The organism is Mesorhizobium sp. IMUNJ 23033 (assembly GCF_044778005.1).
GTDB lineage: Bacteria > Pseudomonadota > Alphaproteobacteria > Rhizobiales > Rhizobiaceae > Mesorhizobium > Mesorhizobium amorphae_A.
Map to the genome: position 1 here is coordinate 1 of NZ_JBJACT010000041.1, position 44,432 is coordinate 44,432.

At 63.4% G+C, this 44,432-nt stretch carries 39 protein-coding genes and 1 pseudogene; 21 read left to right on the plus strand and 19 right to left on the minus strand.

What is annotated here, in order from left to right; all coding sequences use genetic code 11:
* Positions 1-119: 119 nt before the first annotated feature.
* The 7 genes and pseudogenes from ACFX5Q_RS30935 to ACFX5Q_RS30965 form a co-directional block, all read right to left on the minus strand.
* Positions 120-1,313: pseudogene (locus tag ACFX5Q_RS30935) on the minus strand (cache domain-containing protein); the annotation flags it as partial.
* A gap of 244 nt (positions 1,314-1,557) precedes the next feature.
* Positions 1,558-2,313, minus strand: coding sequence for an ABC transporter permease (locus ACFX5Q_RS30940; protein ID WP_404283980.1), 756 nt, complete (start codon positions 2,311-2,313; stop codon positions 1,558-1,560).
* Positions 2,310-3,083 (minus strand): ABC transporter ATP-binding protein, encoded by a 774-nt coding sequence (locus ACFX5Q_RS30945; protein WP_192178996.1) that lies wholly within the window; start codon positions 3,081-3,083, stop codon positions 2,310-2,312. Before ACFX5Q_RS30945 ends, ACFX5Q_RS30940 begins: the two co-directional genes overlap by 4 nt.
* The gene (locus ACFX5Q_RS30950) at positions 3,083-4,111 is read right to left on the minus strand and encodes an ABC transporter substrate-binding protein (RefSeq protein WP_404284034.1); all 1,029 of its coding nucleotides are present in this window, start codon (positions 4,109-4,111) and stop codon (positions 3,083-3,085) included. The genes ACFX5Q_RS30945 and ACFX5Q_RS30950 overlap by 1 nt, the downstream gene beginning before the upstream one ends.
* Before the next feature lie 89 nt (positions 4,112-4,200).
* Positions 4,201-4,638, minus strand: a complete 438-nt coding sequence (locus ACFX5Q_RS30955) for a VOC family protein (protein ID WP_404283982.1) — start codon at positions 4,636-4,638, stop codon at positions 4,201-4,203.
* 2 nt (positions 4,639-4,640) lie between these two features.
* A complete protein-coding gene (locus ACFX5Q_RS30960) occupies positions 4,641-5,384 on the minus strand; it encodes a FadR/GntR family transcriptional regulator (protein ID WP_006204455.1) in 744 nt (247 codons plus the stop codon).
* Positions 5,381-6,817 carry an FAD-binding oxidoreductase gene (locus ACFX5Q_RS30965; RefSeq protein WP_404283984.1) on the minus strand — a complete coding sequence of 479 codons (1,437 nt, stop codon included), beginning with the start codon at positions 6,815-6,817 and terminating at the stop codon, positions 5,381-5,383. The genes ACFX5Q_RS30960 and ACFX5Q_RS30965 overlap by 4 nt, the downstream gene beginning before the upstream one ends.
* A gap of 282 nt (positions 6,818-7,099) precedes the next feature.
* On the opposite strand from ACFX5Q_RS30965, the gene ACFX5Q_RS30970 reads away from it, so the two are divergent.
* Positions 7,100-8,278 carry a M24 family metallopeptidase gene (locus ACFX5Q_RS30970; RefSeq protein WP_404283986.1) on the plus strand — a complete coding sequence of 393 codons (1,179 nt, stop codon included), beginning with the start codon at positions 7,100-7,102 and terminating at the stop codon, positions 8,276-8,278.
* A gap of 70 nt (positions 8,279-8,348) precedes the next feature.
* A complete protein-coding gene (locus tag ACFX5Q_RS30975; protein WP_404283988.1) occupies positions 8,349-9,509 on the plus strand; it encodes a M20 family metallopeptidase in 1,161 nt (386 codons plus the stop codon).
* 18 nt (positions 9,510-9,527) lie between these two features.
* On the opposite strand, the gene ACFX5Q_RS30980 is transcribed toward ACFX5Q_RS30975, so the two are convergent.
* Together ACFX5Q_RS30980 and ACFX5Q_RS30985 are read right to left on the minus strand one after the other, a co-directional pair.
* On the minus strand, positions 9,528-10,820 hold the full coding sequence (locus ACFX5Q_RS30980) for a M23 family metallopeptidase (protein WP_404283990.1): 1,293 nt from the start codon (positions 10,818-10,820) through the stop codon (positions 9,528-9,530).
* A gap of 296 nt (positions 10,821-11,116) precedes the next feature.
* Complete coding sequence (locus ACFX5Q_RS30985; RefSeq protein ID WP_404283992.1) at positions 11,117-12,259, minus strand: putative sugar O-methyltransferase; 1,143 nt, start codon at positions 12,257-12,259, stop codon at positions 11,117-11,119.
* A 136-nt stretch (positions 12,260-12,395) separates the two neighbouring features.
* On the opposite strand from ACFX5Q_RS30985, the gene ACFX5Q_RS30990 reads away from it, so the two are divergent.
* Positions 12,396-12,761 (plus strand): glycosyl hydrolase 108 family protein, encoded by a 366-nt coding sequence (locus ACFX5Q_RS30990; RefSeq protein WP_404283994.1) that lies wholly within the window; start codon positions 12,396-12,398, stop codon positions 12,759-12,761.
* A gap of 131 nt (positions 12,762-12,892) precedes the next feature.
* Here ACFX5Q_RS30990 and ACFX5Q_RS30995 read toward each other — a convergent pair whose 3' ends face one another.
* A complete protein-coding gene (locus tag ACFX5Q_RS30995) occupies positions 12,893-13,360 on the minus strand; it encodes a peroxiredoxin (RefSeq protein WP_006204461.1) in 468 nt (155 codons plus the stop codon).
* A 96-nt stretch (positions 13,361-13,456) separates the two neighbouring features.
* Here ACFX5Q_RS30995 and ACFX5Q_RS31000 point away from each other — a divergent pair, with 96 nt between their 5' ends.
* Positions 13,457-16,843: a DUF3971 domain-containing protein gene (locus ACFX5Q_RS31000; protein WP_404283996.1), complete on the plus strand. Its 3,387-nt coding sequence runs from the start codon at positions 13,457-13,459 to the stop codon at positions 16,841-16,843.
* Between the two features lie 12 nt (positions 16,844-16,855).
* On the opposite strand, the gene tyrS is transcribed toward ACFX5Q_RS31000, so the two are convergent.
* Positions 16,856-18,115 carry a tyrosine--tRNA ligase gene (gene tyrS / locus ACFX5Q_RS31005; protein WP_404283998.1) on the minus strand — a complete coding sequence of 420 codons (1,260 nt, stop codon included), beginning with the start codon at positions 18,113-18,115 and terminating at the stop codon, positions 16,856-16,858.
* A 360-nt stretch (positions 18,116-18,475) separates the two neighbouring features.
* On the opposite strand from tyrS, the gene ACFX5Q_RS31010 reads away from it, so the two are divergent.
* The 3 genes from ACFX5Q_RS31010 (at position 18,476) to ACFX5Q_RS31020 (ending at position 23,595) form a co-directional block, all read left to right on the plus strand.
* On the plus strand, positions 18,476-20,110 hold the full coding sequence (locus ACFX5Q_RS31010) for an ArnT family glycosyltransferase (protein ID WP_404284000.1): 1,635 nt from the start codon (positions 18,476-18,478) through the stop codon (positions 20,108-20,110).
* Between the two features lie 8 nt (positions 20,111-20,118).
* Entirely contained in the window at positions 20,119-20,970 is an 852-nt protein-coding gene (locus tag ACFX5Q_RS31015; protein ID WP_404284002.1) for a phosphatase PAP2 family protein, read from the plus strand.
* A 576-nt stretch (positions 20,971-21,546) separates the two neighbouring features.
* Positions 21,547-23,595, plus strand: coding sequence for a family 16 glycosylhydrolase (locus ACFX5Q_RS31020; protein WP_404284004.1), 2,049 nt, complete (start codon positions 21,547-21,549; stop codon positions 23,593-23,595).
* A 301-nt stretch (positions 23,596-23,896) separates the two neighbouring features.
* Here the strand turns inward: ACFX5Q_RS31020 and ACFX5Q_RS31025 are convergent, their stop codons facing one another.
* The 3 genes from ACFX5Q_RS31025 to ACFX5Q_RS31035 all read right to left on the minus strand — a co-directional run bounded on the left by ACFX5Q_RS31025 (position 23,897) and on the right by ACFX5Q_RS31035 (position 25,829).
* Positions 23,897-24,034, minus strand: coding sequence for a hypothetical protein (locus ACFX5Q_RS31025; protein WP_404284006.1), 138 nt, complete (start codon positions 24,032-24,034; stop codon positions 23,897-23,899).
* 451 nt (positions 24,035-24,485) lie between these two features.
* The gene (locus tag ACFX5Q_RS31030; protein WP_404284008.1) at positions 24,486-25,142 is read right to left on the minus strand and encodes an FMN-binding negative transcriptional regulator; all 657 of its coding nucleotides are present in this window, start codon (positions 25,140-25,142) and stop codon (positions 24,486-24,488) included.
* Between the two features lie 12 nt (positions 25,143-25,154).
* Positions 25,155-25,829 (minus strand): alpha/beta hydrolase, encoded by a 675-nt coding sequence (locus ACFX5Q_RS31035; RefSeq protein WP_006205994.1) that lies wholly within the window; start codon positions 25,827-25,829, stop codon positions 25,155-25,157.
* 240 nt (positions 25,830-26,069) lie between these two features.
* Here ACFX5Q_RS31035 and ACFX5Q_RS31040 point away from each other — a divergent pair, with 240 nt between their 5' ends.
* The 8 genes from ACFX5Q_RS31040 (at position 26,070) to sufA (ending at position 33,441) form a co-directional block, all read left to right on the plus strand.
* The gene (locus ACFX5Q_RS31040) at positions 26,070-27,233 is read left to right on the plus strand and encodes a cysteine desulfurase family protein (protein WP_404284009.1); all 1,164 of its coding nucleotides are present in this window, start codon (positions 26,070-26,072) and stop codon (positions 27,231-27,233) included.
* A gap of 183 nt (positions 27,234-27,416) precedes the next feature.
* Positions 27,417-28,934, plus strand: a complete 1,518-nt coding sequence (gene sufB, locus ACFX5Q_RS31045) for a Fe-S cluster assembly protein SufB (protein ID WP_404284011.1) — start codon at positions 27,417-27,419, stop codon at positions 28,932-28,934.
* Positions 28,931-29,128, plus strand: coding sequence for a hypothetical protein (locus tag ACFX5Q_RS31050; RefSeq protein WP_404284012.1), 198 nt, complete (start codon positions 28,931-28,933; stop codon positions 29,126-29,128). The genes sufB and ACFX5Q_RS31050 overlap by 4 nt, the downstream gene beginning before the upstream one ends.
* Positions 29,129-29,161: 33 nt before the next feature.
* Positions 29,162-29,917 carry a Fe-S cluster assembly ATPase SufC gene (gene sufC / locus ACFX5Q_RS31055; RefSeq protein ID WP_404284013.1) on the plus strand — a complete coding sequence of 252 codons (756 nt, stop codon included), beginning with the start codon at positions 29,162-29,164 and terminating at the stop codon, positions 29,915-29,917.
* A gap of 19 nt (positions 29,918-29,936) precedes the next feature.
* The gene (gene sufD / locus ACFX5Q_RS31060) at positions 29,937-31,205 is read left to right on the plus strand and encodes a Fe-S cluster assembly protein SufD (RefSeq protein WP_404284014.1); all 1,269 of its coding nucleotides are present in this window, start codon (positions 29,937-29,939) and stop codon (positions 31,203-31,205) included.
* Positions 31,206-31,310: 105 nt separating this feature from the next.
* Positions 31,311-32,552, plus strand: a complete 1,242-nt coding sequence (locus ACFX5Q_RS31065; RefSeq protein WP_404284015.1) for a cysteine desulfurase — start codon at positions 31,311-31,313, stop codon at positions 32,550-32,552.
* 5 nt (positions 32,553-32,557) lie between these two features.
* Positions 32,558-32,950, plus strand: coding sequence for an SUF system Fe-S cluster assembly protein (locus ACFX5Q_RS31070; protein WP_404284016.1), 393 nt, complete (start codon positions 32,558-32,560; stop codon positions 32,948-32,950).
* A gap of 110 nt (positions 32,951-33,060) precedes the next feature.
* Complete coding sequence (gene sufA / locus ACFX5Q_RS31075) at positions 33,061-33,441, plus strand: Fe-S cluster assembly scaffold SufA (RefSeq protein ID WP_006206001.1); 381 nt, start codon at positions 33,061-33,063, stop codon at positions 33,439-33,441.
* A 137-nt stretch (positions 33,442-33,578) separates the two neighbouring features.
* Here the strand turns inward: sufA and ACFX5Q_RS31080 are convergent, their stop codons facing one another.
* Entirely contained in the window at positions 33,579-34,076 is a 498-nt protein-coding gene (locus ACFX5Q_RS31080) for a GFA family protein (RefSeq protein WP_404284018.1), read from the minus strand.
* An 85-nt stretch (positions 34,077-34,161) separates the two neighbouring features.
* Between ACFX5Q_RS31080 and ACFX5Q_RS31085 the strand changes: the two genes are divergently transcribed.
* Positions 34,162-34,485 carry a TfoX/Sxy family protein gene (locus tag ACFX5Q_RS31085; protein WP_404284020.1) on the plus strand — a complete coding sequence of 108 codons (324 nt, stop codon included), beginning with the start codon at positions 34,162-34,164 and terminating at the stop codon, positions 34,483-34,485.
* 3 nt (positions 34,486-34,488) lie between these two features.
* Here ACFX5Q_RS31085 and ACFX5Q_RS31090 read toward each other — a convergent pair whose 3' ends face one another.
* Complete coding sequence (locus ACFX5Q_RS31090) at positions 34,489-35,406, minus strand: pseudouridine-5'-phosphate glycosidase (protein WP_404284021.1); 918 nt, start codon at positions 35,404-35,406, stop codon at positions 34,489-34,491.
* Between the two features lie 36 nt (positions 35,407-35,442).
* Positions 35,443-36,387, minus strand: coding sequence for a carbohydrate kinase family protein (locus ACFX5Q_RS31095; RefSeq protein WP_404284022.1), 945 nt, complete (start codon positions 36,385-36,387; stop codon positions 35,443-35,445).
* Positions 36,388-36,669: 282 nt separating this feature from the next.
* On the opposite strand from ACFX5Q_RS31095, the gene recA reads away from it, so the two are divergent.
* From recA to ACFX5Q_RS31110, 3 genes are all read left to right on the plus strand, one after another.
* On the plus strand, positions 36,670-37,770 hold the full coding sequence (recA, locus tag ACFX5Q_RS31100) for a recombinase RecA (RefSeq protein WP_040584057.1): 1,101 nt from the start codon (positions 36,670-36,672) through the stop codon (positions 37,768-37,770).
* Positions 37,771-38,019: 249 nt separating this feature from the next.
* Positions 38,020-40,686: an alanine--tRNA ligase gene (gene alaS / locus ACFX5Q_RS31105; RefSeq protein ID WP_404284024.1), complete on the plus strand. Its 2,667-nt coding sequence runs from the start codon at positions 38,020-38,022 to the stop codon at positions 40,684-40,686.
* 10 nt (positions 40,687-40,696) lie between these two features.
* A complete protein-coding gene (locus tag ACFX5Q_RS31110; protein ID WP_404284026.1) occupies positions 40,697-40,819 on the plus strand; it encodes a hypothetical protein in 123 nt (40 codons plus the stop codon).
* A 35-nt stretch (positions 40,820-40,854) separates the two neighbouring features.
* Here ACFX5Q_RS31110 and ACFX5Q_RS31115 read toward each other — a convergent pair whose 3' ends face one another.
* On the minus strand, positions 40,855-41,481 hold the full coding sequence (locus ACFX5Q_RS31115; RefSeq protein WP_404284028.1) for a glutathione S-transferase family protein: 627 nt from the start codon (positions 41,479-41,481) through the stop codon (positions 40,855-40,857).
* 12 nt (positions 41,482-41,493) lie between these two features.
* Positions 41,494-42,705 carry an NADP-dependent isocitrate dehydrogenase gene (locus ACFX5Q_RS31120; protein WP_404284029.1) on the minus strand — a complete coding sequence of 404 codons (1,212 nt, stop codon included), beginning with the start codon at positions 42,703-42,705 and terminating at the stop codon, positions 41,494-41,496.
* 220 nt (positions 42,706-42,925) lie between these two features.
* Between ACFX5Q_RS31120 and ACFX5Q_RS31125 the strand changes: the two genes are divergently transcribed.
* The gene (locus tag ACFX5Q_RS31125; protein WP_404284030.1) at positions 42,926-43,774 is read left to right on the plus strand and encodes an RNA methyltransferase; all 849 of its coding nucleotides are present in this window, start codon (positions 42,926-42,928) and stop codon (positions 43,772-43,774) included.
* A gap of 12 nt (positions 43,775-43,786) precedes the next feature.
* Positions 43,787-44,432, plus strand: a 646-nt coding sequence (locus tag ACFX5Q_RS31130; protein WP_404284032.1) for a hypothetical protein, incomplete at its 3' end; no start/stop codon positions are given.

Sequence of the window (44,432 nt, forward strand, 5' to 3'; positions counted from 1 at the left end):
CTTTGCCGGTGGAAGCCGCCTGGTTCGACTATGGAACTTGACGAGCGTCATGCGGCGAGAGCATGCTGACGAACAGAGAGACTTTGACTGTCTCCTCCATTTCCTTCCGCTCTTAGGACGTTGTCGGAGATCGTCATGCGCGCACGGCCGCCCTCGCTCCAGAGCTTGACCGCAAGCTGGGTGGCGCCGGAATGCCGCTCGACATTGTTGAACGCCTCCTGTGCGACGCGGTAGAGAGCCGTGCTGGCTGCCGGCTGCAAGCAGTCCGTAAAGCCTGATGCCTCGATTTCGGTCTCTATGCCCGTCCGCTCCGCGAAATTGTAGCAGAGCGCCTCGAGGGCCGCGGTCAAGCCGAGATCGTCGAGGACACGGGGGCGGAGATCGTGGGACAACCGCCTGATTTCCTTGATCGCGCCGTTGAGTGCTTCCACGCCGCGCTCGATGGTGAGCGCCGCGTCATCGACATGGTTCCTGACCTGCCTCCCGGCGAGATCCATGGCGTAGCGCACGCCGACGAGGTTCTGCGAAATGCCGTCATGCAGTTCGCGAGCCAGCCGCGAGCGCTCCTCTTCCTGGGTGTCGATCACTCGCTGGGTCAACTGCTTGAGCCTGCCATCGGCAATGCGGCGTTCGTGGAATGTCAGAAGCATGCATGTCGTGAAGACCACGAGCACCGCCGGAACGGCGACCAGCGCCACGATCACGAAGGTCTTCTTTATGTTCGCCCGCATGCTGGCGTTCGCGGCGGCGGTTTGGGCAAAGACATCGTCGAGATAGACGCCGGTTCCCACCACCCATTTCCATTTGTCGAGGCCGACCACGAACGACAATTTATCCGCGATCAGGCCTGTCGACGGCTTCTGCCATTTGTAGTGATGCAGGCCGCCGCCGGCCTTCGCCGTCGCGATCAGTTCGGCAATGACCTTGTCGCCGTCCGGATCGGTCAGGCCAAGCCAGTTTCGCCCGTGCCGGAAGCTTTGGCGCGGGTGAACGATGTTGTTGCCGTCATAGTCGTAGACGAAGAAATAGCCGTCCTTGCCATAGTCGAGCGAGGTCAGGATCGCAGCCACTTTCTCCTTGGCGGCAGCATCGTCGGGACCGGCATCGCGATAGCTTGTTTCGATGGCCGATAGAGCGAGATTGGTCAGATTGAGGATTTCCGCTTCCTTGGCTTTCAGCATGTTCTGCTCGAACGTGTCGATATTGTTCTTGGCAAGGTTTGCCGACTGCCAGGTTATGAACGTGGTGATCGCCAGGATCGCGATCATGAGTGGGACGATCGCAAGCGCGATGATCTGGTTCCGCAGCGTCAATTGGAGATCCTTCCCATGCACCGCGTCGTCGCTTAGGCGTGAACAACGATCCGCTGATAAAGGCCCGGCCAATAAGGGGCAATGCCGGCATGGGTCAAGTCTGGACGAACATTGGCCGGTTGCAAAGACAGAGGGTCGAGCCGAGAGCGGTTGTCTGGCCTGCTGCCTGTTCAGCGGATAGGCGCGTATGCCGACATCCTGATTTCTCGAACTCGGCAAGTCTGGGATAACCCGCGTCGCCCGTTCAATATTTTATAACCCGACGCTCAACGAGCACGACGATTGCAAACAGCGCGATCGACAGCGATGACGACAGCACGATCGCCGCATAGAGCCGGTCCGACTGGTAGTTGAAGCTCGCCTGGATGATGAGCGCGCCGAGCCCCTTGTCCGAGCCGATCCATTCGCCGACGATGGCGCCGATGACGGCGGTGGCCGATGCGATCCGCAGCGAGGAGAACAGCATCGGCAGGGCTCGCGGCAGGCGCAGGCTCCAGAACACCTCCCGGCGCGTCGCCGACAGCACCCGGAACAGTTCGTGCTCGTTGTCGCTGGCCGAATCCAGCCCGCGGATCATGTTGACCAGGGTCGGGAAGAAGCAGATCACGGCGGCGATGACGATCTTCGGCGTCATGCCAAGCCCGAAGATCAGGATGATGATCGGCGACAGCGCCAGGATCGGGATCGTGTTGAAGAAAAGCACGATCGGAAAATAGGCGGCCTGCAGCACGCGGCTGTGCACGAAGACCACCGCCAGCAGCACGCCGGCGAGGTTGCCGATGACGAAGCCGGCCAGCGCCTCGACCAGCGTCGGCCAGAGATTGCTCATAAACAGCGCAAGGCTCTTCCGGAAAACTCCGAATATCGCCGTCGGCGTGGGCACGATATAGGCCGGCACGCCGAGCCAGGGCAGCAGGAACTGCCAGGAGAGCAGGATCGAGGCTGCACCCAGGACGGGGAGCGCAATCGCCAGAGCCGGCGGCAGGGGTGCCTGTCTCATGAGGCCCGCTCCAGCGCGCCGCGCAATTCGGCCATGGCGGCGATAACAGCGGGATCCTCGCGTGAGCAGCGGTTGCCGTCCTGCTTGAACGGCCGCATGTCCAGGTCCTTGACTAGGCGTCCGGGATTGGCGGCAAGCACGATGACGCGCTCACCGAGATAGGCGGCTTCAGCGATCGAGTGGGTGACGAAGAGGATGGTCGTGCCGGTGCGCCGCCACAGCGCCAGCAATTCGTCGTTGAGGCGGTCGCGGGTGATTTCGTCCAGCGCGCCGAACGGCTCGTCCATCAAAAGCAACTTCGGTTGTCCAAGCAGCGCGCGGGCGATCGCCACGCGCTGCCGCTGGCCGCCCGACAATTGGTGTGGCAGGCGCTCGCCGAACCCGGCAAGCCCCATCAGCTCCAGCAATTCGTCGCTGCGATCCTCGATCGTACGCGTCAGGCTGCCTTGCCCGACACCAAGCGGCAGGCGGACATTGTCGCGAACCGTGCGCCAGGGCAGCAGGGTCGAATCCTGGAAGACAAAACCGACATCGCGGCGCGAGCGCACCGCGTGCGGCGTGTCGCCAAGCACGCTGATCGTGCCGCCGAGCGGATCAAGCAGGTCGGCGACCACCCGGAGCAAGGTCGACTTGCCGCAGCCCGACGGCCCGAGGATCGACAGGAAGGAGCCGGCCGCGACCGTGAGGTCGAGGCCGGAGAGCACTTTCACCGCCGTCTGCCGGCCGCCATAGCCGACATCCAGCCTGCTTGCCTCGATCGCGTTCGCCATCAGGCGGCGGGCGCGTCGAGCTTGGGCCGGTCGGCGGCCGAGAGTTCCAGGATCTTGGTGGTGTAAACGTCCGCTGCCGCAGGCCGGCCGTTCGGGTATTGGCCGACCTTGTCCAGCAGCGCCAATTGCTCCTCGATCGAAGCCGGGTCGAACGTTCCCCAGCCGTCCTTGGCGGTCTGCCCGTCGAAGGAAAGCTTCAGCACCAGATTGACGGTCTTTTCTTCCCAGCCGAGGTCCATTTCCGGATAGGCGGCGACCATTTTCTTCACCGCTTCCTGCGGATTGGCATGCACCCAGCCCCAGCCCTTGGCGACGGCGCCGATGAACTTGGCCAGCGTGTCCGGATCCTGTTCGATCGCGGCGTCGGTGGCGAAGTAGACATCGGCATAGGAGCTCAGCCCGAGATCGCGCACCAGAAGGTCGATGCGGTCGTCGCCGACGACGCTCAACGCCTGGGTGTTGGTGATCCAGCCGCCGATGGCGTCGACATCGCCGCGCACCAGCGGCGCCTTGTCGAAGCCGACATTGACGATGGTGACTTCGGACGGGTCGATGCCGTTCTTGGCCAGGATCTCGTCGATGACGAAGCGCGCCGTCGGCTGGATGCCGATCTTCTTGCCCTTGAGGTCGGCGACGCCGCGGATCGGCTTGGCCGGCTTCGAGGTGAAGGCATAGGGGCCGGTGCGGAAGCCGCAGGCGATGATCTTCACCGGCACGCCGCTGGCCCGCGCCGCATAGAGCTGCGGCGTTTCCGAGAACTGGCCGAGTTGGGCGGCACCCGAGATGACCGGCGGCACGGTGGCGGCATTCGGCCCGCCGGGGCTGAATTCCACCTCCAGACCGGCGTCCTTGAAATAGCCGTTGGCAACGGCTGCGATGTCGCCGATCTGTCCATTCGACATCAGCCAGTCATATTGGATGACGACCTTGCCGGCCGCCCTGGCGCCCGGCGTCAGCACCAACTGCATGCCGGCCGAGGCGGCGGCAAGGCCGGCGAAACCGGCTTTCACGAAGCTGCGGCGGTTCATGTCGTATTGTCTGTTCCCACTCATTTGTCGCTCCTGTTGCAAGACTTCTTGTTTCTTCTTCAGGCGCCGCTCCCACGGCGCGGCGTCGTCTACGGCTGTTCGTCGTGGTAGTCGCCGGGGCCGCCGTCGAGCCAGGCGTATAATTCCCAAAGCGTGTCGTCGGGATCGGTGAAGTAGGCGCAGCGCGCGTTCCAGACATAGTCTTCGGGCGGTCCGTAGAAGGGCACGCCCTTGGCGCTCAGCTCGCCATGCAGGCGGTCGACATCGGCGGGCGCATCGAGCTTCACCGCCACGCAGACCTTGTGCGCCTGGCGCGGCGACTTGAGCTTCGACACGCCGGTATGGCGGCTGATATGGTAGATCTCCCACGCCGCCAGCGTCACGCCCTCGCCATGGAAATCGGCAAAGCCTTCGGCGCGGCGGCGCAGCCGAAAGCCGAGTTTCTCGACATAGAAGTCGACCGTCCGCTCGATATCCTCGACGAGCAGGCAGACATCCGAAATCGCGTATGCACCTCCGAGCGGCATCGTCATTTCCCCTTGCCGGTGTGCTTGGCGCGCGCCGCGGGCAGCTTGACGCCGACACGCTCGGCGGCGCCGATGATATGGGCGCGCATTGCCGCCTCGGCGGCCTTGGGATCGCCGGCGACCAGCGCCTCGTAAATGCGCACATGCTCGCCGACATTGACGTCCACCAGGTCGTGCAGCGGATTGGTGAGGCGGGCGTAGTGGATCGAGCGGCGGATCTGCTCGCAAACGAAGGAAATGAAGGTGTGGATGTAGCTGTTGCCGGTGGCCCGTGCGATCTCGCGATGGAACAGCAGATCGGCGTCGATGCTGCCTTCCTCCCAGCGCTCCTCGCCGCTCATGCGGTCGAGCGCCGCCTTGATCGCGTCGAGGTGCTCCTGTCCCCGCCGCTCGGCGGCAAGGGCTGCCGACTCGGCCTCGAGGATGCAGCGCAGCTCGAACAGCCGCTCCATATTCTCGGTGTCTTTCAACGCCTCGCCGTCGATGCGGATCGAGGCGCGCTGCTCCGGCGCCAGTACGAAGGCGCCGACGCCTTGCCGCGCCTCGATCATGCCGTCGGCGCGAAGCTGTGCGATCGCTTCACGCACCACGTTGCGGCTGACGCCGAATTTCTCCGATAGCTGCTGCTCCGTCGGCAGCCGCGTGCCCGGATTGAGCTCACCGGAGTCTATCTCGCGGCTGAGGAAGGCGGCGACACGGTGAGGCAGCGCTTCCACCGTGCCGATGGCGGCCAGTCTTTGCTTCATGAAGAGGTCTCCGTCAAAGGCAGAAGGCAACCGGGGTTCATCAGCCCTTGCGGGTCGAGCGCATCCTTCAGCGCGGTGATGAGCCGGCGATGGGTGGGCGCCAGGCCGGCCCAGAAAGCGTGGTGGCGGGTGCGGCCGATGCCATGCTCGGCGCTGATCGAACCGCCGAGCGCGCCGGCGATCCGGTAGAGCCCGGCAGTGATGTCGGCGCCCCTGGCGCGCGCCTCGCTTTCGGCAAGGCCGGCTGGCGGTAGCACGTTGAAATGGATGTTGCCGTCGCCGGCATGGCCGTAGGCCTGCGGCAACCAGCCGGGATGGTCGAGCGCAACGAACCGGCGGGCCTGATCAACCAGGGCAGGGACGTCCGATATCCTGACCGCAAGGTCGGTGCGCACATGATAGCCGCGCTTTGCCTGGCCCTCGACCAGCCCTTCGCGGATTGCCCAGAAGGACCTGGCCTGCGCGCCGCTTTCGGCGAGCACGGCTTCGGTGATGAGACCGCTCCCCATGGCGCCGGCCAGGAAGTCGACCAGCAGCGCGCGCAGATCGACCGCGGCACTTGCGGACAGTTCGATCAGCACATGGACGGGAGCCTCGACCGGCGAGGCGATATCGGCGTCGATTAGGCGCGCGAGCTCGATGCACTCCGAGCCAATGATCTCGAAGGCCGACATCAGATCGGCCGAGGCCCGGCGCGCCTGCCGGAACAGCGCGATGGCTGCTTCGAACGAGGCAAGGCCGAGATAGGCGGTTTCGACCCGAACGGGTTTTGGAAACAGTTTCAGCTCGACGCCGGTGATGATGCCGAGCGTTCCTTCGCTGCCGATGAAAAGCTGCTTCAAATCGTAGCCGCGATTGTCCTTGCGCAGGCCGGAAAAGCTGCTCCACAATTCGCCGTCCGGCAGCACGACTTCGAGGCCGAGGATGAGATCGCGCGCCATGCCGTAACGCAGCACATTGATGCCGCCGGCATTGCTGGCCGCATTGCCGCCGATCTGGCAGCTGCCCTGGGCGCCGAGCGCCAGCGGAAACAGGCAGTCATACGCCTCGCTGGCATCCTTGATGGTCTGCAATATGCAGCCGGCATCGGCCTGCAGGACGAAATTGTCGGCATCTATGAGGCGGATGGCGTTCAGCCGTTCCAGGCTGACGATCACCGATCCGCGGGTCTCGATGTCGATCGCGCCCGCCACCAGGCCAGTGTTGCCGCCTTGCGGGATGATGCCCAGCCCAAGCGCTGCGCACAGCCGCACCACCGCCTGAACCTCGGCGACCGAAGCCGGCTTCAGCACCGCAAGCGCGCCGCCATGGTAATCGCCCGACCAGTCGCCAAGGTATTTCGCCATGTCGCCGGCATCGATGGCGATGCCGCCTTGCCCGACAGCGCCTTCCATGGCGCTGAGGATTTTTGGCGAAAGGCGATGAACGGTCATGTAAGGGCGACAACGATGTCTGGAGATAGGGTGATACATATCATCCTACAACTCAGATCGAGTCAACAGCTCTTCCGGGAAAGGTGGGCAATCGGTCCTCTGTCCGGGTTGAAGAACGTTGGGAGCTGCCCGTGCCGCCGGCAAAGGGAAGGTCGTGTTGGACGTATCGGGTTTAGGACCTGCTCATGCGCCGCCTTGGCCGATTGCCGCCAGGTCGAAAGCATTTCAATGGTGAGCGGCGGCTCGCCCGCGACCGTTGATCCAGCAAGGCATGGGGACAAGATGATCGAATTGCCGTTTACGCGTGACGAATACCAGCAGCGGCTTCGAAAGATCCGCACCGAGATGGCAAGGCGCGGCATCGAACTTCTGATCGTGAACGATGTTGCCAACCAGCATTACATCACCGGCTATGATGGCTGGTCATTCTACACGCCGCAAATGGTGCTCGTTCCAATCGAAGAGGTCGAGCCGGTCTGGATCGGGCGGGCCATGGATGCGGCAGGCGGGCTGCTGACAGCATGGATGAAGCCGGAAAACGTGGTTGGCTTCCCGGAGGACCATGTTCAACGCGCCGATCGGCATCCCATGGACTGGATCGCGAGCTGGATCGTCGCCAAGGGCTGGGGCAACCGCCACATCGGCATTGAGCTCGAAGCCTATTATTTCTCGCCGAAGGCACATGCCCGGCTTGTTGCCGGCCTGCCCAATGCCAGACTGCATGACGCTGATCTTCTGGTGAACTGGATACGCGCGGTCAAATCGGCGCCCGAGATCGATTATTTGCGCAAGGCATCAACCTTGGCCGAAGCGGCGGTCGCGCGGGCCTTCGAAATTATTGCACCGGGCGTTCGCGAATGTGATGCGATTGCCTCCATCCAGGCGGCACAGATCGCCGGCAGCCCGGACTTCGCGGGCGATATCACCGCTCTGCCTCCGACAATTCTCGGTGGCGAGAATGCCTCCGCTCCGCACATCATGTGGAGCGACAGGCGGTTCGGGGAGAATGAGACGATTGCCCTGGAACTCGCCGGCGTCTGCCGCCGCTATGCCGCCGGGCTTGCCAGGACGATGCAACTCGGCAAGACGCCGACGCGTGTCGCGGACACCGCAAAAGCGGTGATCGAAGGCATGGATGCGGTGCTCGAAGCGGCCAGGCCAGGAACGACCGCCGAGGCGGTCGAAGTTGCGTGGCGCAAGGTCATTCAACGCTACGGGCTGAAGAAGGAGTCGCGTATCGGCTATTCCATCGGCGTCGCGTACCCGCCGGATTGGGGCGAGCACACGATCAGCCTCAGGCCAGGCGACAAGACGGTGCTTGAGCCCGGCAACGTCGTGCATTCCATTCTTGGCATGTGGATGGACGGTTGGGGCATCGAGATCAGCGAGACCATCCTGGTGACCGGAACCGGCAACGAGACCCTGACCAAGTTCCCGCGAGACATCCATGTCAAACCCTGACGATCCGACGGCGGTGGGCGGTGCCGCGGCTCCCGTCCCAGTCGACATCGATGCCGGGATCCTCGATCGGATGATCGAGATCCGCCGGCATCTGCATCGCAATCCGGAGCTTTCGAACCAGGAAGTGAACACGCAGCGTTACCTGCGGCAGATGCTGGCTGCTCAGGGAATTGCCGACATTCGCGACGTCGCGGGCTTCGGTCTGGCCGTCGATATTGTCGGCACCGGCAAGCCTTCAAATCGCAAGCTGGTCATTCGCGCCGACATCGATGCCTTGCCCATCGAGGAGGAATCCGGTGTCGACTATGCGTCGATAAATCCAGGCGTGATGCACGCGTGCGGTCACGACGCCCATGCATCGATGGGCTTTGCGGTTGCCGCGCATCTTCATCAGTCGAGGCACGATTTTGGCGGCACCGTGCGCCTCATCTTCCAGCCGGCCGAGGAAGACGAACCGTCGGGCGGGAGACGAGTGGTCGAAGAGGGGCTTCTCGACGATGTCGACGCCGCCATCTGCGTTCATGTCGATCCGTACACGCAGTCCGGCAAGATCGCCGTCAGTTCCGGTCCATACACCTTGGCTTGCGATACGTTCGATGTTCTCGTCACGGGCTCCGCCGCCCACGCCGCAAAACCGTACGAAGGGGTCGATGCGATAGCCGTGGCGTGTTCGATGGTCACGGAACTGCAGAAGATCGTCTCGCGCGAGATCGACCCCTACGACCCGTTGGTCATATCCGTTACCACCATCAACGGCGGTAGCGCCTACAATGTGATCGCCGGCAAGGTCACATTGAAGGGCACCATCCGCAGCGGAAGTGACGCCACCCGCGAGCGGGCCTGGCGCCGCGTTCGGGCCATACTCGAGGGGATAGCGGCGAGCCATGGAGCGAGTGCCCAGCTCGACATCCACAAGGGCGAGCCGGGGGTCGTCAACGATGTCGAGATGACTGAGCTGGTTGTCGCCAGCGCCAAGGCTTGCATCGGGGCCGACAATGTTCTCAACACGCCCGGATGGACCATCGCCGACGATTTTGGCTACTACAGCGAGAAACGGCCATCGGTTTATTTCCGGCTTGGAATCCGAAATGAAGAGATCGGATCGGTCTTTCCGCTCCACCATGCCAGGTTTCGTGTCGACGAGGCCGTCCTGAAAATCGGTGCGACCACTCTGGCTTCGGCAGCGACGATGTTTCTGTCGACGCAGCCGGAAAGTCTCGACGCACAGTGAATCGCGGGACAGGGTGGCCTAGAGGTACTGCTCGACCTTCTTGCCGACGGTGAGAAAACGCAGCGGGTCGACCGCCTCGCCATTGTGGCGAACCTCATAGTGCAGATGCGGGCCGGTCGAGCGGCCGCTGCTGCCGGTCTTGCCGATGACGTCGCCGGCGGCGAGCTTCTGGCCGACGATGACGTCGATTTCGCTGAGATGCCCGTAACGCGTGGCAAAGCCGTTGCCGTGATCGACCTCGACCATGCGGCCATAGCCGCCGTTCCAGCCGGCCTTGACGACGACACCGGGCGCGGTGACCTTGGCCGCCATGCCGATCGGGGCCCTGAAATCCATCCCCGAATGCAGTGCGGCGGTGCCAAGGATCGGGTCGGTGCGCACGCCGAACGGGCTGGTGACTGAATGACCCGGAGCGGGATTGGCGAGCGGCAGCTTCCGCGCTTCCTTCTTCAGATGGTCGAGCGCGTCCAGCGCCTCGTCGAGTTCCTTTACCTTGCTGTCGAAGATCATCGAGCCGTCGACCGGGATCAGCGGACCGCCGGCGTCGCTCTTGCCGAAGTCGCTGTCGACCGGCAGCCCGGCAGCCTGCAGTGCCTGGGTTATGGCATCGGCACTCTTGTAGGCGTTGTCGGCAAGCGTGGCGACGCGGGTAAGTTGTTCGGTTTCGATGGCCTTGAGCGACTGGTTGATCGACACGAACAGCCTGTCGGCGCGGTCGGCGGCCGAATCGCTGGGCAGCGGGTCGGAGCGGGTCGACCACAGCGAGAACGGCCTGGTGTCGCCTGCGCCCGGATTGGTGGTAAGGCTGGCCACGGAATAGGCCGCCGGCTGGGCGATACTGCCGGTCACGTCGGCATGTTCGTCGGGCTTGGCGGCGGCATCGGCTGCAGCGGGCGCGGTGCCGACTTCGCTTTCTGCACGTTCGAGGATCGGGCCGAGGCGGCCATGGCGCTGGCTGAGCTGGCTCTGCCGCTCGAGAAGTTCGCTGACCTTGGTTTCCATGAGTTGCTGGTCGAGAAGCTGGCGGCTGGTGATGCGGTCGACCTGGGCGCGAAGCGCCGAGATGCGGTCCTCATAGGCCTGCTGCATGCGTGCCTGGCGCGCCGTGGTGGCGCCGATGAGATCGTCGCGCAGCACCAGATAGGAGGTCGCCAAGAGGTAACCGATGGCGATCGCCGACAGCGCCGAGCCGATGAAGGCGGCAAGCCAGGGGCGGATGGTGAAATGCCGTATCTCGTTGCCCCGGGCGATGATGACTGTGTGGGGCTCTTTGCGCCTGCCGAAGACCGCTGACTGACCGGTTAGGTTCACGGGACCAAGCTTTCGTTACGACATCAACGACAAGCCTGATTACACATCATTAAGGTTAACGGTCGGTTGATTTGGCGCAACGCCTTGCAATTCACGGGTTGTAGCCGTTTTAAGATGAGGCGCGCCAGCGCGGCGGCCGTCGCGCCGACTGGCAACCTTTTCCACGTGCTTCTTCGACGGCATCCTGACCGTCACCAAAGGCAGCAACATGAAGCTTGCCGGCAACGTCATAACCTCGGCGCTGGACACCCTGACCGTGACCTGGGATGGTACGAAAAGTGCCGGTCGGTGAACGTCTAGAGTTCAGCCACCTCAACGACATAGCCATCCCGAAGCCAGTAACGTTCTCGGGATGGCGACAGCCCGGCGGCAAGCATCAGCTCGCGGGCGGTGAATGGGTTGGCTTCGTGGTTGATGGAGATCAGAAGTTTGGCGTTCTCCTTCGCCCATTGAATGTATTGCTCGGCACTGCCCCTCGACATTTCAGTGAACGAATCCACGTTGATGACGATGTCGACCGGCGGGGCTTCCGGCAGCCATTCTGGGATGCGCATGTTTACGGCTGCCCGCTCTTCGCCATGCAGCGAGATCTGATCGTCGCCAAGAGTGCGGCCCAGAAAATAGGCTTGGGCAACACCTGTCGTCGGAAGGTCGATGAGGGTGTAGTTCTCAAAGCCGAACCTTTGGGCGTAGTATGCGGTGCGGCCGAGACCACCGCCGATGTCGAGTACGGAGGGGGAAGGCATCCCGGCGGCATATCGCTTAAGCAAAATGGCCTGGTAGAGGGAGTTGATGGTCCTGTATGAGGCGACGCCGCGCTTCGATACGATGCCGAATTCGTTCGGGAATGGATTGGGAAACGACAACTCCCCACCCATGATGTCTTCGATACCGTCGATCAGTATGTCGGTGTCAAGAGCGGCCCGTGGCCCACTTTCCGGGTTTGCGAGTCTTATCGCGCCGATGACTTCGGCGAGATAAACAAGCCTAATGTGAAAAATGGCGCCCTGCTGCTTGTGAACGGCATCCCCACCATTCTTAAGCGCGTCGCTGAAGTCGCTCATGAGATTGTCGAAACCATAGTGGAACGTGGTGCTGGATGGATCGCGCAAGAGCTTGGTGGCCAGATCAATGTCGTCATTCATCAGCGCAGCTGAGACGTCGCCCTTCTTCTGTTCGACAATCGACTTCCAAAATGAGCCGGCAGGATCGGTGTGCATGGCGCACGCCGCACGGAAGGAGCGGGCTATCCGCCTTACCAAGTCGGCATCATCGGGCGTGGTCTCGCCGCTGAAAGTGGTACGGTAGGGAGCAGTCTCTACGGGAGGTTCGGCCTCTGGCTTAAGTTGTTCTGGATCTCCGCTACTGTCCAGCCGAGGCTGGGTGCAGAAATGGTCAAGCATGAAGCGTTGCCAAAGCGTTCGCGGTTGTTCCGTCATGCTGTACCCCCTAAAGTCCAACTGACCCTTAACCGAAAATCTCAACCCTGAATAGTTGCCCGCTGCGCCACTGCACAGCGATAACTCCACACCCGCGCCGCGGCCGTATCTCTTACGATTGCAGGAGGCGCAATCCATGGACCGCAACTTTTCCCGCGCGCTGGCGCTGGTGCTGAAATCCAAGGGCGAATGGTTGGACAATCCGGTCGACCCGGGCGGCGCCACGATGAAGGGCGTCACGCTCGCCAACTTCCGCCGCTACGTGAAGGCGGACGCCAGCAAGGCGGATCTACCCAAGATCAGCGATGCCCAGATCGCCACCGTCTACCGGCGGATCTATTGGGACGCCGTCGCCGGCGTCGGCCAGGGCGGACGCATCGGTTCCGCCACGCTTGCCGCCGTGGGCAAGATGCTACCGGTGAGCGGGATCGACAAGTTCTGCGACAACCGCCTGGCCTCGCTGAAGCGCCTGCCGACCTGGCCGACCTTCGGCAGGGGCTAGACGGAGCGCGTCGTTTCGGTGTGGGCGCAGGCCTTGCTCATGGCTTCCTTATGCCGCCTGCCACGCCCGCACAGCCGGCGCCAGAAGCGTCGACAGCACCGCACGCCAGGACCGGCCAACGGCTCCGCGCGTCAAAGCGCGCGCACCGCCTCGAGCACCTCTTCGGCGTGGCCCTTGACCCGGACCTTCCGCCAGATCCTGGCGATGCGTCCGTCCTTGCCGATCAGGAACGTCGCGCGCTCGACGCCCATATAGTTGCGGCCGTACATCGTCTTTTCGACCCACAGATTGTAGGCCTCGATCACCTTGCGCTCCTCGTCGGCGACGAGGTCGACGGTCAGATCGTATTTCTGCTTGAACTTGTCGTGCTTCTTGATGCTGTCCGGCGACAGGCCGATCACCACCGCGCCGGCCTTCTCGAATTGCGGCTTCAGCTGCGAAAAGCTGATCGCCTCGGTGGTGCAGCTTGAGGTGTCGTCCTGCGGGTAGAAGTAGAGTACAACAGGCTTTCCGGAATACGCGGCGAGGCTGAGCGACCCGCCACCGTCGCGCGGAAGGTCGAATTGCGGCGCATGGTCGCCCAGGTCGAGATCAGCCATATCGGTGCCCTTGTTTGCGGTTACGCGCCAAGCCGCATCGATATAGTGTCGAGCGGGGATTCGTCCACGATCGAGTTCGTTACAACGGAATATTGCGTGGATCAGGAAGAACCGCAGCACGAGAAGATCAGGTTCAGGCGTGACGAGATCACCGACCTGGGGGCTTTTCCGTCTGCGTGCAAGGTGCCGCCGCTTGGCCGCGCCAAGATCGGCCGCGGCTTTCGCATTCTTGGGCGGCTGGTTGCCGGCCTTTGCGCGCTGGTGCTGCTGGCCGCGGCCGGCGTCTATGTGCTCGGCGCGACGGGCTTCGGCACCGAACGGCTTCGGGCCGAGGCCGAGACGGCAATCGAGAAACTGGCCGGCTTCGATGTCGATGTCGCGGTCGGGCCGGCACGACTGACGCTCGATGGCTCGAGCTTCATCGCCTTGCAGGTGAGCGAAGTCGTCTTGAAGACCGCCGATGGCAAGCCGATGGCCGATGCCGGGCGTGTACGTTTCGGCATAAGGCTGATCCCGCTGCTTTCGGGCGAGGTACGGCTGACCAGCGCCAGGATTTCAGACTCGCACATCGTGGCGGCGGCGATGCCGTCAGGCGGCGGCGACTGGACGGCCGCGTTGCGCAACGAAGACGGGCTCGTCGATCCGGAGAAGCTCGCCGACGCGGTGTTCGCCAACGTCAACCACGCGCTCGACGCGGTGCGCGAGGATTCGATGCGCCAGATCGACCTCTCGAATGTCGAGTTCGTGCTGCCGGACGCCGGCTCGGTCAAGCGGGTCACCGTCGCCGACGCCTCGGTTCTGCAGACGGGGCCGGGCAGCATGCGGCTGTCAGCCACGGCCGATGTCGACGGCAGGGCACTCACCGTCGCCGCCACGGCCACGCGCGATTCGACGGCGCGGCGCGTCAGCGCGCTGGACGCCAGCGTCGGGTTGGCCGAGGCCGAAGGTGCTGCCACGGCCACCGGCGGAAAGCTGGGCACGGTCGCGCTCAAATTGACGGGATCGGAAGGAGCGGGCGAGACGGCGTCGCGGCTTGTGGCTTCCCTGTCGCTTGCCGGCGCCGTGCTCGATCTCGGCACGCGTGGCCTGCTTCCAGCCGACGTCGATGCCAATGCCACGCTCATCTCCGGCTCGAACAAGATCCAGGTCGACAGGCTGCTGCTCAAGACCGGCCGCTCGACCTTCGACTTCGCCGGTTCGATCGGACCGAAGCCGGCCTCCGGCACGGCGGGCGAAGAGCCGGCCTACCGCTACGACCTGACCAGCGACCGTTCGATTTTGGCGCCTTCCGAGTCGCCGGAGCCGGCGCTCGACTTCGTCGCGCGCGTTGCTGGCGTCTATCAGACCAAAAGCCACAAGCTCCTCGCCGAGCAGATCGGGGTCCGGTCGGGCGGCTTGAGCGAGGTCATGGGCACGGCCGCGGTCACCCTTGTCGACGGCAAGGCGCCGGGCATATCCGTCTCCCTCAACGTCCACGACATGCCGGTCTCGCATGTCAAGCAATTGTGGCCCTGGTTCTCCGCCCGCAACGCCCGCCTCTGGGTGCTGAACAATCTGTTTGGCGGCCGTGTCGTCAATGGCAGCGTGGGATTCCAGGTCGTGCCGGATCGTCTCGGCAACGGCGTCCCGCTTTCCGCCAGCGAGGTGTTCGGCCGCTTCCAGATCGAAGGGTCGCGCTTCGACACCGCCGGCCGCATCCCGCCGATCCGCGATGCGGTGGGCGAGGTTTCGTTCCATGGCAACGACGTCGACGTCGCGCTCACCTCCGGCAGCGTCTTCATGCCGAGCGGCCGCACCGTGGCGGCCAGCAACGGCACGCTGACGGTCAAGCAAGCCAACCGCCCGCCGGTGATCGGCGCGCTCGATATCGACGTCGCCGGCGAGGCGCCGGCGATCGCGGAGCTCGCTTCCTACGAGCCGATCAACGCCATGCGCCATGTCGGCCTCGTGCCGGAGGACCTGTCCGGCGAAATGACCGGCCACGTCAAGGCGGACATTCCGCTGCAGTCGGGTGTCGACACCTCGAAACTCGATTGGCTGGTATCGCTCGACTACACGGACCTGTCGCTCGCCAAGCCGTTCGAGGACCAGACGGTGACCGAGGCCGACGGTTCGATCACGGTCGGGCCCGATCAGGCAGTGATCTCCGCCAAGGCGCGGCTCAACGGCATCCCGGCCGAGCTTGACCTCGTCGAACCGCTCAAGGACGGTGGCCCGCCGCGCAGCCGCAAGGTCGCATTGGTGCTCGACGACAAGATACGCGCTGCCGCCATGCCTGGCCTGTCGCCGCTGCTTTCGGGAACCATAAAGGTGGCGATCGACAAGAGCGAGGGCGGCGACCAGAACGTCTCGGCTGACCTCACCAATGCCAGGCTGGACATTCCCTGGGCAGGCTGGAGCAAGGGCGCGGGCGTTCCGGCCAAAGTCACCTTCGTCATGGCCAAGTCGGGCAGCACCACGACGCTGTCCGATTTCGACCTCGACGGAAAGAGTTTTTCCGTCGATGGCGACGTGACGCTGGTCAACGGCGGCCTGTCGTCGGCCCGCTTCAGCAAGGTCGCGCTGAACAGGGGCGACGATGTCGCCGTGTCGGTCAAGCGATCGGGCAAGGGCTACGCGGTCGATGTCAGCGGCGAGGCACTCGACGCCCGCTCGCTGATCAAGCAGTTCACCTCCGACGTCGACACCGCCACCAAGACCACCGGCTCCGATGCGATTTCGGTCAGCGCCGACGTCAATTCCCTGACCGGATTCCATGACGAGGTACTGTCCAATTTGAAGCTGGACTACAGCGCCGCCGGTTCCAGGGTGAACGGGCTGAAGGTGAGCGCAACCGCAAGTTCGGGCGCCGCGATCACCATCAGCAACACGGCCGGCGACGGCCAGCGCATGCTCAACATGAAGTCGGCGGACGCCGGCGCGATCCTGCGCTTCCTCAACATCTACGAGCACATGGAAGGCGGCTCGATCACGCTGTCGATGGCTGGCACAAGCGATGGGCCGATGAAGGGCCAGGTCGATTCCAGCAACTTCTTCATCGTCAACGAGCCGAAGCTTGCCTCGATCGTATCGACGACACCGGCCGGTGACAGCCGCAATTTGAGCCAGGCGGTCAAGGCCGACATCGATACGTCGCGGGTCAAGTTCGAGCGCGGCTTCGCCGAGATCGACAAGGGCGCCGGCTATCTGAAACTTGCGAACGGCGTGCTGCGCGGCCCGCGCATCGGCACCACCTTCCAGGGCACGCTCTACGACCAGAGCAACAATATGGACATGACCGGCACCTTCATGCCGGTCTACGGCCTCAACCGCATCTTCGGCGAACTGCCGCTGTTCGGCCCGCTGCTCGGCAATGGCAGGGACCGCGGCCTGATCGGCGTCACCTACCGGCTCAAGGGCAACGCCAACAAGCCGGTTCTGGACATCAACCCGCTGTCGGTGATCGCGCCTGGCATATTCAGGTCGATCTTCGAGTACCGGTGAGGCGGGTCGGGTTTAGCCTTCAATCGGCCGCGCCAGGACGTGTTTTTTCTTGCCGAGTGAAAGCTTTATGACGTTTTCCGGACTCAAATCCTGAAGTGTTACCATGCGGCGGTCGTCCGAGACCGGCTGGTCGTTGAGGCGCACGGCGCCGCCCTGGATGTGCCGCCGCGCCTCGCCGTTGGAGGCTGCGAGCCCGGCGGTGACGAGCAGCGACAATATGCCGACGCCGGCTTCCAGCGCCGCTCTGTCCACGTCCACGCTCGGCAATGTGTCGGCGAGCGCGCCTTCCTCGAAGGTCTTGCGCGCGGTTTCGCTGGCAGTCTCCGCCGCGTCGCGGCCATGCAGCATGGCGGTGATCTCGGTGGCGAGGATCTTCTTCGCCTCGTTGATCTCCGAGCCGTCGAGTTGTTGGAGCCGCGCCACCTCGTCGAGCGGCAGCGTCGTGTAGAGCTTCAGGAAGCGGCTGACATCGGCGTCCTCGGTGTTGCGCCAGTACTGCCAGAACTCGTAGGGCGACAGCATCTCGGCATCGAGCCAGACGGCGCCCGAGGCCGACTTGCCCATCTTGGCGCCCGACGAGGTGGTGAGCAGTGGCGTGGTCAGCGCATAGAGCTGTGCGCCTTCCATGCGATGTCCGAGATCAATGCCGTTGACGATGTTGCCCCACTGGTCGGAGCCGCCCATCTGCAGCCGGCAGCCGACGCGCTTGTAGAGCTCGACGAAGTCATAGGCCTGCAGGATCATGTAGTTGAATTCGAGGAACGACAGCGACTGCTCGCGGTCGAGCCGGAGCTTGACGGAATCGAAGGCCAGCATGCGGTTGACGGAAAAATGCCGGCCGACATCGCGCAGGAAGTTGACGTAGTTGATCTCCATCAGCCAGTCGGCGTTGTTGACCATGACGGCGTCGTGCGCACCGCTGCCGAATTTGAGGTAGGGCGCGAAATTGCGGCGGATGCCGGCGAGATTATCCTCGATATCCTGCGGCGTCAGGAGCTTGCGCGCCTCGTCCTTGAAGGACGGGTCGCCGATCATCGAGGTGCCGCCGCCCATCAGCGCGATCGGCCGGTGGCCGGTCTGCTGCAGCCAGTGCAGCATCATGATCTGGATCAGCGATCCGGCGTGCAGGCTCTTGGCGGTCGCGTCGAAGCCGATATAGGCGCTCACCGTTTCCTTGGCGAAAAGCTGGTCGAGGCCGGCATCATCCGAGGTCTGGTGGATGAAGCCGCGCTCGCTCATCGTGCGCAGGAAATCGGATTTGAAGGCGGACATTTTTTCTTTCCCGAAAGCGCCAGGCCGCTGCGGCTGGCGTGATATGAACGCGGGCGTTTAGCATCCAAGCGCGATCAGCAAAAGTGGAATCCGGTTTTGCGTCTGATCGCGCTTCAGCCGGTAAGCGCGATCAGCAAAAGTGGTTTTCGGTTTTGCGTCCGACCGCCCGCCAACAAAAGACCAGCGATCAGCAAAAGTGGAATCCGGTTTTGCGGGCCTGCGGCGGTGCCATTTGCGAATCCTTGCCTCATCGTTTTGGCTGGCGTAATGAGGCGCCGCGCAACGGCTTCGCCCGAGGCGCGCCGCGACGAGGCCAATCGACCGCCCCGCAGATCAAGTCAGGAATCCGGCCTCCCGCACATGAACAGGAATTACCTCATCCTCTTTCTGTTCAGCCTGCTGATGACGCTCAGTGGGCTGATGACCCTACCGCCCGTCGATCGCGACGAGTCACGCTTCGTCCAGGCCACCAAGCAGATGGTCGAGACCGGCGACTATGTCGACATCCGTTTTCAGGATGTCTCCCGCTACAAGAAGCCGATTGGCATCTACTGGCTGCAATCGGCGGCGGTCGCGCTGAGCGGGCAGGGGGCCGAAGCCCCGATCTGGGTCTATCGCCTTGTGTCGGCCCTGGGCATTGCCATCGCCGTCGTCGGCATTGCCTGGACGGGCACAAAACTTTTCGGCGCCAAGGCCGGTCTCGCCGCCGGCCTGATGATGGCCGCGATCTTCGCCACCGCCTTCGAGGCCCGCGACGCCAAGACGGACGCCATGCTCCTGGCCTGCTGCGTGGCGGCGCAGGGCGCGCTGGCGCAGATCTACCTGGCATCGCGCCGCAATGAACCGGTTGCCGGCCATCTGCCGTGGGTCTTCTGGATCGCCCAAGGCGCGGGAATCCTCATCAAGGGCCCCGTGAGCCCGCTACTTTCGGTCCTGACGGTCGCCGCGCTGTTCGCCTTCGAGCGCGACTGGCGCTGGTTGTTGAAGCTGAAGCTTGTGCGCGGTATCGCGCTGGTCCTGCTGATCGTGCTGCCCTGGGTCATCCTCATTACCTGGAAGAGCGGTGGCGCATTTCTGCAGGAAGCCGTCGGCAAGGACATGATTGCCAAGGTCGCGCAGGGTGAGGAATCGCATGGCCTGCCGCCCGGCTTCTACATGCTGACCTATTCGCTGTTCATGTGGCCCTTCGGCCTGATTGCGGTCGGCGCCGGGCTGCAGGCCATCAACCGCTTCTGGGACGATCCGCGCCTGCGCTTCTGCCTCGCCTGGTACATCCCGTTCTGGCTGGTGTTCGAGCTGATCCCGACCAAGCTGCCGCACTATGTCATGCCGGCCTATCCCGGCATGGCGCTGCTGATCGGCTGGCTGCTCACCTTGCCGGCCGAGGAGGCCAATGCGCCACTACGGCGCTGGCAGTCCTGGCTGTGGTGGGCGACCGCTTTCGGCCATGTCGTGGTCTCCATAGGCCTGGCTGTCGTTTGCATCGGAGCGCCGCTTTATCTGGCCGGGACATTTTCCTGGTGGAGCTTGCCTGCCGCGCTCGCCGCCGGCTATCTGGCCTTCCCGCGCCAATTGCAGGTGCCGCTCGCCCGCATCGGCGCAATCGCGGTCTGCGCCGGCATCACTTTCTCCCTGCTGTTCGGTGTCATCGCGCCATCCTTGAAGCCGATCTGGCTGAGCCCGGCGATCAAGGCCGCAGTCGATGCGAACCGCCCGTGCGAGACGAGCGTGCTCGCCTCCGCGCCGTATCATGAGCCGAGCCTCGTCTTCCTGGTCGGCACCAAGACGATGCTGACCGATGTCGACGGCGTCGCAAGGCACCTGCTCGACGACCCCGCTTGCGCGCTGGGACTGGCGCCGGTCGCGGATGAGAAGAAGCTGAACGATGCGCTGGCCGGGCAGGGCAAATCCGCACGCCGGCTGGCTGAGATCGACGGCCTCAACTACTCGTCAGGGGACAAGCTGTCGCTCGGCCTCTATCGGGTGGACAAGTGAACACGTCCATGACCCCGCCTGCGGTGTTCCGTCGGTCTCTCGGCAACTTCCTCGACACGATGCGGATCGTGCGAAGGCGCTTTGCCGTGCGCAAACCCGACTATCCGCGCATAGCCTGGCCGGTCTGGCTGCTCGCCTGGATCATGCTCACGGCAGCGGTCTTCTTTCGCCTTGACCACGCAGCCGGGACGCGTTGGGGGGAATGGCCTCCCGGTCTTGCGCGCTTCACCAAGTTTTTCACCGACTTCGGCCTGGGCGGCTGGTATCTCATTCCGGCAGCACTCTGCCTTGTCGCCGCCAACCTGACCGACTGGCGAGGCCTTTCGCGGCGCGCGCGAATGCTCGTCTACAACTGGACCTGCCTTGCCTTTCTGGTGCTCGGCGCGGTCGGTCTTTCGGGCATCGCCGTCAATCTGCTGAAATACAGCATCGGGCGGGCGCGTCCGCGCTATTTCGACGATTTCGGAGTGTTGTCGTTGCATCCTTTCGCTTTTGATGCGCGCTTTGCCGGCTTTCCGTCCGGCCACGCCACCACCATGGGCGCCGTCTTCGGCGTCGCGCTGCTCTTGTTTCCGAGACGCTGGTACATCGCGCTGGCGATCACAGCGTGCATCTCGTCGACGCGGGTCTTCGTCGGCGCGCACTATCCCAGTGACACCGTCGCCGGCTTTGGCCTCGGCTGCGCCAGCGCGATCCTGTGCGGACTTCTCTTCGCCCGGCTCGGCTTCATCTTCCGCCGAACGTCGGCGAAGCTGCCTGTCCGCAAGACAACCTTTCGGCTCGCAGGCTATGGCGGGACAGGAAACAGAAGGGTGGCGTCCAGACAGAGCGAAGATCGCGTCGCCGCGGACCGGCCTTAGGGTCAAAACTCAACCGTCAGGGTCGCCAATGGCCGGGATGGGTGGGAAGTTGCCGTTCGGCTCAATAGCCAGAATGCGCACGTTGCGCCAGAAAACGGTCATCCACCGCCATTCTCGAATGACCGCAGTGGGCCGGAAGCGGACTTGCGGCTTCGAGGCTTGGAATGTCAGAAGCGGACATTCAGGGCCGGCTGGGGCATCGTCGTGACCTGACCCCTAGTGGTCATTCCGGAGGCGAGATTGAAGGTCCGAATCGGATTGAGAAAACGGACGTTCGGCTATGCTATCAGCGCCGACCGTCGCGCCACCCCCATTGGCGAGACGCCCGTGAGCCTCTTGAAACCCCGACTGAAGGCCGCCTCCGCCGGCCTACAGTGGAACGAATTAAACAAATGTTGACAAACGTAAGCCTACGGTGAAGGTCGCCTTAGGACGAACATTGCAAGTCCGGGGAATAATCCTGGGAGGAGTCCTATGACGTACTGGCCCCATTTGCGGCGGAATGGGTGTCCACTACACGATTAAGCCTTGGTGGGGGGCAACCGCGAAAATGTTGCGAGAACGAGGACCTCATCAATGGCTGCGATTGCTCTTCCTGGCGATTGGACCGGACAGTACAAAGGATCGGAGCTGAACCTCTCCAGTTTCAACCTCTCCTTTTCCGACGAGTTCAATACGATGGATGTCGTGCCGAACAACGGCACCGGCAAGTGGTTCGCGCCTGTGCATGCCCCCTATGGGGCCGCCACGTTCATGTCGCCGGAGGGAGCAACGAACCCGTTCTCCGTCTCTGGCGGGCAGCTGACCATTACCATGAAGCAGGTGGACGGCGGCTGGCAGTCGGGAACGATGCAAACGGTCAACAGCGCCGGCCAGGGTTTCGCGCAAGAGTACGGGTACTTCGAGATGCGTGCCGCCTTTCACGGCGGGGCGGGAGCCTGGCCGGCTTTCTGGATGCTGTCGCCCGATCAGACTGTGCCACGCGTCGAGGTCGACATCGTTGAAGCGTATGGCGGCGATCCCGATGGTCATCACCAGGCGGTGCACTTGAGCAATAAGGAAAGCCACGCTTCGAAAGGCAACTATACGGGCCTCGCCGGTTCGATGTTTGACGGGGCGTTTCACACCTACGGCGCGAGGATCACGACGGACTGGATCACCGTGTACTATGACGGCAAGGAGCTGAGCCGCTTTCCAATGAGCGAGTCCTTCCGCACGCCACTTTATATGCTGGTCTCGCTGGCCATGAATCCCAAAGAGGTCGAGCAGGCGTCCGGCACGTACAAGATGGTCGTCGATTACGTGCGCGCCTATGCCGCGCCGGATGTGATGGAGCAGCACCTGACCGGGACGGATGCGGCGGATATCCTGAACGGCGGCAGCTTTGATGACGTTCTGGACGGGGGAGCTGGTGCTGACAAAATGTCCGGCGGTTTCGGCAACGATACCTACCGCGTCGACAACGCATTCGACGTAGTCATTGAGGCTGCCGGCGCCGGCATCGATCTGGTCATCACCTCGATGACGTATTCGCTGTCCGGCCAGCAAATAGAGCAGCTCACGCTCACCGGCGTTGCCGACATCGACGCGATGGGTAACGAACTCGACAACACGCTGGTCGGCAACGCCGGCAGGAACCTGCTCTCCGGCTTGTCCGGCGACGACGCCCTGCGGGGCGGCGCCGGAGCCGATCGGCTCGACGGCGGAGCCGGAATCGACAAGATGGAGGGCGGCGCAGGCAACGATACCTACTATGTTGACAATGCGCTCGACCGCGTGATCGAGGGCGACGCGGCGGGCAACGACCGGGTATTCAGCTCGATCACCTATTCACTGCCCAGCCATGTCGAAAATCTGACTCTCATGGGCGTCGCCAACATTAACGCCCAAGGCAATTCTTCCGACAACGAGCTGACCGGGAACAATGGGAACAACCGGTTATATAGCTATGATGGCGCGGACCGGCTCGATGGCGGGAGCGGGGCCGACCTGTTGAATGGCGGTGCCGGCAACGATACCTATTATGTGGACAATGTACTGGACAACGTCATCGACGAAGCGGGCCTCGACCAGATTTTCAGCTCGGTCACGTACTCACTGGCGGTCGATCGCCGGGAGGTAGAAAATCTGCGTCTGACCGGCAACGCCAACGTCAGAGCCACGGGAAATTCCCTCGACAACGTGCTCGACGGCAACGACAGCGACAATAACCTGGACGGCGGCCGAGGCAATGATTCCGTGCTTGGGCGGGGTGGCAACGATGCACTAGTCGGCGGCCTGGGTATTGACCAGCTTACTGGTGGCGCCGGTAACGATTCCTTCATTTTCAGCGCGGCGCTCTCGGTGGCCAACCGCGACATCATGACGGATTTCAACCATTCGGCCGACTCAGTCAGGCTCCAAAATGCGTATATGGAGGCACTTGGAGCCACCACCGGAGCCCTCGACCCAGACTACTTCTTCGCTGGAACCAGCGCCCACGACGCCGACGACCACATCATCTATAACAAGGTTACGGGTGAGTTGTTTTACGATTCCAACGGAATTGCAGCAGGTGGCGTGACACAGCTCGCGACGCTGACGAACAGGCCGACGCTGCTCGCCGACGATTTTTTCGTGATCTGATCCGGCGCCTACAGCGGTGCGCGTGAAAACGAGATCACGCGCACCGCTATAGCTTCTTGTTTGCGCATCGCTTTGTTCGAAAAGCCGGTGACCACTTTTTCGAGCGATGCTCTAGTCTACTGCGGCATAAACTGTGTTGGATGTCTTTGGCAGCAGGGACATCGTGTGATGTTATCCTACAACGTCGCTCCGACCGATCCAGTGCCCGTTCGTGACAGCTAGCAAGAACAGCGCCCATAAGCTCCGGCAAGGCCGCTGGTGGCTTGTCCCGTGGTGGAAGGAGATGCCGAACGCCTGGATTTCAGGCGTTCGCGATCGACTTCCAGCGCGCCAGCCGCTCTTCGATCAGCTCCGCGCGCTGGCGATCGTCGTTTCCGTCCAGGATGGCCAAATCCGCCGGATCGGCGCGCAGGTAGACACCGGACGTCCGCGCGTTCACGCCCTCGGGGGTACTTGTGGAGAGCAGCCACCGAGAGAACTGCACTTGCGTGCGCGTTCAGCGTTAGGCTGTCGCGACCTGAAATGACCTGCCGAGGTGGAAGGAGCTCCGCTAGTTGGCGACGGCTCACTAGGGCTAGTCCCGATTTGAACCGCTGAGGACCTTTGCCAGCTACCCGCCGCACACGCAGCTTATGCCCGCACCATTGAAGGTCCGGCTACAGCAGACAAAGCGGCCTAAGTTCCGTGTTGAGGGAGGTCCGCCTATGGCGCAACCGCGACCTCCAGTGCGGTCGCCGGTAATGTCCGCATTAAGGCAGTGGCACAGCTAACTTTAATGACCGATATGCGGCGCAAAGCTGCCGTTCGTGTCGTGGAAGACGTACGCCGGCTTCGGGTCGAACTCGGTCGTTCAGAGTGATTGGGTTTGACCCAAAGAGCCTCGGCCTCAGTTATTCGCGTTCAATACCGCCATAGGATCTGACCAGCTCGGCCATGTCTGGCGCGCTTGCACTCGGCGCCTCGGTCTCCAGCCCTTCGGCGACGCCGACGCGGTCGGCGACCGGCCGGTTCTGGCTGACCTTCCATTTGCCGCTGATGTCGGTAATCTCGATTTCCAGCCCGATGATGCCCTTGATCTGCGACTGGATGAAGCTCGCCGGAGCGTCGGTCACCGCCCAGGGTGCCTCGCGGCTGCCTTCCTGCGACGCGGTCAGCTCGGCGATCTGCTGCGCGATCCAGGCAGCGTCGTCGATCACCTTGACCGTGCCGCGTACCTGGACGATGGCATAGTTCCAGGTCGGCACGACCTTGCCGGTCTCGCGCTTGGTCTCGTACCAGGACGGCGTCACATAGGCGTCGGCGCCCTGAAAGACGACCAGCACCGGCGAAGCGGGGTTTTCGGCCAGCAGCCGCCACTGCGGGTTGGCCTTCGCCAGATGGGCGCGCAGCCTGCCCTTCGCGCCAATCTCGGCGTCGAGCAGGAACGGGATCGCGTTCGCGACCGGCCCCTCGGCGCCGTTGGAGATCAGCAGTCCCAGCGGATGCGCCCGTACCAGCCCGTGCAGGACGTCCTGCCGCGTCTCCTGGAAATGCGGAGGCTGGTACATGGCGATCGCTCCTTATCTCAGGCGCTTCGGCCGCGGGTCGGACAATTCGCCGGCGAGCCGCCGGTCGAGATAGTCGGCGCATTCCTGCAGCAAGAGGTCCGCGTCATTGGCGAAGAAGTGGTTGGCGCCGGGCAGCGTCTTCTGGGTGATGGTGATGCCCTTTTGTGTGTGCAGCTTGTCGACCAGCGCCTGCACGTCCTTGGGCGGCGCCACCTTGTCGGCATCGCCATGGATGATCAGGCCCGACGACGGGCAGGGCGCCAGGAACGAGAAATCATAGGTGTTGGGCTGCGGCGCGATCGAGATGAAGCCCTCGATCTCGGGACGGCGCATCAGAAGCTGCATGCCGATCCACGAGCCGAACGAATAGCCGGCGACCCAGCAGCTCTTGGAATCCGGATGCAGCGACTGCACCCAGTCGAGTGCTGCGGCGGCATCCGACAACTCGCCGGTGCCGTGGTCGAATTCGCCCTGGCTGCGGCCGATGCCGCGGAAATTGAAGCGAAGCGTGGTGAAATCGCGCTTCTGGAACATGTAGAAGAGGTCGTAAACGATCTTGTTGTTCATTGTGCCGCCGAATTGCGGATGTGGATGCAGCACAATGGCGATCGGCGCGCTCTTTTCCTTAGAAGGCTGGTAGCGACCCTCAAGGCGGCCGGCCGGACCGGTAAAAATGACCTCAGGCATAAAATACTCCACATGGCATAAGAATGCGCGGCGCCCGGAACACTCTTTCCTCTGGCCTTGACGCAGGGCGAGCGTCTTCTTAGAAGCTAGTTTAGAATTGTTCAAAACTGGGTGGCCAAAACCTGCCGGCTAGGCCGCCCGCGCCGCAAGCCGGGTAAATAGGACGGCTTGCCTTGCGATTTCAAGGAAATAACGCGCTATCCTCGCCGAATGGCTTTTGACGGGACCAATTGAAGGAAAATGGCCGCAACTCGCGCCTATCTCGACTACAATGCCAGCGCGCCACTCAATGCAGAGGCGCGTTCGGCGATGATTGTCGCACTCGACGTCGCCGCCAATCCGTCGTCGGTCCATGCCGAGGGTCGCGCCGCCCGCCGGCTGATCGAGGATGCGCGGCGCGATGTCGCTCGGCTGGTCAACGCCAAGCCGGAGCATGTCGTGTTCACCTCCGGCGCGACGGAAGCCGCCTCGACGCTTCTTTCGCCCGACTGGCAGATGGGACGCGGCACTGTCCGCATGAGCCGGCTCTATGTTTGCGAAGCCGATCATCCCTGCTTGCTGAATGGCGGCCGCTTCCCGGTGGCGCAGTTGACGCGGATCGGTGTCGACGCCAACGGCATCGCCGATCTCGGCGCATTGGCGGCGGCCCTTGCCGCCCATGACAAGGCCGATGGCCTGCCGTTGGTGGCGATCCATGCCGCCAACAACGAGACCGGCGTCATCCAGCCCGTTGAGGCCATCGCCGGAATCGTCAAGGCGGCGGGCGGCATACTCGTCGTCGATGCGGTGCAGGCGGCTGGCCGTATTTCCCTGGATATGTCGGCGCCTTACGCCGATTATCTGATCCTGTCCTCGCACAAGATCGGCGGCCCCAAGGGTGTCGGCGCCATGGTCGCCGCGTCCGATCTTATGATGCCGAAGCCTCTGGTCAATGGCGGCGGCCAGGAAAAGGGCCACCGCGGCGGCACCGAGAACCTTGCAGCCATCGCCGGGTTTGGCGCCGCGGCACGGCAGGCGCTGGCCGGGCTGAACGACGTCGATGTGCTCGCGCGCCGCCGCGATGAGGTCGAAACGATCATCAAAACGCTGGTGAATGACGCGGAAATCTTCGGAACCGGCGCGCCAAGGCTTGCCAACACGACATTCTTCGCTATTCCCGGCATCAAGGCCGAGACGGCGCAGATCGCATTCGATCTGGCCGGCGTCGCGCTGTCGGCGGGATCGGCCTGTTCGTCGGGCAAGGTCGGTCCGAGCCATGTGCTGAAGGCCATGGGCTACGGCGATGGTCTTGGTGCCTTGCGCCTGTCCATCGGCCACGCGACGAGTGCCGAGGACATCGAACTGTTCCGGACCGCGCTGGCAGGCATTGCCGCGCGCCGGACGGGCAGGGAAAGAGCCGCCTGAGGGTGGCAAGACGAATTCGGGCCTTGCGGCCTGGTAGAGCCGTGCGTTTCAAAGTGGCCGGGTGAATTCCCGGTCGGGACGCACTATATGGAGCTTACGCCGCCTCGGCTGCCTGCTGGCCCGTCGCGATGCCATAGTTTGAAAACTGTCGGGCCTTGACCCCGGCGTGGATGGAGAACGCTTATGCCTGCTGTGCAGGACACGATCGATCGGGTCCGAAAGATCGACGTCGACCAGTATAAATACGGATTCCAGACAGAGATCGCGATGGACAAGGCCCCCAAGGGCCTGAGCGAAGACATTATTCGCTTCATCTCGGCCAAGAAGGACGAGCCGTCCTGGATGCTGGAATGGCGTCTTGAAGCCTATCGCCGCTGGCTGACGCTGGACGAGCCGACCTGGGCGCGCGTCCACTATCCGAAGATCGACTTCCAGGACATCTACTATTACGCAGCGCCGAAGAGCACGCCCGGACCGACATCGCTGAGCGACGTCGATCCCGAACTCTTGAAGGTCTATGAAAAGCTCGGCATTCCGCTCAGGGAGCAGGAAATCCTCGCCGGCGTGCAGAAGACCGACGTGTCGGAATTCGAGGAGGCCAGCGACAATGTCTACAAGTCGGGCCGCGTTGCCGTCGACGCGGTGTTCGATTCCGTCTCCGTCGTCACCACCTTCAAGAAGGAGCTGGCGCAGGCCGGCGTCATCTTCTGCTCGATCTCGGAAGCCATCCGCGAGCACCCGGAGCTGGTGAAGAAGTATCTCGGCTCGGTCGTGCCGACCACCGACAACTACTATGCCACGCTGAACTCGGCCGTCTTCACCGACGGTTCCTTCGTCTTCGTGCCCAAGGGCGTGCACTGCCCGATGGAGCTGTCGACCTATTTCCGCATGAACGAGAAGAACACCGGCCAGTTCGAGCGCACGCTGATCATCGCCGAGGAGGGGGCTTACGTCTCCTATCTCGAAGGCTGCACGGCGCCGCAGCGCGACGAGAACCAGCTGCATGCCGCGGTCGTCGAACTGGTGGCGCTCGACGACGCCGAGATCAAATATTCGACGGTGCAGAACTGGTACCCCGGCGACGCCGAGGGCAAGGGCGGCATCTACAATTTCGTCACCAAGCGCGGCGACTGCCGTGGCCACCGCTCGAAGATTTCGTGGACGCAGGTCGAGACCGGCTCCGCCATCACCTGGAAGTACCCGAGCTGTATCCTGCGCGGCGACGATTCCAGCGGTGAGTTCTATTCGATTGCCGTGTCGAACGGCTACCAGCAGGTCGACAGCGGCACCAAGATGATCCATCTCGGCAAGAACACGTCGAGCCGCATCATTTCCAAGGGCATCGCCGCCGGCTTCTCGCAGAACACCTATCGCGGCCAGGTCTCGGCGCACCGCAAGGCGACCAACGCGCGCAACTTCACCAATTGCGACTCCTTGCTGATCGGCGACCAGTGCGGGGCGCACACCGTGCCCTACATGGAAGCCAAGAACTCGACGGCGCAGTTCGAGCATGAAGCGACGACGTCGAAGATTTCCGAGGACCAGAAATTCTACGTCATGCAGCGCGGCATCCCCGAGGAGGAGGCGATCGCACTGATCGTCAACGGCTTCGTCAAGGACGTCATCCAGCAGCTGCCGATGGAATTCGCGGTCGAGGCGCAGAAGCTGATCGGAATCAGCCTCGAAGGAAGCGTGGGGTGACAAAGGCGCCCAAACGCGAATCCGCAGAAAAGCATGTCTATCTGCGGGATCGAATGGACAGCTGGGAATCGAGGCTGCAACTGGCGTTGTGTTTGGGCGCCGCGGGTGTTGCGTTGCTTGTCGCGGTCTATTCGCCGGACGGCTTTTGGCAGGGGCTTTTGGAAGCCTTGAAGCAGTTGATAAATCGGATTTAGCCGGGCAGACGGCTACGGATAGGACGAATGGAAATGCTTGAAATCAGAAACCTCCATGCCCGCATCGTCGACGACGGCACCGAGATCATCCGCGGGCTGGACCTGACGGTGAAAGCCGGCGAGGTCGCCGCCATCATGGGCCCGAACGGTTCGGGCAAGTCGACGCTGTCCTATATCCTCGCCGGTCGCGAGGACTATGAGGTCACCGAAGGCGACATCCTCTACAACGGCCAGTCGATCCTCGAAATGGATCCGGCCGAGCGCGCCACGGCCGGCATCTTCCTGGCCTTCCAATATCCGATGGAGATACCGGGCGTCGCGACCATGGAATTCCTGAAAGTGGCGATGAACGAGCAGCGCAAGGCGCGTGGCGAGGAGCCGCTGAAGATCCCGGAATTTTTGAAGCGCGTGAAGGACGCCGCCGGCTCGCTCAGCATGGACATGGCGATGCTGAAGCGGCCGCTCAATGTCGGCTTTTCCGGCGGCGAGAAGAAGCGCGCCGAGATCCTGCAGATGAAGCTCCTGGAGCCGAAGCTTTGCGTGCTCGACGAGACCGATTCCGGCCTCGACATCGACGCGCTGAAGATCGTCTCGGACGGCGTCAACGCGCTGCGTTCGCCGGAGCGTGCCATTGTCGTCATCACCCACTACCAGCGCCTGCTCGAGCACATCGTGCCGGACAGCGTGCACGTCCTCTACAAGGGCCAGGTCATCAAGTCGGGCGACAAGTCGCTGGCGCTCGATCTCGAAGCCAATGGCTATGCCGGTGTGATCGGCGAAGCCGCATGAGATGCCAGGGGCGGAACTGATGAACATGCACGCACAACCGCAGCGCACCCCGGCCGAAACGGCGTTGATCGACGCCTTCGGCGAGCGGCTGTCGCTGCTGCCTGGCGACGGCGCGGTAATGCTGAAGCGCGACGACGCCATCGAGGCGATCAAGCACGGCCTGCCGACCCGGCGCATCGAATCCTGGCACTACACGGACCTGCGCCGACTGCTGACTTCGGTGCCGGAGTTCGATCCCGCAGCCGCCACCAAGGCCATTGCGCCAATCGTCGAAGGCTCTGCCATCCTGCCGGTCTTAAACGGCGTGTCGGGCACGAAGACACCGGCGATCGAGGGCGTCGCCGTGCAGCGCCTGTCGGAAAAGCTGACCGACGGCAGCATCGCGCTGGGGCTCGATCCCTATGGCAGCGACGACGCCATCGGCGCGCTGAACACCGCCTTTGTTGCCGACGGCTATTTCGTCGACATCGCCGACGGCACCCAGCTTGAAAAGCCGATCGAACTGCAGAGCCTACAGGCCGGCGGCCAGACCCATGTGCGCCTGGCGGTCCGGCTCGGCGCTGGTGCCAAGGCAAGCATCGTCGAGCGCCAGACTGGCGATGGCGCGGCATTGGTCAGTTCCGTCAGCCAGCTCGTTCTGGGCGAGGGCGCCGATGTGACATGGCTGATCGTGCAGGAGCAGCCGGACACGGCTACGCATCTTGCCCAGTTCAAGGCGCATCTCGGCAAGAATTCGAAGCTGACGGTGTTCTTCATGAATGCCGGCGGCAAGCTCGTGCGCCAGGAGATCGTGGTCAGGACGACGGGCGAAGGCGCCGACTTCACGCTGCGCGGCATCAACCTTTTGGCTGGCGACACGCATACGGACGTGACCATGGTTCTCGACCACGCCGTGCCGCACACGACTTCGACGGAAGTGATCCGCAACGTGGTGACCGGCAAGGCGCGCGGCGTGTTCCAGGGCCGCATCAACGTCCATCAGTATGCGCAGAAGACCAACGCCAAGATGGCCTGCAACACGCTGCTTCTGTCCGATGATGGCGAGTTCTCGACCAAGCCGGAGCTGGAAATCTTCGCCGACGACGTCGTCTGCGGCCATGGCGCCACCGTCACCGAGATCGACCACGACCATCTGTTCTATTTGATGGCGCGCGGCATCGATGAGAAGTCGGCCCGGGGCCTGTTGGTCAAGGCCTTCGTCGCCGAGGTGATCGAGGAACTGGACGACGAGGCAATCGTCGAGGCGCTGGAAGCACGGCTCGACGATTGGTTTTTGACGCACGGGTGAGCGCCTGACCTTCTTCCCTTGTGGGAGAAGGTGGATCGGCGCGTAGCGCCGAGACGGATGAGGGGTGTTGGAAGGAACGCGGCCTAGGACGGCAAGGACTTCGAAATGGACCAGAAAGTCGAAAGCATCCCCTACGACGTCGAGGCGATCCGCCGCGATTTCCCGATCCTGTCGCGGGAAGTCTACGGCAAGCCGCTGGTCTATCTCGACAACGGCGCCTCGGCACAGAAGCCGCAGGCGGTTCTCGACGCCATCCAGCATGCCTACAGCCAGGAATACGCCAACGTCCACCGCGGCCTGCATTTCCTGTCCAATGCCGCGACCGACGCCTATGAGAAGGCTCGCGAGACGGTGCGCCGTTTCCTCAACGCGCCGAGCACCGACAACATCGTCTTCACCTCCAACACCACTTCGGCGATCAACACGGTTGCTTACGGTTATGGCATGCCCAAGATCGGCGAGGGCGACGAAATCGTGCTGTCGATCATGGAGCACCATTCCAACATCGTGCCCTGGCATTTCATCCGCGAGCGACAGGGCGCCAAGCTGGTCTGGGTGCCGGTCGACGATCTCGGCGTCTTCCACATCGAGGAATTCGAAAAGCGGTTGACGTCTCGCACGAAGCTCGTCGCCATCACCCAGATGTCGAACGCGCTGGGCACGGTGACGCCGATCAAGGAGATCGTGCGCATCGCGCACGCCCGGGGAATCCCGGTGCTGGTCGACGGCAGCCAGAGCGCCGTGCATATGCCGATCGACGTCCAGGATCTCGACTGCGATTTCTTCGTCTTCACCGGACACAAGGTCTACGGGCCCTCGGGCATCGGCGTGCTCTATGGCAAGAAGGATATTCTCGAGCGCATGCGCCCCTTCATGGGCGGCGGCGAGATGATCGAGGAGGTGACGGAAGACGTCGTCACCTACAACGAGCCGCCGCACCGCTTCGAGGCCGGCACACCGCCGATCGTGCAGGCGATCGGCCTGGGTGCCGCGCTCGACTATATGGACAAGATCGGCCGCGAGCGCATCGCAGCGCACGAGGCCGATTTGAAGGACTATGCGCATGAGCGGCTGCGCGCCATAAACTCGCTGCGCATCTTCGGCGACGCGCCCGGCAAGGGCGCCATCATCTCGTTCGAATTGCAGGGTATCCATGCGCATGACGTGTCGATGGTGATCGACCGCCAAGGTGTTGCTGTCCGTGCCGGCACCCATTGCGCCCAGCCACTGTTGAAACGCTTCGGCGTAACCTCCACATGCAGGGCATCGTTCGGCATGTATAATACCAGGGCCGAAGTCGACGCTTTGGGCGATGCGCTTGAAAAAGCGCGCAAGTTCTTCGGGTGATGATCATGGAAGACGCTAGCCACACCACCGAGACCGTACCGGAAGCAGCCATTAACCCGCTGGTTTCCGCCTCGGCCATTCCCGCCGATGAACTGGCGCGGCTGACCGACGACATCGTCTCGGCGCTGAAGACGGTCTACGACCCGGAAATCCCGGCCGACATCTACGAACTCGGCCTGATCTACAAGATCGACATCGAGGACGACCGTTCGGTCAAGATCGACATGACACTGACCGCGCCTGGCTGCCCGGTGGCCGGCGAAATGCCCGGCTGGGTGGAGAATGCCGTCGGCGCCGTCGAGGGCGTTTCCGGCGTCGAGGTCAACATGACCTTCGACCCGCCCTGGTCGCCCGACCGCATGTCGGAAGAGGCGCAGGTCGCGGTCGGCTGGTATTAGCATCGGCCGGACAATGGGTTGGCGCACTTGCGCCTGGCATAAAACTTCACCATTTTAGGTGAAGAATCATTCGGCAGGCCTTGAACCTGCATGGAATGGAGAGAGAAAGAATGGGACGCTTCGCCGTCATCACGATGACCGAAAAGGCCGCCGACCGGGTGCGCGAGATTGTTGCCACCCGCGAAAACGCGCATGGCATTCGCCTCGGCATCAAGAAGGGCGGCTGCGCCGGCATGGAATACACGGTCGACCTGGTGACCGAGCCGAACACCAAGGACGACCATATCGAGCGCGACGGCGCCCATGTCTATGTCGCGCCGGAGGCGGCGCTGTTCCTGTTCGGCACCGAGATGGATTTCGAGCAGACGACGCTGCGCACCGGCTTCACCTTCCGCAACCCGAACCAGAGCTCGGCCTGCGGCTGCGGTGAATCGGTCGAACTGAAGCCGGCTGACCTGAAGGCCTTGGCCGAAGCCCGCGCCTCGGCCTGAGACCTCTTCCTTCGCCCCGTTTACGGGGAGAAGGTGGCCCGATAGGGCCGGATGAGGGGCAGCGCTACCCTCTCCAAGTTCGCGCCGCCCCTCATCTGCCTGCCGGCATCTTCTCCCCGTAAACGGGGCGAAGAACGCTAATCGACCCACATCCCAGTCCGCTTGTGCCAGTCGGCGATCGATTCCTCGGGATAGACGTCGAACACCTTGTCCTTCTTGCCGATCTCGGGCTCGATCCAGCTCGCCTTGTATTTCAGCATCAGATGCACCTTTTCAGGCGGCTTGGGCAGTTCGCTGTCGATCGCCGAGGCGAAGGGATGCACAAGCTCCGGCCAGGTCGGGTCGTAGAGCCACAGCGCCGAACCGCACTTTTTGCAGAAATTGCGTTCGCCCGTCGAGACCTCGCATTGCGAATGTTCGTCATCTTCGATCTCGGCCCGGTAGACGCCGAGATTGCGCTTGCCGGTGATCTTCAGCGTCTCGGAATCGGCGCCGAGATTGATGGCGAAGCCGCCACCGCCCTGCTGCTTGCGGCAGATCGAGCAGTAGCACAGCATGAACGGTACCGGCGTGTGGCTCTCCACCTCGAAGCGGACGGCATCGCAGCGGCAGGAGCCTTTGAGCAGAAGCGGCATGTTGGAACTCCGACGTGTTTGTCCCTCAACCTTGTCAGCATGGTTTTGGTTGCGGCGATGACAGGGCCGGTGACATGATCGCCGCATGGAGAACGAACGCATAGAAGAACTTTTTGAAAGCCTGGGCCCGATCAGCATCCGAAAGCTATTCGGCGGCAAGGGCATCTATTGCGACGGCGTCATCGTCGCCATCGTGGTGCGTGGCGAATTGATGCTGAAGGCGGACGCGGAAAGCGCCCCCGACTTCGAGGCCGCCGGCTGCCGGCAATGGACCTATACCGGCTCGCGGCACGGCAAGCAGGTTTCGATGCCCTACTGGAGCGTCCCCGACAGCGCCTTCGACGATCCAGACGAGATGGCGGTCTGGGCGCGCCGGGCCTACGAGGCGGGACGACGGGCGGGGAAGTAGGGTCTAAAGCGCCTTCGCGATCCCCGCCGCCAGCCTTGCATTGTTCTCGACCAGCGCGATGTTGGTCTTCAGGCTCCTGCCGCCGGTCAGTTCGAGGATTTTCCCCAGCAGGAACGGCGTCACCGCCTTGCCGGTCACGTTCTGCACTTCCGCGGCCTTCTGCGCGGCCTCGATGTAGCCGGCCATCTCGTCGGCCGGGATTTCCTGGTCTTCCGGCACCGGATTGGCGATCAATATGCCGCCGCTCAATCCCAGCGCCTGCCGCGTCCGGTAAAAATGCGCGATGTCCTCCGGCGCATGCAAGGTGAGCGGCGCCCGGAACGGCGAATGTCTGGACCAGAAGGCGGGCATCGTCTCGCAGCCATGGCCGATGACCGGCACGCCGCGCGTCTCCAGAACCTCCAGCGTCTTTTCGATGTCGAGGATCGCTTTGGCGCCGGCCGAGACGACGATGACCGGCGTGCGTGCCAGCTCGTCGAGATCGGCGGAGATGTCGAAGCTCTTTTCCGCGCCCTTGTGGACGCCGCCGATGCCGCCGGTGGCGAACACCTTTATCCCGGCCATATGAGCGGCGATCATGGTGGCGGCGACCGTGGTGCCGCCGGTGCGCGCTTGCGCCACCGCAAAGCCGAGATCGGCGCGCGACAGCTTCATGGCGTCACCCGTCATGGCCAGCGATTCGCGCTCGCCGTCTGACAACCCGATCTTGATGCGGCCGGAAACCACGGCGATCGTCGCCGGCACCGCGCCATTGTCCAGGATTATCTTCTCGACATTGGCCGCCATGGCGCCATTGTCGGGATAGGGCATGCCATGGGTGATGATGGTGCTTTCCAGCGCCACCACCGGACGACCCGCGGCCAGCGCCTCAGCCACCGGCTTGTGGATGTCGATGAAGGGGCGGGCGGTTTCCGGCGTCATTTCCGTCTCCGATCTAGCAAGCTGAACTGGCCGACCTCATGCCACTTCCCGCGGCTGCGGCACAAGGGCCAGCGCCTCGGCAAAGCTCGCCGCCGTGAAGCCCGGCACGGCGTCGCTGCTCTCGATGGCAAGCATCGCGGCGGCGACACCTTCCCGAAGCGCGGCGCGCAGCGACAATCCGCGCAGCAGGGCGGCAATCGTCGCGCCCGCCAGCGCATCGCCGGCGCCGGTGACGTCGGCGATTTGTCGGGGGGCAGGGGGCACGACGGCGAAAAGCCCGTCTCCGTCGAAGCCCAGCACCGGCGCGCCGCCCGCCGTCACCACGCCGCTTTTCAGACCAGCGCGCCGCAACCCGTCGACCAGGCCTTGCTCGGAGGCATCGGCGTCTACCACGGCCAGCGCGACAGCCTCGCGCCGGTTCATGAACAGCAGGGCCAGGCTGCTGAGCACCGGCATCAGCCGCACCACCTTGGCTGGCGAGATGGCAATGGCGAACACCGGCCTGACGCCGGCCAGCGCCACCAGCCGCTCGAGTGCCGCGGTCGGCAGATTGGCGTCGCACAGGATCGCGTCGGCGGCGGCGACCACTTCACGCACCTTGGCGCGGCGGATCTGCTTGGCGAAGGCAAGATCGTACAGCGCCATGTCGGCAAAGCCGACGATCAGCTCGCCGTCACGGTCGATCAGCGCCGTATAGCTCGGCGTGGTGCGGTCGAGGAACACCGCCGACAGGTCGGTGATCCCAGAGGCGGCGATGGCACGCGACACCGTCTCGCCCGAAGCGTCGCCGCCGCGCAGCGAAAGCAGCGATGCCGAAACGCCGCGCCGCACCAGGCTGCGCAGCGCATTGAAGACGCCACCGCCGACATCCTCGCGCATCGTGCCGGGGTTAGACGCGGCCGGCACGTAAGGGCCTGCTACCTGGCCGCGCCGATCGATATGGGCGCCGCCCACGGCCAGTATCTTTGAGGATTTCATCATGCGGGCGATATGACCTTTGTTATTCCAGCCGCACAAGCGCTAGGCTGTGCGGCTGAGCTTCGCAGGCAAGGCAGCGATTCGGCGGATCAAAACAATCGGACCGCCTGATCGGATGCGGGATGGTTCATGGAACGAAGGGATGAGACAAAAAAAGAACAAATCCGGATATCGATTGTTTTTCAGATGGTTGATACCCCTTGCCAAACGAGAACAAAAAAGGTACAAATAGGGCAGGGATTACGGATTGTCCGGCCTTCATTGACGACCAAGGGGTGATGTATCATGGCTCAGAATACTTTGCGGCTTGTAGAGGATAAGGCAGTGGACAAATCAAAGGCCCTGGATGCGGCGCTGTCGCAGATCGAGCGCGCTTTCGGCAAGGGCTCGATCATGCGCCTTGGTGCCAATGAGCAGGTCGTCGAGATCGAAACGGTGCCGACGGGATCGCTTGGCCTCGACATCGCGCTTGGCGTTGGTGGCCTGCCGCGCGGCCGCATCGTCGAGATCTACGGGCCGGAAAGCTCCGGCAAGACGACGCTGGCGCTGCACACAGTGGCCGAAGCCCAGAAGAAGGGCGGCATCTGCGCCTTCGTCGATGCCGAGCATGCGCTCGACCCGGTCTATGCCCGCAAGCTCGGCGTCGATCTCGAAAACCTGCTGATCTCGCAGCCCGACACCGGTGAGCAGGCGCTGGAAATCTGCGACACGCTGGTTCGTTCCGGCGCCATCGACGTGCTGGTCGTCGATTCGGTTGCGGCACTGACGCCGCGCGCCGAAATCGAGGGCGAGATGGGCGATTCGCTGCCCGGCCTGCAGGCCCGCCTGATGAGCCAGGCGCTGCGCAAGCTGACCGCTTCGATTTCGCGCTCCAACACCATGGTCATCTTCATCAACCAGATACGCATGAAGATCGGCGTCATGTTCGGCTCGCCCGAAACCACGACCGGCGGCAACGCGCTGAAATTCTACGCCTCGGTCCGTCTCGACATCCGCCGCATTGGCTCGGTCAAGGACCGTGACGAGGTCGTCGGCAACCAGACCCGCGTCAAGGTGGTCAAGAACAAGCTGGCGCCGCCCTTCAAGGTGGTCGAGTTCGACATCATGTATGGCGAGGGCGTGTCCAAGACCGGCGAACTGGTCGACCTCGGCGTCAAGGCCGGCGTGGTCGAGAAGTCCGGTGCCTGGTTCTCCTACAATTCGCAGCGCCTCGGCCAGGGCCGCGAGAACGCAAAGCTGTTCCTGCGCGACAATCCCGACACGGCGCGTGAGATTGAACTGGCGCTCAGGCAGAATGCCGGGCTGATCGCCGAGAAATTCCTCGAAAATGGCGGCCCTGAGCGCGGCGAAGACGACGGCTTCGAGGAGGAATCCGGCGCCATGTAAGGCAGCGGCCAGAGTTCGGCCATAAATTTAGTCTATTATCCGATGCTTAAGTAACCGAGTTCTACAGTATCGCGTTCCAAACCGCCGGCCTCGAGCCGGCGGTTTTTGTTTTTGGGCGGCATGGATTGGCCCAATTCCCTGTTTCTAGACAGGGTGGAGCGTGCCCGCTAAAAGGCCAGTGCATCTTCTGAAAAGCAGAGACCAGTTTCCGCCGGGTTGCCGGCGGTTTTCGCGAAAAAGGCAGCACTCATGAGTGGCGTGAACGAGATCCGGTCGACATTTCTCGACTATTTCCGCAAGGAGGGCCACGAGGTCGTGGCTTCGAGCCCGCTGGTGCCGCGCAACGACCCGACATTGATGTTCACCAATGCCGGCATGGTGCAGTTCAAGAACGTCTTCACCGGCCTGGAGAAGCGGCCCTATTCGCGTGCCACGACCGCGCAGAAGAGCGTGCGCGCCGGCGGCAAGCACAACGATCTCGACAATGTCGGCTACACGGCGCGGCACCTGACCTTCTTCGAGATGCTCGGCAATTTCTCCTTCGGCGACTATTTCAAGGAGCGCGCCATCGAGCTTGCCTGGAACCTGATCACCAAAGAGTTCGGGCTGAACAAGGACAAGCTGCTGGTCACCGTCTATCACACCGACGACGAAGCCGCCGGCTACTGGAAAAAGATCGCCGGCTTCTCGGACGATCGCATCATCCGCATCCCGACCTCCGACAATTTCTGGGCGATGGGCGACACCGGACCGTGCGGTCCGTGCTCGGAGATCTTCATCGACCGTGGCGAGCACATCTGGGGCGGTCCTCCCGGCACCCCGGAGGAGGATGGCGACCGCTTCCTCGAATTCTGGAACCTGGTGTTCATGCAGTATGAACAGGTGACCAAGGACGAGCGCATCGATCTGCCGCGACCGTCGATCGACACCGGCATGGGTCTGGAGCGCATGGCCTCCATCCTGCAAGGTGTGGAAAGCGTTTTTGAAACCGACCTGTTCCGTCATCTGATCGATGCAGCGTCGTCCGCGCTCGGCCGCGGCCCGGATGCCGACACTGTCGGCTCGTACCGCGTCATCGCCGACCATCTGCGGTCCTCCTGCTTCCTGGTGGCCGACGGGGTGCTGCCGTCCAATGAAGGCCGCGGCTATGTGCTGCGTCGCATCATGCGCCGCGCCATGCGCCATGCGCAGCTGCTCGGCGCGAACGAACCGCTGATGTGGAAGCTGGTGCCGGCGCTGGTCCGTGAGATGGCCCAGGCCTATCCGGAGCTCGGGCGCGGCGAAGCGCTCATCACCGAAACGCTGAAGCTGGAAGAGACCCGCTTTCGCAAGACGCTGGCACGCGGCCTCGGCCTGCTTTCGGACGCTACGGAAACGCTCGGCTCAGGCGATATGCTGGATGGTGAGACGGCCTTCAAGCTCTACGATACCTACGGCTTCCCGCTCGACCTGACGCAGGACGCGTTGCGCCAGCGCAGCATTTCGGTCGATCTTGCCGGCTTCACCGATGCGATGGAGCGGCAGAAGGCCGAGGCGCGCAAGAGCTGGGCCGGTTCCGGCGACGCTGCTACCGAGACCGTCTGGTTTGCGGTGCGTGAGAAGACCGGCGCCACCGAGTTCCTTGGCTACGAGACCGAGCAGGCGGAAGGCCTCATCCTGGCGCTGGTCAGCGACGGTAAGACCGTCGACAGCGCGAACAAGGGTGACGCGGTTGCCGTGGTCGTCAACCAGACGCCGTTCTACGGTGAGTCCGGCGGCCAGATGGGCGACACCGGCGTCATATCAGGCGAAGGGTTCTCGATCGAGATATCAGACACGCAGAAGAAGGCCGACGGGCTTTTCGTGCATCTCGGCAAGGTGGCCAGCGGCACGGTCAAGACCGGCGCTGCCGTCGAGCTGAAGGTCGATCATGCGCGCCGCACCAGGCTGCGCGCCAACCACTCCGCGACGCATCTGATCCATGAGGCGCTGCGCGAGGTGCTGGGTACGCATGTCGCGCAGAAGGGCTCGCTGGTCGCGCCCGAGCGCCTGCGCTTCGACATCTCGCACAACAAGCCCATTTCGCCCGAGGATCTCGAAGAGGTCGAGCGCATGGCAAACGAGATCGTCGTGCAGAACAGCCCGGTGACCACGCGCCTGATGTCGGTCGACGACGCCATTGCCGAGGGCGCCATGGCGCTGTTCGGCGAGAAATACGGCGATGAGGTGCGCGTCGTGTCGATGGGCACCGGCCTGCATGGCGCCAAGACCAACCGGCCCTATTCGGTCGAGCTCTGCGGCGGCACGCATGTCAGGGCGACCGGCGACATCGGCCTGGTGCGCGTCGTTTCGGACAGCGCGGTGGCTGCCGGCGTGCGCCGCATCGAGGCGCTGACCGGAGAGGCCGCCAGGAAACATCTCGACGAGCAGGACAGGCGGCTGAAGACGGTTGCCGCGACGCTGAAGATCTCGCCGGCCGACGTGCCGGCGCGCGTCGAGGCGCTGCTCGACGAGCGCAAGAAGCTCGAGAAGGAACTGACCGAAGCGCGCAAGAAACTGGCGCTGGGCGGTGGTGCCGCTGCCGGTGCGCCGGCCGAGAACGAGACCGTTGCCGGCGTCGGCTTCCTCGGCAAGGCCGTCTCCGGCGTGGCGCCGAAGGATCTGAAGCCGCTGGCCGATGCCGGCAAGTCGTCGCTCGGTTCCGGCGTCGTCGTCTTCGTCGGCGCCGGTGAGGACAACAAGGCCAGCGTCGTGGTCGCCGTGACCGACGATTTGCTCAGCCGCTTCAGCGCCGTCGACCTGGTGCGCGTCGCGTCCGCCGCGTTGGGCGGGCAGGGCGGCGGCGGTCGCCCGGACATGGCCCAGGCCGGCGGCCCCGATGCCTCGAAGGCCGGCGATGCGATTGCAGCGGTAAGGGCGGCGCTCGAGGCCGCCTGAAAGCCACCACATGAAGGTCCTCGTTCTCGGCGGCTATGGTCTGACCGGGGAAGCCCTTTCCGGCTTTCCGGCTTTCGCCGCGGTGCTCGCCATACTCAGGCTGATGGTCACCCGGCCCGAGATAGGATTCTAGCCCATTGCCTTCTGCTGGGCCCGGTTTGCGGCGGCTCAATCGGCCTTTTCGGTCCTGACGAAGCTCGCGCGCCCGGCGATGCGGGCCCACCAATCCCTGATCTCCGGAAACGTGGCCAGCGTTTCTCGCCCTTCGGCAACCTTGAGGAAATAGCCAATGACCGGCGCCGCATGCAGGTCGGCAAGGGTCAGTTGCGACCCCAGCAGCCACGGCCCCTCACTCTTCAGAGCCGTCAGCACCCGCAGCACCGTGTCGGCGTGGCGAAGCCCGCTGGCGATCAGTGCCTCGTCTGGCGCTTCCTTCTCCAGCCGCTCGACGGCGACATCCCAGACCATGGCGCGATAGCCGTAAGCGTCGAGCATGCCGATGATCTGGTTCAAGGTTGCGCGGGTGCGGGCGTCTTTTGGCTGCAGCGCCGGGCCGTCGAACGCCTCGTCGACATAGCGGGCGATTGCGCTGGTTTCGAACAGGCGAAACCCGTCATGCTCGAAGGCCGGGATGCGGCCGAACGGATGGTGCTCGAGATACCAGGCCGGAATGCCCTCCGTCGCGAAGACATCGACCGGCACGAGATCGTAGTCGATGCCCTTTTCCTCGAGCGCGAGGCGGACGATGCGCACATAGACGCTGTAGTCCGCCCCGTAGACGATGGGCTTGCCCATCGCGATTGCCGGTCAGGCCATCGCCTTCTGCAAATTCTCGTCGATCTTGTCGAGGAAGCCGGTGGTCGAGAGCCAAGGTTGGTCGGGGCCGATCAGCAGCGACAGGTCCTTGGTCATGAAGCCGCTCTCGACCGTCTGGATGCAGACCTTTTCCAGCGTCTCGGCAAAGCGTTTCAACTCGGCATTGTCGTCGAGCTTGGCGCGGTGGGCCAGCCCGCGCGTCCAGGCAAAGATCGAGGCGATCGAATTGGTCGAGGTCTCCTCGCCCTTCTGGTGCTGGCGGTAGTGGCGGGTGACGGTGCCGTGCGCGGCTTCGGCTTCCACCGTCTTGCCGTCCGGCGTCATCAGCACCGAGGTCATCAGGCCGAGCGACCCAAAGCCTTGCGCCACCGTGTCGGACTGCACGTCGCCGTCATAGTTCTTGCAGGCCCAGACATAGCCGCCCGACCATTTCAGGCTGGAGGCCACCATGTCGTCGATCAGCCGGTGCTCGTACCACAGCTTCTTCGCCTTGAACTCGGCCTCGAACTCCTGCTCGTAGACCTCCTGGAAGATGTCCTTGAAGCGGCCGTCATAGGCCTTGAGGATGGTGTTCTTGGTCGACAGATAGACCGGATAGTTGCGCAGCAGGCCGTAGTTCAGCGAGGCACGGGCGAACTCGCGGATCGACTCGTCGAGATTGTACATGGCCATGGCGACGCCGGCCGCCGGCGCGTCGAACACGTCGTGCTCGATAACCTGGCCGTCCTCGCCGACGAACTTGATCGTCAGCTTGCCCTTGCCGGGGAAGCGGAAATCGGTGGCGCGGTACTGGTCGCCGAAGGCGTGACGACCGACGATGATCGGCTTGGTCCAGCCGGGCACCAGGCGCGGCACGTTCTTCATGATGATCGGCTCGCGGAAGATGGTGCCGCCGAGGATGTTGCGGATGGTGCCGTTCGGCGACTTCCACATCTTCTTCAGCTTGAATTCCTCGACGCGCTGCTCGTCGGGGGTGATCGTCGCGCATTTCACGCCGACGCCGTGCTTCTTGATGGCGTTGGCCGCGTCGATGGTCACCTGGTCGCTGGTGGCGTCGCGGTGCTCGACGCCGAGGTCGTAATAGTCGAGCGTGAGGTCGAGATAGGGGTGGATCAGCTTGTCCTTGATGAACTGCCAGATGATGCGGGTCATCTCGTCGCCGTCGAGTTCGACGACCGGGTTCGCCACCTTGATCTTCGCCATGGAAAGAATGCCTCGTTGCTGGGGATATCGGAACGGCCTGCCCGCATGGCTTTCGGCCGGGGATGCGGCTCGTATATCAAAGCATTTTTGGCCGCGCAAACGGCGATCCGCACCGGCCGGTCCCACCGTGGCATCGGCCGTTCCTTGCGAGAGCTTCATTTTCGCGGCCGAATGTGGCAGGGGACGCTGAAATGCCGCAAACAGCAGTTCATTGACGACGATGTCAGCCGACGAAAATCCCAGCACCGCCGCCGCCGCCGGCCCGGCGATCATCCTCGTCGAACCGCAGCTCGGCGAGAATATCGGCATGGTCGCGCGCGCCATGGCCAATTTCGGCCTCGCCGAACTGCGCCTGGTCAATCCGCGCGATGGCTGGCCGAGCGAGAAGGCGCGCGCTGCCGCCAGCCGCGCCGACCATGTCATCGATGCCGTCAAAGTGTTCGACGATCTCGCCTCGGCGATCGCCGATCTCAATTTCGTCTTCGCCACCACGGCGCGGGAGCGCGACGGCTTTAAGGCCGTGCGCGGCCCGGTCGAAGCGGGCAGGGCGCTGCGGGCACGTCACACAGCCGGCCAGCGCACAGGCATCCTGTTCGGCCGCGAGCGTTTCGGGCTCTACAATGACGAAGTGGGTCTCGCCGACGAGATCGTCACCTTTCCCGTCGATCCGGCCTTCTCCTCGCTCAACATCGCCCAGGCAGCACTTCTGATGTCCTATGAATGGATGAAGTCCGGCCTCGAGGACGAGACCAAGACCAATTTCTCCGGCCCCGAAATGCTGCCGGCGACCAAGGAGCAATTGCACGGCCTGTTCGCCTATCTGGAAGGCGCGCTCGAAGCGCGCGGCTACTTTCGCCCGGCGCAGAAGAAGCCGAAGATGGTCGACAATCTGCGCGCGGTGCTGACGCGCGCCGGTTTCGCCGAGCCGGAACTCAAGGTGCTGCGTGGCATCATCTCGTCGCTGGACAGGTTTTCACCGGCGATGCCGCGCGGAGACGGTTCGCCTGGAGATGATCCAAGGCGGCTTCCTGCAGCGGCGCGAAACCAGTCGCCGGACAAGGAAGAATAGAACCGGTTAAACTTGAGGCTCGCCAGTAACCGAATCTTATTCGGTTTCGTCCATTGTCCCCAAAACTGGGGGTGTTGGATGTTTGCGTCCAGTATCGGTCGTTTGCGCTTCTTTCTTTACTCTGTCGCCGCGACGGTGGCGGAGATTGTGGCGATCGTTGTCTGCATCGCGGGAACGATCGGCTTCGAGGGGCTGATCAATTCGACACCCGGCCCGTCGCGGCAGGGTATGGCTGGCGTCATCCTGGTCATGTCTCTGGCGTTTGTGCTGCTGCGCGGCAACATCGCCTGGCGCCGCAGCCGCGACGCAAACGGACGCAGTTGGATCCTGTGGGCCTACATCGTGTTCTCCGCCATCTACGCAGTCTTGCAGGCAGGTACCATGCTGGTCATCGACCTCGGCAACCCAGACAGCGTGCCCGGCGGCTTGAACCTGCTAGGCCTTTCCATATTCGGCCTCTGGGTATCGATCCTGGTGGCAAAGCCGGCCGGCGGCGTCGATATCGACGAACTAACATCCGTCTTTGATTTCGATGGCGCCGTTCCCGCGCCTGCGGGCGGCGGCATGATGGCTGCGAGCGCTGCACCGACTGCCGCGCGCACCGCCGCGCCGGCCGCGGGCTCGGCACCGGTCGCCCAGCCGATCGGCCGGCCACGGC

Coding starts and splice junctions, on each gene's coding strand:
- ACFX5Q_RS31095 (WP_404284022.1), bottom strand. CDS start 36,387: ATGATGAAATCCTCAAAGATACTGGCCGTGGGCGGCGCCCATATCGAT.
- ACFX5Q_RS30950 (WP_404284034.1), bottom strand. CDS start 4,111: ATGAACCGCCGCAGCTTCGTGAAAGCCGGTTTCGCCGGCCTTGCCGCC.
- ACFX5Q_RS31080 (WP_404284018.1), bottom strand. CDS start 34,076: ATGCCGCTTCTGCTCAAAGGCTCCTGCCGCTGCGATGCCGTCCGCTTC.
- ACFX5Q_RS30995 (WP_006204461.1), bottom strand. CDS start 13,360: ATGGCTGATCTCGACCTGGGCGACCATGCGCCGCAATTCGACCTTCCG.
- ACFX5Q_RS31010 (WP_404284000.1), top strand. CDS start 18,476: ATGAACAGGAATTACCTCATCCTCTTTCTGTTCAGCCTGCTGATGACG.
- ACFX5Q_RS30975 (WP_404283988.1), top strand. CDS start 8,349: ATGATCGAGATCCGCCGGCATCTGCATCGCAATCCGGAGCTTTCGAAC.
- ACFX5Q_RS31040 (WP_404284009.1), top strand. CDS start 26,070: ATGGCCGCAACTCGCGCCTATCTCGACTACAATGCCAGCGCGCCACTC.
- ACFX5Q_RS31030 (WP_404284008.1), bottom strand. CDS start 25,142: ATGTACCAGCCTCCGCATTTCCAGGAGACGCGGCAGGACGTCCTGCAC.
- ACFX5Q_RS30945 (WP_192178996.1), bottom strand. CDS start 3,083: ATGGCGAACGCGATCGAGGCAAGCAGGCTGGATGTCGGCTATGGCGGC.
- ACFX5Q_RS30965 (WP_404283984.1), bottom strand. CDS start 6,817: ATGACCGTTCATCGCCTTTCGCCAAAAATCCTCAGCGCCATGGAAGGC.
- alaS (WP_404284024.1), top strand. CDS start 38,020: ATGAGTGGCGTGAACGAGATCCGGTCGACATTTCTCGACTATTTCCGC.
- ACFX5Q_RS31090 (WP_404284021.1), bottom strand. CDS start 35,406: ATGACGCCGGAAACCGCCCGCCCCTTCATCGACATCCACAAGCCGGTG.
- ACFX5Q_RS31110 (WP_404284026.1), top strand. CDS start 40,697: ATGAAGGTCCTCGTTCTCGGCGGCTATGGTCTGACCGGGGAAGCCCTT.
- ACFX5Q_RS30960 (WP_006204455.1), bottom strand. CDS start 5,384: ATGAAGCAAAGACTGGCCGCCATCGGCACGGTGGAAGCGCTGCCTCAC.
- ACFX5Q_RS31035 (WP_006205994.1), bottom strand. CDS start 25,829: ATGCCTGAGGTCATTTTTACCGGTCCGGCCGGCCGCCTTGAGGGTCGC.
- ACFX5Q_RS30990 (WP_404283994.1), top strand. CDS start 12,396: ATGGACCGCAACTTTTCCCGCGCGCTGGCGCTGGTGCTGAAATCCAAG.
- ACFX5Q_RS30940 (WP_404283980.1), bottom strand. CDS start 2,313: ATGAGACAGGCACCCCTGCCGCCGGCTCTGGCGATTGCGCTCCCCGTC.
- ACFX5Q_RS31085 (WP_404284020.1), top strand. CDS start 34,162: ATGGAGAACGAACGCATAGAAGAACTTTTTGAAAGCCTGGGCCCGATC.
- ACFX5Q_RS31120 (WP_404284029.1), bottom strand. CDS start 42,705: ATGGCGAAGATCAAGGTGGCGAACCCGGTCGTCGAACTCGACGGCGAC.
- ACFX5Q_RS31070 (WP_404284016.1), top strand. CDS start 32,558: ATGGAAGACGCTAGCCACACCACCGAGACCGTACCGGAAGCAGCCATT.
- ACFX5Q_RS30970 (WP_404283986.1), top strand. CDS start 7,100: ATGATCGAATTGCCGTTTACGCGTGACGAATACCAGCAGCGGCTTCGA.
- recA (WP_040584057.1), top strand. CDS start 36,670: ATGGCTCAGAATACTTTGCGGCTTGTAGAGGATAAGGCAGTGGACAAA.
- tyrS (WP_404283998.1), bottom strand. CDS start 18,115: ATGTCCGCCTTCAAATCCGATTTCCTGCGCACGATGAGCGAGCGCGGC.
- ACFX5Q_RS31115 (WP_404284028.1), bottom strand. CDS start 41,481: ATGGGCAAGCCCATCGTCTACGGGGCGGACTACAGCGTCTATGTGCGC.
- sufA (WP_006206001.1), top strand. CDS start 33,061: ATGGGACGCTTCGCCGTCATCACGATGACCGAAAAGGCCGCCGACCGG.
- sufC (WP_404284013.1), top strand. CDS start 29,162: ATGCTTGAAATCAGAAACCTCCATGCCCGCATCGTCGACGACGGCACC.
- ACFX5Q_RS31125 (WP_404284030.1), top strand. CDS start 42,926: ATGTCAGCCGACGAAAATCCCAGCACCGCCGCCGCCGCCGGCCCGGCG.
- ACFX5Q_RS31020 (WP_404284004.1), top strand. CDS start 21,547: ATGGCTGCGATTGCTCTTCCTGGCGATTGGACCGGACAGTACAAAGGA.
- sufD (WP_404284014.1), top strand. CDS start 29,937: ATGAACATGCACGCACAACCGCAGCGCACCCCGGCCGAAACGGCGTTG.
- ACFX5Q_RS31065 (WP_404284015.1), top strand. CDS start 31,311: ATGGACCAGAAAGTCGAAAGCATCCCCTACGACGTCGAGGCGATCCGC.
- ACFX5Q_RS30985 (WP_404283992.1), bottom strand. CDS start 12,259: ATGACGGAACAACCGCGAACGCTTTGGCAACGCTTCATGCTTGACCAT.
- ACFX5Q_RS30955 (WP_404283982.1), bottom strand. CDS start 4,638: ATGCCGCTCGGAGGTGCATACGCGATTTCGGATGTCTGCCTGCTCGTC.
- sufB (WP_404284011.1), top strand. CDS start 27,417: ATGCCTGCTGTGCAGGACACGATCGATCGGGTCCGAAAGATCGACGTC.
- ACFX5Q_RS31015 (WP_404284002.1), top strand. CDS start 20,119: ATGACCCCGCCTGCGGTGTTCCGTCGGTCTCTCGGCAACTTCCTCGAC.